A 56,363-nucleotide genomic window follows, 5' to 3' on the forward strand; every position below is an offset into this window, starting at 1 on the left:
GGACGGATCCGCGAGGGGCCCACGCCCGGCGCGGCGACAGGCGACGCCGGCTGTGACGGGGCCGGTCGCGGGGGCGACGGACGGCCCCCTCCCGTCGGGTAGACTGGTGGGCGCGATCGGCTTGTGCCTCGCCCCCGAACCTTCCCGGTGTGCTCCGCTGCCGTCCTCGACGGCTCGGAGCCCGTCCGGGCCGGGGGAACGGTGCGGGCAGGTCGACATCGCGCGTCACGTACGCGCCCCGCGTCCCGGTCCGCCGGTCGCAGGGCGCGGCCGCGTCGGCAGCGGTCCGTGCCCGGTACTCCCGGGGACGGTGCCGGCCCGGCGTGACGCCAGGGGTGGTGGGTCAGATGCCCGTCACCGACGAACCGAGTACCGCGACCGGACTCCTGCCGAGGATGCAGGGCCGGTCGCCAGACGCGCGTGCAGCCCGGATGATCCGGCGCACGCGGCGAAAGGACGTGTCATGGCCGTCGTGACCATGCGCCAGCTCCTCGAGAGCGGTGTCCACTTCGGGCACCAGACCCGCCGTTGGAACCCGAAGATGAAGCGCTTCATCTTCACCGAGCGCAACGGCATCTACATCGTCGACCTCCAGCAGTCGCTGTCGTACATCGACCGCGCCTACGAGTTCGTCAAGGAGACCGTCGCCCACGGCGGCACCATCCTCTTCGTCGGCACCAAGAAGCAGGCGCAGGAGCCGGTGGCCGAGCAGGCCGCCCGCGTCGGCATGCCGTACGTGAACCACCGCTGGCTGGGCGGCATGCTCACCAACTTCACCACCGTGCACAAGCGCCTCCAGCGCCTCAAGGAGCTCGAGGAGATCGACTTCGACGACGTCGCCGGCTCCGCGCTGACGAAGAAGGAGCTCCTCGTCCTGCGTCGCGAGAAGGACAAGCTCGCCCGCACGCTCGGCGGCATCCGCGACATGGCCAAGACGCCGTCCGCGGTCTGGGTCGTCGACACCAACAAGGAGCACCTCGCCGTCAACGAGGCCCGCAAGCTGGGCATCCCCGTCGTCGCGATCCTCGACACCAACTGCGACCCCGACGTCGTCGACTACGCGATCCCGGGCAACGACGACGCGATCCGCTCCGTCACGCTGCTCACCCGCGTGATCGCGGACGCCGCGGCCGAGGGCCTCATGCAGCGTCACTCGGGCAAGAAGGGCGAGGCCGCGGAGACCACCGAGGCCGAGCCGCTGGCCGAGTGGGAGCGCGAGCTCCTGGCCGGTGCCGAGGCCGCGCAGGCCGAGGCGCCCGCCGCCGAGGAGGCCGCGACCGAGGCTCCCGTCGCCGAGGAGACCGCCACCGAGGCGCCCGCCGCCGAGGAGACGCCGGCCGCCGAGGGCGAGCAGGCCACCGAGAAGTCCGAGTGAGGCCTCGCGGGCCGGTCGCCGTCGCGCGACCGGCCCGCGACCCCGCACGCCCCTTCCGCCCGGCGCCCCGACCGGGGCCGGGCGGATCTCGAACCAGCACGGAGGACCCCCATGGCGAACTACACCGCCGCTGACATCAAGGCGCTCCGCGAGCGCACCGGTGCCGGCATGCTCGACGTCAAGAAGGCGCTCGACGAGGCCGACGGCAACGCCGAGCAGGCCATCGAGATCATCCGCAAGAAGGGCCTGGCGCGCGCCGCCAAGCGCGAGGGCAACGCGACCACCGAGGGCCTCGTGGCCGTCAAGGTCGAGGACTCCGCCGCCGGCCAGGCCGCCACGATGATCGAGCTCGACGCCGAGACGGACTTCGTCGTCAAGAACGAGAAGTTCATCGCGCTGGCCGACGCCGTCCTCGACGCCGCCGCCGCCGCGGGTGCCACGGACGCCGAGTCCGCGCTCGCCGCCCCGGCCGCCGACGGCACCGTGGCCGACACGATCGCCGCGCAGGGCGCCACCCTGGGCGAGAAGATCGTGCTGCGCCGCGTGGCCCGCCTCGAGGCGCCGAAGGTCACGACCTACCTGCACAAGACGGCCAAGGACCTGCCGCCGTCGATCGGCGTGCTCGTCGCCACGGACGACGCGGCCGAGCCCGTCGCCAAGGACGTCGCGCAGCACGTCGCGGCCCTGGCCCCGCGGTTCCTGTCCCGCGAGGACGTCCCGGCGGACGTCGTCGAGAAGGAGCGCGAGATCGCGCGCGAGGTCTCGATCGCCGAGGGCAAGCCCGAGGCCGCCCTGCCGAAGATCGTCGAGGGTCGCCTCGGCGGCTTCTTCAAGGACGCCGTCCTCGTGGACCAGCCGCTGGCCAAGGACACGAAGACGACGGTCGCCAAGCACGTCGCCGCCACCGGCGGCAACCTGCTCGGCTTCGTCCGCTTCCGCGTCGGCAGCTGACACCCGCCTGCGTCCAGGCCCGACCGCACCGTGCGCGGTGCGGTCGGGCCTGTCGCATACCCACCCACCCGCGCCCCTGACGGGGCGGGAGCCGCCGTCCGGTGCCAGGATGCGCGGAGGGTGATCACCAACGGTCGGGCGGCGCAGGCCCGGCCACGCCCGCGGCGTCCAGCGCGCCGCGCGGCGATGCGCAGCACATGCCCGAGGCATGCGGAACAGACCGAGAGAGCGACGGTGACGCACGTGACCGAGACCAACCAGACCGAGCCGCCCGCCGCGGCGGGCGAGAGCGCGCCGGCACGCCGGGTGCTGCTGAAGCTCTCCGGCGAGACCTTCGGCGGCGGCAGCGTGGGCCTGGCGACGGACGTCGTGCGCCGCGTCGCCCAGGAGATCGGCGACGCCGTCCGCCAGGGCGTGCAGGTCGCGATCGTGTCCGGCGGGGGCAACTTCTTCCGCGGGGCCGAGCTGTCCCGTGCCGGCCTGGACCGTGCCCGCGCCGACTACATGGGCATGCTCGGCACGGTGATGAACTGCCTGGCGCTGCAGGACTTCCTGGAGCAGGACGGCGTGACCACCCGCGTGCAGACCGCGATCACCATGGGGCAGGTCGCGGAGCCGTACATCCCCCTGCGGGCGATCCGTCACCTGGAGAAGGGGCGCGTCGTGATCTTCGGTGCGGGGGCGGGCATGCCGTACTTCTCCACCGACACCGTCTCGGTGCAGCGCGCGCTGGAGACGCACTGCGACGAGGTCCTCATGGGCAAGAACGGCGTCGACGCCGTCTACTCGGCCGACCCGCGCACGAACCCGGACGCCGAGCGGCTCGAGCAGCTGACCTACACCGACGCCCTGGTGCGCGGCCTCAACGTGATGGATGCCACCGCGCTCTCGCTGTGCCGGGACAACGACGTGCGGATGCGCGTCTTCGGCCTCGAGGAGCCGGGTAACGTGACCCGCGCACTGCTGGGCGAGAAGATCGGCACGCTGGTCACCACGCACTGACCCTGCGCGGGTCCACCGAGCACGACACGACCGACGAGCACGACGACGAGAATGGAGCACCGGTGATCGACGACACCCTCCTCGAGGCCGAGGACAAGATGGACCGGGCGATCGAGGTCGCCAAGGAGGACTTCGCGGGCATCCGCACCGGCCGCGCGAGCGCCGGCATGTTCTCGAAGATCACCGTGGACTACTACGGCGCCCCGACGCCGCTGCAGCAGCTCGCGTCGTTCAACATCCCGGACGCGCGCACGGTGCTCATCTCCCCGTTCGACAAGAGCTCGATGACGACGATCGAGAAGGCGCTGCGCGAGTCCGACCTGGGCGTCAACCCGTCGAACGACGGCAACGCGATCCGCGTCGTCATGCCCGCCCTCACCGAGGAGCGGCGTCGTGACTACGTGAAGATGGCCAAGACGAAGGCGGAGGACGCCCGCATCTCCGTGCGCAACGTCCGCCGCAAGGCCAAGGAGGAGCTGGACCGCATCGTCAAGGACGGCGAGGCCGGCGAGGACGAGGTGTCCCGGGCCGAGAAGGAGCTGGAGTCGCTGACGAAGAAGCACGTCGAGGCGATCGACCAGCTGCTCGCCGGCAAGGAGAGCGAGCTGCTCGAGGTCTGATGGTGACCCATCCCCTCGAACCGGGCGAGGACGCGTCCCCGCTCGACCCCGCCACCGGTGGGGCGGCCGGCCCGACGTCGTCGCGCGCCGGCCGCAACCTGCCCGCGGCGATCACCGTCGGCGTGCTCCTGCTCGTCGGCGTGGCGGCGTCCCTGTGGTTCCGCCCGGAGCCGTTCGTGGCGGTCGCGGTCGTCGCCGTGGGCGCCGCGCTCTGGGAGCTTCGCCAGGCCTTCGCCCGGCGCGACATCCGGCTGCCCATGCTCCCGCTCCTGGTGGGCGGGGCCGGCATGGTCGTCTCGGCGTACACGTCGGGGCCGGAGGCGCTGCTGGTCGCGTACGTGCTGACGGTCGGCGCGGTCGTCGTCTGGCGGGTGCTGGACGGCCCGGGGCCGCAGGCCCTGCGCGACTCGGCCGCCTCCGTCTTCGCGGCGACGTACGTGCCGTTCCTCGCGGGCTTCGTGCTCCTGCTGCTGGCGCAGCCGGACGGCGAGCTGCGCGTGGCGCTGTTCATCCTGCTCGCCGTCGCGAACGACACCGGCGGGTACATCGCCGGGGTGACGATGGGCCGCCACCCGCTGGCGCCCACCGTCAGCCCGAAGAAGACCTGGGAGGGCCTGGCGGGCTCGGTCGTGCTCGCCACGGCCGTGGGCGTCGCGGGCGCGGTGCTCGCGCTCGACGCCAGCCCGCTGCTGGGCGTCGTCCTCGGCGTCCTCACGGCGATCACCGCCACGGTGGGCGACCTCGCCGAGTCGCTCATCAAGCGCGACCTAGAATTGAAGGACATGGGTTCGCTGCTCCCCGGTCACGGGGGCGTGCTGGACCGCCTCGACTCGCTGGTCGTCACCGCCCCGTTCGTGTACCTCGTGCTCACCATGGCGCCGCCCGGCGCCCTGTAAGGAACCGTCATGCCCCCCACCTCCGCCCGTCCCGCCGCGCCCGGCACCGACCTCGGGATCCCCGTGGTCCGGCCGGGCGACGAGACCGCACCCATGCCCCTGCAGATGGCGCCGCGCCGCCGGGGCAAGCCGCCGAAGCACTTCGCGGACCTCACGCCCGCGGAGCGGGTGGCGTCGATGGAGGCGATGGGGGAGAAGCCGTTCCGGGCCAAGCAGCTCGCCACGCACTACTTCCAGCACTACACGTCCGACCCGGAGCAGATGACCGACCTGCCGGCGTCGACGCGCGAGGCCATCGCGACGACGATGTTCCCCCCGCTCATCCGCCCCACCCGGCGGCTGGAGGCGGACGGTGGCACCACGGTCAAGACGCTGTGGCACCTGTTCGACGACGCGAAGGTCGAGTCGGTGCTCATGCGCTACCCGCACCGGACCACGCTGTGCGTGTCGTCCCAGGCGGGCTGCGGCATGGCGTGCCCGTTCTGCGCGACGGGGCAGCTCGGCCTCACCCGCAACCTCTCGACGGCGGAGATCCTCGAGCAGGTGCGCGCCGCGAACCGCTCGCTCGCGGAGGGTGAGATCCCCGGCGGCCCGACCCGCCTGAACAACCTCGTGTTCATGGGCATGGGCGAGCCGCTGGCGAACCCGAAGGCGGTCTTCGAGACGGTGCGCGCGCTGGTCGCGCCGCAGCCCGAGGGCTTCGGGATGTCGGCACGCAACATCACCGTCTCGACGGTGGGCCTGGTGCCGGCGATCGAGAAGCTCACGAAGCTCGAGATCCCGGTGACGCTCGCGCTCAGCCTGCACGCGCCCGACGACGACCTGCGCAGCGAGCTCGTGCCGATCAACACCCGCTGGAGCGTGGACGAGGCGCTCGACGCCGCGCGGCGCTACTTCGAGGTCACGGGCCGGCGCGTGTCGATCGAGTACGCGCTCATCAAGGACATGAACGACCACGGCTGGCGCGCCGACCTGCTGGGGGAGAAGCTCAACGCCCGCGGCCGCGGCTGGGTGCACGTCAACCCCATCCCGCTCAACCCCACTCCCGGCTCGATCTGGACCGCGAGCGAGCGTGATGTCGAGGACGAGTTTGTGGCACGCTTGCGCGGGCACGGCATCCCCACCACGATCCGTGACACCCGCGGGAGCGACATCGACGGCGCCTGCGGGCAGCTGGCTGCCGAGGAGGACGAGTGAGCGCACTGTTCAGCACGGTGTCCGCGATGCGCACCGGGTACGACCGCGACGAGGTCGAGGACTTCTTCGACCACGCCCGGCAGGCCTACGAGGGTCGCACCGCGGAGCCCCTGTCGCACGCCGACATCCAGGTGTCGACGTTCGACCTGGTGCGCGGCGGCTACGACACGCACGAGGTGGACGCGGCGCTGGACCGGCTGGAGGCGGCGTTCATCGCGCGCCAGCGTGCCGAGTACGTCGCGGCGCACGGCCAGGAGGCCTGGATGGCCGCCCTCGCCGACCGCGCCCGCACGATGTACGGGCGCCTGGGGCGGCCCGACGGCGAGAAGTTCGCGCCGGCCGAGCGCGGCGCGCAGGGCTACGACACCGACGACGTGGACGCGCTGTGCGACCGGCTCGTCGCGTACTTCGACCGCCAGGAGCCGCTGACCTCCACCGAGATCCGCTCGGCCACGTTCAGCCGCGCCAAGGGCTCGGACGCGTACGCCGAGGGCTCCGTGGACCGGTTCTTCGCCCGCGCGATCGAGGTGCTGCTCGGGGTGGAGTGACCGTGTCGTGAAGTGACCGGGGCCGACCCGCCTCGCGCCGCCGCACCGCCCGCAGGGGCCGCCGACCACAGGTCGGCGGCCCCTGCGGCGTCGTGCGTGGCGCGGGTCAGCGGGCGGCCGCCTCGGACAGCAGCGCGGCGTGCTCGGTGCGGGCCAGGAACTCGCGGATGGTGTCGCGGCTGCGCGTGAGGCACGCGATGCGGTCCTCGATACCACCCAGCTCGGAGGCGAGGAGCTCGGCGACGGTGCGGGGGCACGTCGGGTGGTCCTGCAGGGCCGTCTCCTCCATGTCGAGCAGCACCTTGATGAGACGGGTGGGGATCCCGGCGTGGACCATGCCCGCCACCCGCGACACCCGCTCGACGTCGGCCTCGGAGTAGGTGCGGTAGCCGTTGGCCGCGCGCTCCGCCGTCAGCAGCCCTTGCTGCTCGTAGTAGCGCACCAGCCGGGGCGCGACGCCCGTGCGCCGGGCGACCTCGCCGATCTTCATCATGGGCCTCCGGGAGTGTCGTGGGTCACGCTTGACATTGACATTAGTGTCAATCTTTAGCGTCGTCGACATGACGACAACCCGTTCGACCCCGCGTCCCGCACCCGACCTCCCGTGGCCCACCCTGCTGGTGCTCGGCGCCGGCACCTTCACGATGGTCACGGCCGAGATGCTGCCCACGGCCGTGCTCCCGCAGATGAGTGCCGGGCTCGGCGTGGACGAGTCCCGCACCGGCCTGCTCGTCTCCGTCTGGGCAGCGGCCGTGGTGGTCGCGAGCTTCCCCCTGGTGCGGCTGGTGGCCGGGCGGGACCGCAGGACGGTGATCGCCGTCGCGCTCGCCGTGCTGGCCGCGTCGTCGGCGGCGACGGCGCTCGCTCCCACGTACGGCGTCGCCGTGGGCGCCCGGCTCGTGGGCGCCGCCGCCGTCGGGCTGCTCTGGGCGAGCGCCAACGCGCACGTCGCCGACCTGGTGCCCGACCGGCTGCTGGCGCGCTCCGTGGCGGTCGTGCTCGGCGGGGCCACGCTCGGCATGGTGCTGGGCACGCCCCTCGCGAGCCTCGTGACGCGCGCCGTCGGCTGGCGCGCCGCGTTCGCGGGTCTCGCCGCGCTGACGCTCGTCGTCGCCGTCCTCGTGCGCGCCGTCGTGGAACGCTCCCCGCGAGCGGGCGCGCGGTCCGGTGCCCCGACGACCGACGCCGGCCCGACCGTGCCGGAGGCCTCGCCCGCCGGACCCGGCCCGATGATCGCCGTCACCGCGATCGTCGGCGTCCTGCTGGTGGGCCACTACGGCGCCTACACCTACGTCGTGCGGATCGTCGAGACCCCGGCGGCCGCGGTGCCCGGCGGGGTGAGCACGCTGCTCCTCGTGTTCGGGCTCGCCTCCGCGCTGGGGGTGGTGCTCGCCGGGCGGTTCGGCGCGCGTACCGCACCCGCCCTCGTGCTGAGCACGGCCGGCACGGCGGTCGCGCTGCTCGGGCTCGCGGTGGTGGACGTGCACCCCGCCCTCGGCGCGGCGGTCGTCGCGCTGTGGGGCGTCGCCTCGGGCGCCCTGCCGCCCCTGGCCCAGACCCTGATCCTGCGCCTGGGCGGCCCCGCCCGGCGGTCGACGGCGGCGGCGCTCATCCCCGTGGTGTTCAACGGCGGGATCGCGGTCGGGGCGGCGCTCGCCTCCCTGCTCGTGGCGCGGGGTGGCGTCGACGCCCTGCCGGTCCCCGCCGCCGTCGTCGTGGCGGGGACCGCGGTCGCGCTCGCGGCGGGCGCCCGCACCTGGTCGGACCGCGCGGCGGCCGTCGCCGGGCCGCGCGACCCGTCGGAGGGGCCCGCCGACGTGCTCGACGACGCCCCCCTTCCCGGGGCGGCGCCGTGAGCCGGCACCCTCGCCGCGCCGGATGGAGCGGGGGCCAGTAGGTTCCGAGCTGTGCCAGCGCAGAGCCCGGGACCGGCCCTCGAGACGTCCGCCACCGCCCTCACGACCGCCCGGCTGGCTGCCGTCGCGGTCCCCGGCGCCGTCGTCGGCGTCCTGTCCGCCCTCGGGCTGATCCTCGTGTCCTCCGTCGCGGGCGCGGCGCAGGACTGGCTGTGGGACACCCTGCCCGCCGCCGTGGGGACCCAGGGCGACTCGCCCTGGTGGATCCTCGGGACGCTCACGCTCACCGGGCTCGTCGTGGGCGCGATCGTCGCGTGGTTCCCCGGCCACGCGGGCGACGACCCTGCCACCACCAGCCTGGTCGCCGCGCCGCTGCCCCCGCGGACCGTCCCCGGCCTGGCGCTGGCCCTCGCGGTCGGGCTCGCGGGCGGCGTCAGCCTCGGGCCGGAGAACCCGATCATCGCCGTCAACGTCGCCCTCGCCGTCTGGGTGGTCGCGCGTCTGCGCCTGGGCGCGCCGCAGCAGGTCGTGATCCTCATGGCGGCGTCCGGCACGCTCGGCGCGATGTTCGGCACCCCCGTCGGCGCGGCGCTCCTCATGACGGAGATGCTGGCCGGGCGCGGGAAGGGCGAGCTCTTCGACCGGCTCTTCGGCCCGCTCGTCGCGGCCGGCGCGGGCTCGCTCACCATGGTGCTGTTCGGCGCCCCGCAGCTGAACGTCGAGGTGCCCGCCTACACCCCGGCCGCCCTCGACCTGGTCACCGGCTCCCTCGTGGCGATCGCCGCCGCGCTGCTGTGCCTCGCGGGCGTGTGGGCGTTCCCCCTGGTGCACCGCGCGTTCCACGCCCTGCGCCACCCGGTCCTGGCCCTGGGGGCGGGCGGCCTCGTGCTCGGCGTGCTCGGCGTCCTCGGCGGGCCGCTCAGCCTGTTCAAGGGCCTGGACGAGATGAAGGAGCTCACCCGGACCGCCGATCAGTACGGGGTGTGGGCGCTGCTCGGCCTCGGCGTCGTGAAGATCGTCGCCCTGGTCGTGGCGGCGGGCGCCGGCTTCCGCGGCGGTCGCATCTTCCCGGCCGTCTTCGTCGGCGTGGCCGTCGCGCTGGCCGCCCACGCCGCGTTCCCGGGCATCCCGCTCGCGATCGCGGTCGCCGCCGCCGTCCTCGGCGCCACGATGGTCGTCGCGCGGGACGGGTGGCTGGCCCTGTTCATGGGCGTCGCGATGGTCGCCGACGTCGCGGTGCTCCCCGTGCTGTGCGTGATCGTGCTGCCCCTGTGGCTGCTGGTGCGCCACCGCCCGCTGATGCTCATCACGCCGGCGGGAGAGCGCGCGCCCGCCTGAGCGCGCCGGCACCGTGCCGCCGCGTCAGCAGTGTCGCGCCACCGGGCGCCCCGTGCCGGTGTTGAGGTACGCGTCCGAGACCCAGTTGCTGCGGCCGATCTTGTACCAGAGGTTCGTGGTGCCACGGCTGCCGGAGATCCACTGCCCGCGGGAGTAGCACAGCAGCGGCACCCGCGCGGTGTTCGCGGCCAGGCCCGTGCGCGCCCGCGCGGCGCTCGGGCCGGACCGGACGTTGAGGGTGCGCCCGTTCGTCACGACGATCCCGGTGCGGGCCGAGCCCTGCCACAGGTACGTCACGTCGATCCAGGCGTTGCGGGGCAGGCGCAGGCCGTCGCGATAGGTGCCGTCGGCGAGGTCGATGCCCGCGGGGTTGGTGACCTTGCGCCCGTAGAGGTCCCGTCCGCCGTTGTACCCGAGCCGGTACGCGGCGGAGGCCTGGGGCGTGCCCTTCGGGAGGCTGCGCGCGGCGTGCCGTGTCGAGCTCCAGTAGTCGTCCACGCTGTTCCACGGGCCCACGTCCCACACCGGCGCGTACTCGCAGCGCGTGCTGCCCGCCCGGCACACCCGGACGGAGTAGGCGCCGGACCCCTTCGGCGAGAGAGCGCGCCGCGAGGGGAGCGCCACGAAGTGGTCGTTCTTGCGGATCTTGTGCCCGTTGGCGGTGCGCTTGCCGACCAGACCCTCGCGGGTCGCGTAGATGCGGTGGGTCTCGCCGTCGCCGTCCGCGGCGGCCGGGGCGGCGGTGGCCACGACCGAGCCGGAGACGAGGACGACGAGCCCGGCAAGTGCGGCCACAGGCCGCTTGCCGACTATCACGCGATAAGTACGCATGTTTGCGAACGTAACCGGCCTCACACCCGCCCGCGACCGGGCGCCACGGTCCGACGTCGAGAAGTCAAGCACCGGAGCGGGTGAATTCCGGGCATTTCCGCGGCGCGTCCCCCGGCCCGCACGACGGCGCCGGCGCCCCCGCCGCACCTGGGATGATGAGCGGCATGTCCGCCGCCGCACCCCGCTCCGTCACCCTCCTCGGCTCCACCGGTTCGATCGGCACGCAGGCGATCGACGTCGTCCGGGCGCACCCCGGGCGGTTCCGGGTCGAGGCGCTGTCCGCCGGCGGGTCGGACGTCGGGCTGCTCGCCGAGCAGGTCGCGGCGGTCGGGGCGCGCGCCGTCGCCGTCGCCGACGCCGGGCGTGCCGACGACCTGCGGTCCGCCCTGGCCGGCCGCCTCGGACAGGGCGCCGCGGACGTCGAGGTGCTCGCCGGCCCCGACGCGGCCACCGAGCTGGCCGGGCGCGGCAGCGACGTCGTGCTCAACGGCATCACCGGGTCGGTCGGGCTGCGGCCCACGCTCGCGGCGCTCGCGGGCGGCTCCTCGCTGGCGCTGGCGAACAAGGAGTCGCTGGTGGTGGGCGGGTCCCTCGTCAAGGCCGCGGCGGCCCCCGGGCAGATCGTGCCCGTGGACTCCGAGCACTCGGCGATCGCGCAGGCCCTGCGCGGGGGAGCGCGCGACGAGGTGCGCCGGCTGGTGCTCACGGCCTCGGGCGGGCCGTTCCGCGGCCGCAGCCGCGACGACATCAAGAAGGTCACGGCCGACGAGGCGCTCGCGCACCCGACGTGGTCGATGGGGCCCGTGGTGACGGTCAACTCGGCCTCGCTGATGAACAAGGGGCTCGAGCTCATCGAGGCCCACCTGCTCTTCGACGTGCCGGTGGACGACATCACCGTCGTGGTGCACCCGCAGTCGGTGGTGCACTCGATGGTCGAGTTCCGCGACGGGTCCACGATCGCGCAGGCGTCGCCGCCGGACATGCGCCTGCCGATCGCCCTCGGGCTGTCGTGGCCCGAGCGGCTCGACGTCGTCTCCCCGCCCTGCGACTGGACGCGGGCGGCGTCGTGGACGTTCGAGCCGCTGGACGAGGCGACCTTCCCCGCCGTCGGGCTGGCGCGGGCCGCCGCAGCGGCGTCGGCGACCCACCCCGCCGTCTACAACGCGGCGAACGAGCAGGGCGTCGCCGCGTTCCTGGCCGGGCGGATCGGCTTCCTCGACATCGTCGAGACCGTGGAGCGGGTGTTGTCCGAGCACGACGGCGTGGCCGCCGCCGACGTCACGCTGGACGCCGTCGAGGGCACCGAGCGCTGGGCGCGGGCGCGCGCGGACGAGATCCTCGCGCGGTCCTGACGAAGCCTGCACGCGCGCGGCCCCCGGACCGTGCCGCGCGTGTGCCTCGGTGACCTAGGCTCGACGCGTGGACGTTCTCTCCTGGGTGATCGGCATCGCCGTGATGGTGGTGGGCCTCGCCCTCTCCATCGGCCTGCACGAGGTGGGCCACATGGTGCCCGCCAAGAAGTTCGGCGTGCGGGTGAGCCAGTACATGGTGGGCTTCGGCCCCACCCTGTGGTCGCGCACGAAGGGCGAGACCGAGTACGGGGTGAAGGCGATCCCTCTCGGCGGCTACGTGCGGATGGTCGGCATGATGCCGGCCGCGCCGGAGGGCGCGCGCCGCCGCGGGGGGTTCTTCGGGCAGGTGATCGCCGACGCGCGCGACGCCTCCGTCAGCGAGATCCGCCCCGGCGAGGAGGACCGCGCGTTCTACCGGCTGTCCACGCCGAAGAAGCTCGTCGTCATGCTCGGCGGGCCCGTGATGAACCTGGTCATCGCCGCGGTGCTGACCTTCGTCGTCCTCGTGGGGATCGGGGCGCCCACCGTCACGACGACCGTCGGGGCCGTGAGCGAGTGCACCCCGACGTCGACGACGGCCGACGGCGCGCCCGTGTGCGCCGAGGGTGCCGCGCCGTCGCCCGCCGCCGCGGCGGGGCTGCAGGCCGGCGACGAGATCGTCGAGTGGGACGGCGCGGCCGTCACGTCGTGGGACCAACTGTCGGGGATGATCGCCGACTCCCCGGACCAGGAGGTCCCGGTGGTCGTCGAGCGCGACGGCGCCCGGGTGCCGCTGACCGTCACGACCGCGGACCGCCAGGTCCCCGTGACGGACGCCGACGGCGCCGCGACCGTGGACGCGGACGGGCAGCCCGTGACCGAGACGGCCGGCTTCCTCGGCGTGACGCCGACCCAGGAGTACGAGCCGCTGCCGCTGTCGTCCGTGCCCGAGGCGGTGTGGCAGCAGGTGTCCGGCACGGCCGCCATGATCGTCACCCTGCCGGTCCGCGTCGCCGACACGGCGGTACAGGCCTTCACCGACCAGCCGCGCTCGCAGGACTCGGTGGTCTCCGTCGTCGGGGTGAGCCGCATGGCGGTGGACGTCGTCGCGGCGGACCAGCCGGTCGTCACCACGCTCCAGTACCTGCTGAGCCTGCTCGCCGCGCTCAACGTGGCGCTGTTCGTGTTCAACCTCATCCCGCTGCTGCCGCTGGACGGCGGGCACGTGGTGAACGCGCTGTACGAGGGCGCCAAGCGCACCGTGGCGCGCGTCCGCGGGCTGCCGCGCCCCGGGCCGGCCGACGTGGCCCGGATGATGCCGGTGGCGTACGTGATGTTCGTGGTATTGATCGGTACCGGCGCGATCCTCATCGTCGCCGACCTGATCGACCCGGTCCGGCTCACGTAGCCGGCCGGCGCCCGACCACCGATCGCCGACGCCCCGAGAAAAGGGACCGATGACACGGCACAGCCGCCACACGCGCATCCTGGAGCTCGCCGCCGAGCGGGGCGAGGTCACCGTCGACGAGCTCGTCACCGAGCTGGACACGTCGCCCGCGACGGTGCGGCGCGACCTCGTGGAGCTGGCCAGCCAGCAGCTGGTCACCCGCACGCGCGGCGGGGCGCGCACCACGGCGGTCGCCTACGACCTGCCCCTGCGCTACAAGACGGCGCGGCGGGCCGACGAGAAGCACCGGATCGCCGCGCACGCCGTGTCCCTGCTGCAGCCGGGCGACGTCGTCGGCCTCAACGGCGGCACCACCACCACGATGGTGGCCGAGGGCATCGCCACGGACCCGGACCTGCAGGGGCTGCGCGACGGCGAGCGCCTCACCGTCGTGACGAACGCGGTGAACATCGCCCACGACCTCACGGTCCGCTCGCACGTGCGCATCATCGTCACCGGCGGCACGGCCCGGACGCGCTCCTACGAGCTCGTCGGGCCGCTCGCCGTGCACACCCTCACGCAGGTGACGATCGACGTCGCCTTCCTCGGGGTGGACGCGCTCGACGCCGAGCACGGGGGCATGGCCTTCCACGAGGGGGAGGCGGAGATCAGCCGCCTCATGGGGCGCGCCGCGCGGCGGACCGTCGTCGTCGCCGACTCGACCAAGCTCGGCGAGCGCGCGCTGGCGCCGTTCGCCGACCCGGCCGCGATCAGCCTGGTCGTCACGACGACCGAGGCGGACCCGGAGCAGGTCGCCGCGCTCCGGGCCGCCGGCATCGAGGTGGCCGTCGTCTGACGGCCGGTCGTCAGACGGTCGTCAGCCGGTCGTCAGTCGCCCGCGCCGTCGAGCAGCCGCAGCAGGCGGGCCACCTCGTCGGCGACCGCGTCGCGCGCCGGGCCCACGTACCTGCGGGGGTCGACGAGGCGCTCGTCCGCGGCCAGGCGCTCGCGCACCGCGCGGGTGAACACGCCGTTGAGGTGCGTGGAGACGTTGATCTTGGTCATCCCGGCGCGCACGGCGCGCACCAGCTCGTCGTCGGGCACGCCGGAGGAGCCGTGCAGCACGAGCGGGACGTCGACGGCCTCGCGCAGCCGCGCGATCCGGTCGAGGTCGAGGGCGGCGGTGCGGTCGGTCATCGCGTGCGAGGACCCCACCGCGACCGCGAGCGCGTCCACGCCGGTGGCGGCGACGAACGCGGCGGCCTCGCCCGGGTCGGTCCGCACCCCGGGGGCGTGCACGCCGTCCTTGCCGCCGACCTCGCCGAGCTCCGCCTCGACGAACACGCCCGCGGCGTGCGCGGCGCGCACGACCTCGGCCGTGGACGCGACGTTGTCGTCGTAGGACAGGGCGGACCCGTCGTACATCACCGACGAGAACCCGAGGTCGAGCGCCTCCGCCACCAGGTCGCGGTCGTCGGCGTGGTCGAGATGGACGGAGACCGGGGCGGACGTGGCGCGGGCGAGCGCGAGGCACGCCGACCCCACGGGCGCGAGCGACCCGTGGTAGCGGACGGCGTTCTGGCTCACCTGCAGCACGACGCCCGTGCCGACGCGCTCCGCCGCGGACACGAACGCCTCGGCGTGCTCGAGCTGGACGACGTTGAACGCGCCGACGCCCCGGCCGGCGCTGCGGGCGGGGGAGAGGAGGACGTCGGTGGTGACGAGGGGCACGGGGTTCTCGTTTCGGGGTCGGGACGGGGAAGGGACGGTGCGTCGCCGGTCAGGTGACGGCGACGCGGGCGCGGAGCGCCGCGACGTCCGCCGGGTCGACGTCGCCCGCGACGGGGCGCAGGACGGCGGCGGCGGACACGGCGACGGCCAGGGCGAGGCGGTCGGCGCTCGGCTCGGTGGGGCCGGCGAGGCCGACCGCCAGCGCGGCGGTGGCGGCGTCCCCGGCGCCCGTGGGGTTGCCGGCCAGCGGCGGCCCGGTGAGCCGGGCGCGGGCGACCACGCGGGGACGGCCGTCGCCCGGGGCGTAGGCCGTCATGCCGGAGGCGCCGTCGGTGACGACGACCTCCCCGGCGCCGAGGCCCTGGAGCAGGGCGACGGCCTCGGCGGGGTCGTCGAGGCCGGCCGCGTCGGCGAGCTCGGCGCGGTTGGGCTTGAGCAGGTGGGCGCCCGCCTCGGCGGCCCAGCGCAGCGCGGGGCCGGAGGTGTCGACGACCACCCGGGCCCCGGTGCCGAGCGCGGCGGTCACCAGGCCCGCGAACCGGTCCTGCGTGGTCCCCGGCGGGAGAGAGCCGGAGACGGTGACGACGTCGCCCGGCCCGGCGGTGCGGGCGACGGCGTCGAGCAGCGCGGCCCACTCGGCGCCGGACAGCGCCGCGCCGGGCTCGTTGAGCACGGTGGGGTGCGCGCCGTCGGGCGCGGCCGGCACCACGGTGACGCTCTGCCGGGTGGGACCGGCGACCGGGACGAGCAGGGCGTCCTGTCCGGCGGCGGCCAGGTCGTCGCGGAACGCGGCGCCGAGCGGCCCGCCCGCCGTGCTGACGGCGAGCGACGGGTGCCCGAGGGCACGGGCGACGCGGGCCACGTTCACGCCCTTGCCGCCCGCCCGGGCCGTCGCGGTGCGCACGCGCAGGGACTCGCCCGGCACGAGCCGGTCGACCCGGTAGGTGACGTCCCAGGCCGGGTTGGGGGTCACGGCCACGACGCGGGTCACGGGTGCGACCCGGGGACGGCCGACCAGGCCAGCAGCTCCGCGCCCCGCACGCCGGCGTCGGCACCGAGCTGCGCGGGCACCACCTGCGGCACGGGGTGGTAGGTCAGCTGCCGTGCCGCGGCGGCCCGCAGCGGCACGAAGAGGTCGTCGCCGGCGCGGACGATGCCGCCGCCCACGACGACCAGGGGCAGCGCGAGCACGCGGACGAGGTCGGCGACCAGCCCGCCGAGCCGCTCGACGCCGTGGTCCCAGACCTGGCGCGCCACGTCGTCGCCCGCCTGGGCGCGCCGCAGCACCTCGGCGGACCCCCGCACCTCGGCGGTGGTCGCGCCGGTGCGCTCGCGGTAGTGGCGGGCGATACCCGCGGCGGAGGCGTCCGTCTCGGGGCAGCCGCGCCCGCCGCAGGCGCACGGGGTGCCGCCCTGCGGGCCGCCGTGCCCGACCTCGCCCGCGTAGCCGCCGCCGGTGTAGGGCTCCCCGCGCAGCACCAGGGCCGCGGCGATCCCCGTCCCGACGGACAGGTAGGCGTGGTCGGGGGCGCCGCGGGACGCGCCCGCGCGCCACTCGGCGAGGGCGCCCGCGCGCACGTCGTGCCCGAAGCCGACCGGCAGCCCGGTGGCCTCGGCGACCAGGTCGCGGATCGGGAGGTCGACCCAGCCGAGGTTCTCCGCCTGCAGCACCAGCCCGCCCTCGTCGTCCACCGCGCCGGGGACGGCGAGGCCGGCGGCCGCGACCGCGCGCCCGGCGGGGGCGAGGTCGCGCAGGTCGCCGATGACGTCGAGGATCGAGCGGACCACCGCGTCCGGCCCCTCGTCCGCGCGCGTGGGGACGGTGCGCTGCTCGAGGACGCCGTCCCGGCCCGCGAGGACCGCCTTGACGTCCGTGCCGCCGACGTCGAGCGCGACGACGAGCGGGCCCGGTGCCGCGCCGGTCATGACGCCGCGGGGTCCAGGACGACCGAGCGGGTGAGGTTGCGCGGGGCGTCCGGGTCGAGGCCCTGGTGCTCGGCGTTGGCGACGGCGAGGCGCTGCAGGCGCACCAGGGCGACCTGCGGGTCCTCGTCCAGGCGGACGGCGAGCGCCCCGGTGCGGGCGACGTCGTCGGCCAGGCCGGGCACCTCCTCGCCGAGGAGGAAGACGACGCTGGTGTCGTCCGCGACGGAGATCGGCCCGTGGCGGTAGTCCATCGACGGGTAGGACTCGGCCCAGGCGAGCGACGCCTCGCGCATCTTCAGCGCGGCCTCGTTGGCGATGCCGACGGCGGGCCCGCGGCCGAGGAACACGTACTGGCGACGGCCCACCCAGGTCTCGGGCAGCGGCTCGGCGACGGCGGGCTCGGCCGCGTCGGCGAGGGCCTCGAGGTCGTCGCCGAGGCCGGCGCGCAGCAGGCCGAGGGCGGACGTGGCGAACCGCGTCTGCACGACGGAGGTCTCGTCGGCGAAGTCGAGGACGACGGCGTGGTCGGCCTCGGTGACGGCGGGGGAGTCGGGGTCGCCGACGATCGCGAGGGTGGGCTGCGTGCCGCGGACGCGGGCGAGGAGCTCGCGGATCTCGGTGGTGGTGCCCGAGCGGGTGACCGCCACGACGAGGTCGTAGCGGCGCCCGGCGGGGAACTCGCTGCCGGCGAAGGCGTCGGTCTCCCCGAGGCCGAGCTCCTCGCGCCGCGCGGCGTAGGCCTGCGCGACGAACCACGAGGTGCCGCAGCCGACGACGGCGACCCGGGCGCCGGCGGCGGGCAGCAGGTCGGCGCGCTCGCGGGCGACGGCCGCCGTGCGCCGCCAGGTCTCCGGCTGGCTCGCGATCTCGGCGGTGACGTGGAATCCGGTCATGTCCCTGGTCCTCCTGATGATTGCTTGAACGTGATCAAGTCTGCCATGAAACGCGCAGCAATGGTCGCATCGACCCGGGGTGAACCGGCGAGCCGGATGGCCGCCGTGCGCAGCCGATGCGTCGATCTCGTGCGCGTGACCTCCCAGGGTGCGGTCCCGGGCCCAGGACGCGCGATACTGGCACCGTGACTGCAGTGAACCTCGGCATGCCGACCCCGCCCGCACCCACGCTGGCCCCTCGCCGGAAGTCCCGCAAGATCCAGGTGGGCAAGGTGGCCGTCGGCGGGGACGCGCCGATCAGCATCCAGTCGATGACCACCACCCCGACCACGGACATCAACGCGACCCTCCAGCAGATCGCCGAGCTGACCGCCGCGGGCTGCGACATCGTCCGCGTCGCCGTGCCGACCATCGACGACGCCGAGGCGCTGCCCGCCATCGCGACGAAGTCCCAGATCCCTGTCATCGCGGACATCCACTTCCAGCCCAAGTACGTGTTCGCCGCGATCGACGCCGGCTGCGCCGCCGTCCGCGTGAACCCGGGCAACATCCGCAAGTTCGACGACCAGGTCAAGGAGATCGCCAAGGCGGCCTCCGACGCCGGGGTCTCGCTGCGGATCGGCGTCAACGCCGGCTCCCTCGACAAGCGCCTGCTGGAGAAGTACGGCAAGCCCACCGCGGAGGCCCTCGTGGAGTCCGCCGTGTGGGAGGCGTCGCTGTTCGAGGAGCACGGCTTCCACGACTTCAAGATCTCCGTGAAGCACAACGACCCCGTGGTCATGGTGCGCGCGTACGAGCTGCTCGCCCAGCGCGGCGACTGGCCGCTGCACCTCGGTGTCACCGAGGCCGGCCCCGCGTTCCAGGGCACGATCAAGTCGGCCACCGCGTTCGGTGCCCTGCTGAGCCAGGGCATCGGCGACACGATCCGCGTCTCCCTGTCGGCCCCGCCGGTCGAGGAGGTCAAGGTCGGCACGCAGATCCTGCAGGCGCTCAACCTGCGCCCCCGCAAGCTCGAGATCGTCTCGTGCCCGTCGTGCGGCCGCGCCCAGGTGGACGTCTACACGCTCGCCGAGAAGGTCACGGCCGGCCTCGAGGGCATGACCGTCCCGCTGCGCGTCGCGGTCATGGGCTGCGTCGTCAACGGCCCGGGCGAGGCCCGCGAGGCCGACCTCGGCGTCGCGTCCGGCAACGGCAAGGGCCAGATCTTCGTCAAGGGCGAGGTCATCAAGACCGTGCCGGAGGCGATGATCGTCGAGACGCTGATCGAGGAGGCCATGCGCATCGCCGAGTCGATGCCCGCCCCCGAGAACGACGCGCAGGCCGGCGCTCCCGTGGTCTCGGTGGGCTGACGGCGCCGCGTCGGGCACGATGACGGTGAGGCCCAGGGCGGCGAAGGGGGCGTGATGGGCGGCTGGCGACCGGCGGTGCGCCCGCGCGGCGGGTCCGCGCGGGGGCTCGACGCGCGCCGCCCGCGCGCCCGTGTGCTCGGCCAGGAGGACCTCGTCGAGGCGCGCGCCCTGTGCGCCCTCGACCCGGTGACCTCGGTGCTCGCGGCCGCGCGGCTCGAGGCGGCCGCCCTCGCCGGCCTCGCCGCCGCCGGCGGGCAGGTCTGGGGCTTCCCCGCGTCCGGCCCGCTCGCCGCGGTCTGCTGGTCCGGCGCCAACCTCGTGCCCGTGCTGTCCCCGGGCCTCACCGGTCAGGACGCCGACGACGCGGTCGCCGCGTTCGCCGCGCTCGCCAGGGCGCAGGGCCGCCGGTCGTCGTCGATCGTGGGGGAGCGCACCGCCGCGCTGGCCCTGTGGGAGCTGCTCGCCCCGCACTGGCCCCGGGCGCGGGAGGTCCGCGCGGACCAGCCGTCGCTGGCCATCGCCCGCGACCCCGACGTCGAGCCCGACCCGGCCGTGCGGCGGTCCACCCTCGAGGAGGTGGACGTCGTGCTCCCCGCCTGCGTGCGGATGTTCGCCGAGGAGGTCGGGTACGTGCCCGCCGCCTCCCCCGGCAGCGCCTACGCGCTGCGGGTGCGCTCCCTGGTCGCCGAGGGGCGCTCGTTCGTGCGCGTGGACCCCGACGACCCGCCGGGCGTCGTCGCCTTCAAGGCGGAGCTCGGTGCCGTCGCGGGCGGCGTGGCCCAGGTCCAGGGCGTCTGGGTGGACCCGGTGCGTCGCGGCCAGGGGCTCGCGGCCCCCGGCATGGCCGCCGTCGTCGTGACGACGCGGCGCGAGGTCGCCCCCGTCGTCTCGCTGTACGTCAACGCGTTCAACGCCGCCGCGCTCGCCACCTACCGCCGCGTGGGCTTCGAGCAGGTCGGGACCTTCACGACCGTCCTCTTCTGAGGCGCTGCGGGTCGGCGACGGGGTCGTCGTCCGCCGCGTGGGCAGCGGTCGCGCCCCTGCTCACGGCGCCGGGCGGCCGCACAGGCCGGTGATCGGTCGTGATCGGTTGGGCCGGAAATAAGTCATCCATGGTCTTGACAGCGATGTGGCGCGCCTCCAGAATGACGAAACTGCTTTCGCAACGGTGATGAAAGCTACTTCGAAATTGGGGTCAAGGATGTCTGCCATCGACGTGAAGCTCGTGGCCCAGTGCCTGGCGAGCCTGCGGGACCAGGGCCGGGTGACGATCTCGGACCTGGCCGAGCGCACCGGCCTGTCGCGCCCGACCGTCACGGCGGCGCTGGGCGAGCTCATGGAGTCCGGGCTGGCCGTCGAGCAAGAGGCGCGGGCGGCGTCGGGCCGCCCGGCCCGCACCTACTCGCCGGTCGCCGGATCGCCGGTGGTCGTGGGCGTCGACCTGACCCGCAGCGCCGTCCGCATCGTCGTCGCCGACCGGACCGGGCGCGTGCTGGGCCGCCAGGACGCCGAGATCGCGCCGCCGACCACGGCCCAGCCCTCCCTCGCCCCCGTCCGCGCCCTGCTGCAGCAGACCCTGGAGCGCGCCGGCCACCGGCCGTCGAACGTCGCGGCGATCGGGGTCGCGGTCGCCGGCCTGATCGACGAGGACGGCATCCTCGTCTCGGCCCCGCAGATCACCGCGTGGAACGGCCGGGACGTCGCGGCGATGTTCACCGAGTCCTTCGGGTCGCCGGTCGTCGTCGACAACGACCTGTCGCTCGCCGCCGAGGCCGAGTCCCGCGGCGGCGCGCTCGCCGACGCCGAGACGGGCGTCTACGCGCTCACCTGGCACCACGTCTCGGCGCGGGTCACCGCGGACGGCCACGTGCTCCGCGGCCGCCGCGGCCGGGCGGGGGAGGTCGGCCTGCTCCGCGCGTTCAGCGACGTCGAGGTGCCGCCCGGCACCCTGCTCGAGGCCGTCCCGCGGGTCGGCGCCCAGCTGCGCCGGCTGCGGGACGACCCCGCCGACCTGTCGGGGCTCGCGGCGCTGGAGTCGTTGAGCGCCGCGATGGCGCCGGCGCTCGCCGCGCTGCTCCTCACCGTCGACCCCGACGTCATCGTGCTGGGCGGCGAGCTCGGCGAGTTCGCCGACCTCGTGGCCGGGCCGCTCGCCGACGGCATCCGCACCGCCGTGACGGGCATCCAGGCCGGCCCGCGGCTCATCCGCGGCGGGGAGCTGGGCGCGGACGCCGCGGTCCTCGGCGCCCTCGGCCTGGCCTTCACCAAGCACTCCACCCGCATCTACGGGCTGCCGGACGTCCCGGCGCCCCTCGTCACCATCGATCCGGAGAACGAAGAGATGAGCACCGCACGCGTCGCCGAGACGACCCCCTTCCGAGCCGCCGCGATCGGCATCGGCGCCCGCGCCGGCGTCGCGCTGCACGTCAAGGAGGCAGGCGGCAGCGTCGTCGCCGCCGTGGACCCCGACCCGCGGACGCACGCCCGGGCCGCGCGCCTCTTCGGCGACGTGCCGGTGTTCGCGTCCGTGACGGAGCTGGTCGACTCGGGCATCGAGGTCGACGGCGCGTTCGTGACGACGCCCGACTTCACCCATGCCGACGTGTCCGTCGAGCTGCTCGAGGCGGGCATCGCCACCTACATCGAGAAGCCGCTGGCCATCTCCATCGAGGACGCCGACCGCATCCTCGAGGCGGGGCACCGCACCAGCACCAAGGTCTACGTGGGCCACAACATGCGCCACATGCAGGTCGTCCGGATGCTCAAGGACATCGTGGACCGGGGCGAGATCGGCGAGGTCAAGGCGATTTGGTGCCGTCACTTCGTCGGCCACGGCGGCGACTACTACTTCAAGGACTGGCACGCCGAGCGCGACAAGGCGATGAGCCTGCTGCTGCAGAAGGGCGCGCACGACATCGACGTCATGCACTGGATCGCCGGGACCTCCACCCGGTCGGTCGTCGGCGTCGGCGACCTCGCGGTCTACGACAAGGTCGACTCGCGCCGGGACAACTCCGACCGCCGCATGGGCGACTGGTTCTCCATGCAGAACTGGCCGCCGCTGGCGCAGCAGGACCTCAACCCCGTCATCGACGTCGAGGACATCTCGATGATCATGATGCGGACCGACTCGGGCGTGCTCATGAGCTACCAGCAGTGCCACTTCACCCCGGACTACTGGCGCAACTACACGGTGATCGGCACCGAGGGGCGCATCGAGAACTTCGACGACGACGCCGGCGGCGAGATCCGGGTGTGGAACGCCCGCAGCGACTACCTCGAGAAGGGGCACGTGCGCTACCCGATCGAGGACGGCGGCGACGGCGGGCACGGCGGCGCCGACCCGCTCACGGTCGCCGAGTTCGTCGACTTCGTGCGGCGCGGCACCCCCACCGACACGAGTCCCGTCGCGGCGCGCGACGCGGTCGCGGCGGGGATCGGCGGCGCGCTGTCGATCCGCTCGGAGTCCACGCCCTTCGAGATCCCGCGGCTCCCCGACGAGCTGCTCGACTACTACGCCGCGCACCAGCCGGTCCGCCGCTGATGCTCCGGTACGCGCTGCGGCGCATCCTGATGATGGTGCCGACCCTCATCGGCTCGACGTTGCTCGTCTACCTGCTGGTGTTCCTCATCCCCGGCGACCCCGTCACCCGGCTGGCCGGCGGGGAGAAGCGGCTCTCGGACTCGACGATCGCGGCGATCCGGGACCAGTACAACCTCGACGACCCGTTCTTCGTGCAGTACGCGAAGTATCTGTGGGGCGTGCTGCACGGCAACTTCGGCCACGACTTCAACGGCAACTCCGTGTCCACCCTGATCGCGACCGCGCTGCCCTACACGATGGTGCTGGCGCTGACGGCGTTCCTGCTGAAGCTCGCCATCGGCGTGTGCCTCGGGGTCTGGGCGGGGCTGCGCCAGGGGAGGCTGCCGGACAAGTTCAACCTGTTCTTCACGATCTTCTTCCTGGCGGTGCCCGGCTTCATCATCGCGTACTTCTCGCAGTACGTGTTCGGCATCAAGCTGCACTGGTTGCCGATCTCCGGGGTCCAGGCGGGGTTCCCGCTGGCGTTCGTCATGCCGGCGCTCGTGCTGGCGCTCGAGACCGCGTCGCCGCTGGCGCGGCTGAGCCGCACCAGCCTCGTCGACACCATGCGGTCGGACTACATCGTCACCGCGACGGCCAAGGGGCTTCCCCCGCGCCGGATCATGTGGGTCCACGCGCTGCGCAACGCCTTCATGCCGGTGGTGACGTACCTCGGGCTGAGCATGGCGGCGCTGCTGGGCGGCTCGGTGCTCATCGAGACGATCTTCAACCTGCCCGGCCTGGGCGGCACGCTCGCCCGCGCGATCGACACGCAGAACGGGCCGGTCGTCGTCGGCGTCTCGGTGTTCCTCCTGCTGTTCTACCTGGTCGCGGCCCTCGTCGTGGACCTCCTCTACCCGATCATCGACCCGAGGGTGCGCCATGCCTGAGTCCACCGTCGCGCCGCCGGCGGCCACCTCCCGCCGGGGGCGCCCGCGCAGCGGCCTGCGCAGCCTCTGGAAGAGCCCGTGGTTCGACCTCGCGGTCCTCATCATCGCCGTCGTCACGCTCATGGCGCTGTTCCCGACGCTGTTCACGCAGCTCGACCCGCGCGACTGCGACCTGTCCCAGTCGCGCCTGGGGCCGGCGCCCGGGCACCCGATGGGCTTCGACATCCAGGGCTGCGACTACTGGTCGAACATCGTCTACGGCGCGCGGACCTCGCTCGAGGTCGGCGTCTACACCGCGGCGATCTCGTTCGTCATCGCGCTCGTCGCCGGCTCGCTCGCCGGCTACTTCGGCGGGGTCGTGGACTCGGTCATCTCGTGGACGTCGAACGTGGTGCTCGGCATCCCGGTCGGCATCGCCAGCCTGGTGATCCTGTACCAGTTCCGCTCCCGCACGGTGTGGACGATCGTCCTCGTCCTCGTCCTGTTCAGCTGGGCCGCGACCATGCGCTACATGCGCAGCTCCGTCATGCAGGTGCGGAACCTGGAGTTCATCCAGGCCGCCCGCGGCCTGGGCGTCGGGCCCTGGCGCATCCTCGCCTCCCACGTGGTCCCCAACGCCGTCACGCCGCTGATCGTCATGACGACGCTGTCGGTCGGCGCCGGCATGGCCGCCGAGGCGGGCTTCTCGATCCTCGGCGTCGGGCTCAAGCTGCCCGCGTTCTCCTGGGGCATCCAGATCGCCCTGGCGAGCCAGGACGGCAACTGGCAGATCGCACCGCTGCTGATGTTCTTCCCCGCGCTGATGCTCGGGCTCACCACGCTCGCCTTCGTCGTGCTCGGCGAGAGCCTGCGCGACGCCCTCGACCCGAAGGCCCGCCGATGACCGCGCTCCTCGACGTCCAGCACCTCTCCCTCGAGTTCCGCTCGCCGGGCAGCCCGCCCATCGCCGCGCTGCAGGACGTGAGCTTCACGCTCGACCGCGGCGAGACGCTCGCCGTCCTCGGCGAGTCCGGCTCCGGCAAGAGCATCACCGCCAAGGCGATCATGGGCATCCTGCCCCGGCCCGCGTCGCGCATCACGGGCGGCCGGATCCTGTTCGACGGCGACGACCTGCTCACCCTGCCGCCCGCGGGGCTGCGCAAGGTGCAGGGCGCCCGCATCGCGATGGTGTTCCAGGACGCGCTGAGCGCCCTCAACCCGGTGCAGACGGTGGCCACGCAGATCGCCGAGCTGTACCGCGTGCACCGGGGGATGGGGAAGAAGCAGGCGCACGACGCCGCGGTCGAGATGATGCGCGCGGTGCGGATCCCCGACGCGGCGAAGCGCGCCGGCGACTACCCGTTCCAGTTCTCCGGCGGGATGCGCCAGCGCATCATGATCGCGATGGCGCTCGCGCTGGACCCGGACGTCCTCATCGCGGACGAGCCGACCACGGCGCTCGACGCGACCGTGCAGGCGCAGATCCTGGAGCTGCTGGCCGAGATCACCGAGCAGCGGAAGATGGCGCTGCTGATGATCACCCACGACCTCGGCGTCGCCGGTCAGCTCGCCGACCGGGCGCTGGTCATGTACGCGGGCAGGGTCGCCGAGTCGGGCCCGATCGGCAGCATGTTCGACCACCCCGCGCACCCGTACACCCAGGGGCTGCTCGGCTCGATCCCCGGGGCGGCGCACCGCGGCGGCGACCTGCCGACGATCCCGGGCCTGCCGCCGGACATCGCGCGCCGGCCGCCCGGCTGCAGCTTCAACCCGCGCTGCGGGTACGCGACCGACGAGTGCCGCACGGCGCTGCCGCCCCTGGACACGTTCGTCGAGGACCGCGCCGCCGCCTGCCACCACAAGGAGGAGGTGCTGGCCGGTGCCGCTGTTGGAGCTTGAGTCGGTACGCCGCTACTACAAGCAGAAGCACACGATGTTCTCGCGCGGGGCGCACGGGCAGGTCCGGGCCGTCGACGGCGTGGACCTCTCGGTGGCCGAGGGCGAGACGGTGGGCCTGGTCGGCGAGTCCGGCTGCGGCAAGTCCACGCTCGCGCGCATCATCTGCGGCCTGGAGGCGCCCAGCGAGGGAGTCGTGCGCTGGAACGGCGCGGACGTCGGTGCGATGTCGCACGCCGACCGCAAGACGCTGCTGCACCGCGAGGTGCAGATGGTGTTCCAGGACCCGCACGCCTCGCTCGACCCGCGCCGCTCGGTCGGGCAGTCCGTCGCGGAGGGCATCACGACGCACCGGCTCCTGCCGGCGTCGCAGGTCGAGGACCGGGTGGGCGAGCTGCTCACCCAGGTCGGCCTGAACCCCGAGCACGCCCACCGCTACCCGCACGAGTTCTCCGGCGGGCAGCTGCAGCGGATCGGCATCGCCCGGGCGCTCGCCGTCGAGCCGAGGCTGCTGGTCTGCGACGAGCCGGTCTCCGCGCTCGACATCTCGGTGCGCGCGCAGGTGCTCAACCTGCTCAACCGCCTCAAGCGCGAGCTCGGCCTGTCGATCGTCTTCATCGCGCACGACCTCGACGTCGTCCAGCACATGTCCGACCGCATCGTGACGATGTACCTCGGCAAGGTCGTCGAGCAGGGCGGCTGCGACGACGTGTACGGCGCCACCGCGCACCCGTACACCCGCGCGCTGCTGTCGGCGATCCCGCGCAAGCTCGCGCCCGGCGAGCACCTCGAGCGGGTGGTGCTCGAGGGCGACCCGCCGTCGCCGATCGACCCGCCGCCCGGCTGCCCGTTCCACACCCGCTGCTACGCGGCGGTCGAGCGGTGCGCCACCGACGTGCCCGCCCTGGCGCCCGTCCCCGGCGGCCGCCCGGACCACCACGCCTCCTGCCACCTCGCCGAGCAGATCACCCGGTCGCGCGTCGGCATGGTCTCCACGCTCTCCTCCCCTCTCACCCTGTCCGAAAGGAACCACTGATGAACCGTAGGAGCAGCCGCATCGCGGTCGGCATCGTCGCCGCCGCTGCGTGCACCTCGATGCTGTCCGGCTGTCTCGGCGAGCCCGGGGGCGGCAGCGACGCCGCCGACGGCTCGACGTCGATCGTCGCCGTCAACAACGGCGAGATCGGCCGGATCACCGGCGCCCAGAACCCCGGCAGCCAGATCGCCATGGCGCTCTGCGAGCCGCTGACCGGCATCGAGGAGGACGGCGCGGTCTTCATGCGTGGTGCCGAGTCGCTCGAGAGCGACGACCAGGTCACGTGGACGGTGAAGGTCGCCGACGGCCACACCTTCTCGGACGGCACCCCGATCACGGCGAAGACGTACGTCGACACGTTCAACTTCGTCGGCGCCGGCGTCAACGCGATGCCCTCGAACTACGCGTACGGGCCGATCAAGGGCTACGACGAGCTGAACCCCGCCGAGGGCAAGGCGACCGCGACGGAGTTCTCGGGCATCACGCTCGTCGACGACAGCACCTTCACGATCGAGACGAAGGCGCCCAACAACGACGTGCCGTACATCCTGTCGCAGCTGGCCTTCTGCCCGATGCCGGAGAGCGCGTTCGCCGACCCGCTGGCCTACGACAAGAAGCCGGTCGGCAACGGGGTCTACACGCTGGAGAAGCTCGACCCGCAGGTCGAGGCCGTGCTGAAGAAGGACCCGAAGTACCAGGGCTGGGTGCCCGACGGCGCGGCGGACCAGATCACCTTCCGCGTCTACACCGACACCAACACGGCCTACCAGGACGTGGTCGCGGGCAACGCCGACGTGCTCCGCGACCTGCCGCCCGGCCTCATCGCCCAGGGGCGCAACGCGCTGGGGGACAAGGGGCTCACGGCGATCGACCGCAACGCCCTCGCCGCCTACTTCGCGTGGCCCACGTACCTCGACGAGAAGTTCCCGATCGAGGTCCGCCAGGCGTTCTCGATGATCGTGGACCGCGAGACCATCTCGAAGGACCTGTTCAAGGGCGCGACCCTCCCGTGGGGGTCGCTCATGCCGAATTCGGTGGACGCCTTCCGCGAGGACGCCTGCGGCCGGTACTGCACGTTCGACCCGGACGCCGCCAAGGCTCTGATCGAGAAGTCGGGCTTCACCGGCACCATCCCGCTGAACTACTCGTCGGAGAGCACCACCGACGCGGCGACGGCCCTCGCTATCTCCAACTCCGCCAAGGAGATCGGCCTCGTCGTCGAGCCCAAGCCGGTGCCCGCCGCGGCCCTGTCGGAGACGGTGAACTCCTACGAGCTGGACGGCCCGATCATCCAGCTGTGGGGCTCGTCGTTCCCCGCGGCGTCGGAGTGGGTGGCGTCGGTGTACATCGACGCGAACTACCGCCTCAAGTACTCCGACCCTCAGGGCGAGGCCGCCGTGGCCGCGGCGCTCGCGGCCCCGACGCCGGACGAGGCGATCGCGCAGTGGCAGAAGGCCGAGGACAGGATCCTCGCCGACCAGGTGCTGCAGCCGCTGTACCAGCAGGTCCGCTACATCGCGCACACGCCGTGCGTGGTCCCGCACGCCGCGGGCGGCGACCAGCAGATCTACCGCACCGAGGTCACCTGCTCCTGAGCGGACGGCCCGGGAGGGGTCGGGCGGGCGCCGCCCCGCCGCCCCCCCCCCGCGGGGCGGCGCCCCCCCGCGGTGGCGGCGGGGGGGCGAATAGGGAGACAGTTCCCGCGGTGACGGTGCGCGCGAGGGTGCGTGCGGCCGGGGGACGACGGGTGTCAAGGAGAGCTGAGTGAAGGCGCTGTTCAAGCCGGGCCCCGGGCCCGGCCTCGAGCTGGTGGACCGGCCGGAGCCGGAGGCCGGGATCGGCGACGTGAAGATCCGCGTGCTGCGCACCGGGATCTGCGGCACCGACCTGCACATCGAGCGGTGGGACGACTGGGCCGCGTCCACGATCAAGACGCCGCTGGTGCCCGGGCACGAGTTCGTCGGCGAGGTCGTGGAGGTCGGCGAGCTGGTGCACGACGTCGCGGTGGGCGACATCGTGTCCGGGGAGGGCCACATCGTGTGCGGCACGTGCCGCAACTGCCGGGCCGGCCGCCGCCAGATGTGCATCCGCACGCAGGGCCTCGGCCTGCACCGCGACGGCGCGTTCGCCGAGTACGTGGTGCTGCCCGCGACCAACGTGTGGGTGCACCACGCGGGCGTCGACCTCGACGTCGCCGCGATCTTCGACCCCCTGGGCAACGCGGTGCACACGGCGCTCGCATTTCCCGTGATCGGCGAGGACGTGCTCGTCTCCGGCTGCGGGCCGATCGGCCTCATGGCGATCGCCGTCGCGCGGCACGCGGGCGCGCACCTGGTCGTGGGCACCGACGTGAGCCCGGCGCGCCTGGAGATGGCGCGGGCGATGGGTGCGGACGCGGCGCTCGACGTGCGCACCGCGCGCGTCGCCGACGCGCAGCGCGAGCTGGGGCTGCGCGAGGGCTTCGACGTCGGCTTCGAGATGAGCGGCGCGCCGAGCGCGCTGCCCGAGATGATCGAGAACATGAACCACGGCGGCCGGATCGCGATGCTCGGCCTCCCGGCCGGGCCGATCGCCGTCGACTGGGGCACGGTGGTGACGCACATGCTCACGCTCAAGGGCATCTACGGCCGCGAGATGTTCGAGACGTGGCAGGCGATGGACGCGATGCTGCGCACCAGCGAGACGCTGCGCACGGCGATCGCGTCGGTCGTCACGGACCGGCTCCCCGCGAGCCGGTGGCACGAGGGCTTCGAGGCCGCGGCCTCGGCGCACGGCGGCAAGGTGGTACTGGACTGGACGGAGTGGTGATGTACGGGACGTTCCGGGAGCACGTGGCGGGCGAGCTCGCCGAGATCGAGGCCGCGGGCCTGACGAAGCACGAGCGCGGCATCGCGGGCCCGCAGGGCGCCCGCATCCGCGCCGACGGCGCCGAGCTGCTCAACTTCTGCGCCAACAACTACCTCGGCCTCGCGGACGACCCGCGCATCCTCGCGTCGGCGCGCGACGCCCTCGACACCTGGGGGTACGGCCTGGCCAGCGTGCGGTTCATCTGCGGCACGCAGGACCAGCACCGGACGCTGGAGCGGCGCCTCGCCGGCTTCCTGGAGACGGACGACGCCATCCTCTTCTCGTCCTGCTTCGACGCGAACGGCGGCGTCTTCGAGACGCTGTTCGGCGCCGAGGACGCGATCGTGTCGGACGCGCTCAACCACGCGTCCCTCATCGACGGCATCCGGCTGTCGAAGGCGGCCCGCTTCCGGTACCGCAACCGCGACATGGCCGACCTCGAGGACCAGCTGCGCGCGGCCCGTGACGGCGGCGCCCGGCACGTCGTGGTCGTCACCGACGGCGTCTTCTCGATGGACGGCTACCTCGCCCCGCTGCGGGAGATCTGCGACCTCGCCGACCGGTACTCCGCGCTGGTGCTGGTCGACGACTCGCACGCCGTCGGGTTCATGGGTGAGCACGGCCGGGGCACCCCCGAGCTGTGCGGGGTGGCGGACCGCGTCGACATCCTCACCGGCACGTTCGGCAAGGCCCTCGGCGGTGCGTCCGGCGGCTACGTCGCCGCGCACCAGGAGATCGTCGACCTGCTGCGCCAGCGCGCCCGCCCGTACCTGTTCTCCAACACGCTGGCGCCGATGATCGTGGCGGGCACCCTCACGGCGCTCGACCTCGTGGAGACCGCCGGCGAACTCCGCGCGAACCTCACCAGGAACGCGGAGCTCTTCCGCCGCCTCATGACCGAGGCGGGCTTCGACCTGCTGCCCGGCGAGCACCCGATCGTCCCGGTGATGTTCGGCGACGCCGTCCTGGCCGCCCGGGTCGCCGCGGCGATGGGGGAGCGCGGCGTGTACGTCACGGCGTTCAGCTTCCCCGTGGTGCCCCGCGGCGAGGCGCGCATCCGCGTGCAGCTGTCCGCCGCGCACACGCCCGAGCAGGTGCAGGCGTGCGTCGACGCCTTCGTCGCGTCGCGGGAGGCCGTCGCCGCGGGCTGACGGCGGCCGGTCGGCAGGGCCGCCAGGCGGGGCTACTTGAGCAGCTTCGACATCCGCCGGTCGGCGAGCACCTGCCCGCCGGTCTGGCAGGTGGCGCAGTACTGGAGCGACCGGTCGGCGAAGCTCACCTCGCGCACGACGTCGCCGCAGACCGGGCACGCCTCGCCCGTGCGGCCGTGCACGCGCATGCCCGCGCGCTTGGCGTCCTTGAGCTCCTTGGCGGGCTTGCCCGCCGACGCGGCGACGGCGTCGCGCACGGTCGTGACGACGGCGTCGTGCAGGGCGGCGACCTCGTCCTCGGTGAACGACCGCGTCAGCTTGAACGGCGACGTCCGCGCCACGTGCAGGATCTCGTCGGAGTAGGCGTTGCCGATGCCGGCGATCGCCCGCTGGTCGCGCAGCAGGCCCTTGACCTGCTGGTTCCGCTCGCGCATGAGCGCGGCGAGCACGGCCACGGTGAAGTCCGGCGACAGCGGGTCGACGCCGAGCGTCGCGACCTGCTCCACCTCCTGCGGGTCGCGGACCACGTGGACGGCGAGCCGCTTGCGGGTGCCCGCCTCGGTGAGGTCGAAGCCCGCGCCGTCGTCGAGGCGCACCCGCAGCGCCAGGGCGGGCCCGCGGGACGAGCCGCCCATGCGGGGGCGCACGGGCGCCGTCGGCGCCTGGTCGGACCAGCGCACCCACCCGCCGCGCGACAGGTGGAACAGCAGGTGGATCGCGCCGTCGTCGCCCGCCGCGGTGAGGTCGACCCACTTGCCGTGGCGGGTGACGCCCGCGACCTCGCGCCCGACGAGCGCGCTCACGGGCGGGTCGAAGGTCTTCAGCGCGGCGATCGCGGCGACGTCGGCGGCGACGATCCGCCGGCCGGACGTCCGGGCGTCGAGGAACTCCGCCAGCGCCTGCACCTCGGGAAGCTCGGGCATGCCGCCATGCTGCCAGCACGGCGCGACGGCGACCAGAGATGTGACCGGAGGTGCGGCCGGACGTGCGGCGGCGACACCGGCCGGGGGAGGCCCGCCGCGCCGTTAGGCTGGCCCCCATGTCGATCGTGTCCGCCCGCCAGCCCCAGGGCGACCTGCTCCGCCTGTCCCAGCTCTTCGTCCGCACCCTGCGCGAGGACCCGGCCGACGCCGAGGTCGCGAGCCACCGGCTGCTCGTGCGCGCCGGCTACATCCGCCGCGCCGCCCCCGGCATCTACACGTGGCTCCCGCTCGGCCTCCGCGTGCTGGCGAAGGTCGAGGCCGTCGTCCGCGAGGAGATGGACGCGATCGGCGCGCAGGAGGTGCACTTCCCGGCGCTGCTGCCGCGCGAGCCGTACGAGGCCACCGGGCGCTGGACCGAGTACGGCCCCAACATCTTCCGCCTGAAGGACCGCAAGGAGGCGGACTACCTCCTCGCGCCCACGCACGAGGAGATGTTCACCCTGCTGGTCAAGGACCTGTACTCCTCGTACAAGGACCTGCCCCTGGCGCTGTACCAGGTCCAGACGAAGTACCGCGACGAGGCGCGCCCCCGGGCCGGCCTCATCCGCGGGCGCGAGTTCATCATGAAGGACTCGTACTCGTTCGACGTCGACGACGCCGGGCTCGACGCGAGCTACGCCCGGCACCGTGCCGCCTACCAGCGGATGTTCGACCGGTTCGGCTTCGAGTACGTGATCGTCTCGGCGCACGCCGGCGCGATGGGAGGCTCCAAGTCGGAGGAGTTCCTCGCCAAGTCGCCGATCGGCGAGGACACCTACGTGGAGTGCGCCGCCTGCGGGTACGCCGCCAACGTCGAGGCCGCGCACGTCCCCGTCCCCGACCCGGTGCCGTGGGACGACGCCCCGGCCGCCCACGCCGAGGACACCCCCGACACGCCGACCATCGAGTCCCTCGTCGGCGTCCTTAACGAGCGCTTCGGCCGCGACGACCGGCCGTGGCAGGCGGGCGACACGCTGAAGAACGTGCTGTTCCTTCTGCAGCACCCGGACGGCAGCGTCGAGGCCGTCGCCATCGGCGTCCCCGGCGACCGCGAGGTGGACGTCAAGCGGATGGAGGCCGCCTTCTACCCGGCGGAGTTCACCCCGTTCGGCGAGGAGGACTTCGCCGCCCGCCCGGCGCTGGTCAAGGGCTACATCGGGCCCGGGGCCCTCGGCGAGGAGAGCCCGTCGAAGGTCCGCTACCTCCTGGACCCGCGTGTCGTCGCCGGCACCCGCTGGGTCACCGGCGCGAACGAGCCCGGCAAGCACGTCATCGACCTCGTCGCGGGCCGGGACTTCACGGCGGATGGCACGATCGAGGTGGCGGAGGTCCGACCCGGTGACCCCTGCCCGAACGGCGACGGGACCCTCGAGACGGCGCGGGGCATCGAGATGGGCCACGTGTTCCAGCTCGGCCGCAAGTTCGCCGAGGCGCTCGACCTCAAGGTGCTGGACGAGAACGGCAAGGCCGTCACCGTGACCATGGGGTCCTACGGCGTCGGCGTGACCCGCGCGGTCGCCGCGATCGCCGAGGGCAACCACGACGAGAAGGGCCTCGCCTGGCCGATCCAGGTGGCTCCGGCCCACGTGCACGTCGTCGCGACGGGCAAGGGCACCGAGGTGTTCGACGCCGCGGAGAAGCTCGCCACCGAGCTGTCCGACGCCGGCGTCGAGGTGATCTACGACGACCGCCCCAAGGTGTCGCCGGGCGTGAAGTTCGCCGACGCGGAGCTGTTCGGCGTCCCGCTGATCGTGGTGGTCGGCCGCGGGCTGGCCGACGGCCTCGTCGAGGTGCGCCCCCGCGCCGGTGCGTCGGAGCAGGTGGCCGTGGCGGACGCCGCGCAGGTCGTGACCGCGAAGGTCGCGGAGCTGCTCGACCGGTAGCCCGGGGCTCGCGGCCCGGGTCAGTCCCCGGCCTGCTCCGGCAGGCCGGGGAACGGCACGGGCGTCGCGCCCCAGTCGTCGAGCGCGACGGCCGAGTCGACCAGCAGGTCCACCAGCACGGAGCGCGTACCGGCGGTCGTGGTGCCGACGAGCGTCGCGTAGTCGGTGGCGAGGTCGTTCTCGAGGTCGAGCACCAGGCCCTTGTCGCCGAGGTCGGCGACCCGGGGGACGGCGTACGCGGCGCGGCGGGGGTCCTGCGCCGTCGCCTGGGTGCCGGCGACGGCGGCCCACCCGTCGGCGCGCTCGGCGTGCTGGGCCACGCGCTCCAGCAGCCGCTCGCGACGGTCGCCGGAGCCGATCGCCGCGCGCAGCTGCAGGGCGTAGCGCGTGGCGTCCTCGGACACCACCAGCGTGCTCAGGTCGTGCGCGGTGAGGCCCTCGGGCACGGTGGCGTCGCGGGTCTCCTCCTCCTGCTCCGCGGTGTCCCCGTCGCCCGAGCCGCTCGGGGAGGGGGAGCCCGACGCCTCCTCGGCCGCGCGACCCGACCCGGTCGGGGCGGGGACCTCGGGCACGACGACGTCCGGCCCGTCGACGCGGGCCAGCGCCGCGAGCCGCTGGGCGGAGACCGTCTGCGCGGCCCCGACGGAGGCGACCAGCCGCGCCAGCGGGCCGTCGGTCGTGGTGCCGGCCGCGGTGCGCGAGCGCGCGGCGGCGTCCTCCAGCGCCTTGACCACGTCGGCGGGGTCGGCCTTGTCCCAGGTGGAGGACTGCGCACCGGTCGGCTCGCCGCTCGCGAGGCCGGACTCGTACTCGCCGCCCAGCGCCTCGGCCTGCGCGCGGGAGTCGGCCACGATCCGGGTGAGCTCGTCGACGAGGCGCTTCCGGTCGGCGGGCACCTCCTCGAGGGCGACCTCCGCGCCGTCGGCCACGAGCAGCGCGTCCGAGACGGCGGTGCGCCGCACCACCTCGTGGGCGTCGGGGACCGGCTCGGCGGCCGGCGGCGCCTCCAGCCGCACGCCGCACCCGGCCAGCAGGCCGACCAGCAGGACCGCCCCGGCGGCGGCCGCCCGGGGGCGGCGGCGGACGGCGACCCCGGCCTCGGCGGGGGCGGAAGGCCGGGCGGGGGCGGGCAGCGGTTCCATCGATGCCGATGATGCCACGCGCGCAGGGGCGTCGGTGTGACGTTCCTCCGTGCGGCCCGGCACGCCGCCGGCGCGAACGGGGCCGGTCGTTCGTTACGCTGGACGCTGCACACAACGACACACCGGCCGCGGGACGTCCCGGCGCGGGAGCACACGGCAGAACGACGTGACCCACGGGAGGCAGCGATGGCAGCGCAGCACGGCCGTACGACGGCGGCCGGGTCGAAGGCCGAGGCGGTGCGGAGGGTCGTGACCCCCGCGGTCGAGGCGGCAGACCTGTACCTGGAGGACGTCGTCGTGACGCAGGCCGGCGCGAAGTCGGTCGTCCGCGTCACGGTGGACCTCCCCGAGGACGCGCTGGGCAGCCTCGACTCCGACACCCTCGGCGAGGTGGCCCGCGCGATCTCCGCGGCGCTGGACGCCGACGACGTCGTGCCGGGCGCGTACACGCTGGAGACCTCCACCCCCGGGACGTCGCGGCCGCTGACGGAGCTGCGCCACTTCAAGCGCGCCCGCGGCCGCCTCGTCACGCTCCGGCTGCGCGACGGCGGTACGGCGGAGGGCCGCCTGACCGGCGTCGAGGACGCGGGCGACGCCGGCGCGGACGGCGAGGCCGCCGACCGCGGAGCGTGGCTCGTCCTGGACGACGGCACCCGCCTGCCCGTCGCCGACGTGCGCAAGGGGAAGATCGAGGTCGAGCTCAAGCGTCTCGACGAGGACCAGACTGACGCGGGCGACGCCCCGCAGGACGACACCACGGGCGACGCCCGTCACGAGAAGGGCTGACGATGGACATCGACATGAGCACGCTCCGGCTGCTGGAGCGGGAGCGGGACATCAGTCTCGACGTCCTCGTGGCCGCGATCGAGCAGGCGCTGCTGTCGGCCTACCACCGCACGCCCGACGCCTACCAGCACGCGCGCGTCGAGGTGGACCGCAAGTCGGGCCACGTCACGGTGTGGGCGCGCGAGGAGATCCGCACGCCGGACCCCGAGGACCCCGACGCGCGGCCCACGATCGAGCTGGGCCCGGAGTTCGACCACACGCCGGCCGACTTCGGCCGCATCGCCACGGCCACCGCCCGCCAGGTCATCGTGCAGCGCCTGCGCGACGCCGAGGACGACCAGGTGCTCGGCATGTTCCGCGGCAAGGAGGGCGAGGTCCTCGCCGGCGTCATCCAGCAGGGCCGCGACCCGCGGGTCGTGCTCGTGGACGTCGGCGGCACCGAGGCCGTGCTGCCCCCGCACGAGCAGGTCCCGACCGAGGAGTACGTGCACGGCGAGCGCCTGCGCGCCTACGTCGTGGAGGTCTCCCGCGGGATGAAGGGCGCGCAGGTCGTGCTCAGCCGCACCCACCCGGGCCTCGTGCGCAAGCTCTTCGAGCTCGAGGTGCCGGAGATCGCGGACGGCGCGGTGGAGATCACCGCCATCGCCCGCGAGGCCGGGCACCGCTCCAAGGTCGCGGTGCGGTCCAAGGTGGCGGGGCTCAACGCCAAGGGCGCCTGCATCGGCCCGATGGGCGCGCGGGTGCGCGCCGTGATGGCGGAGCTGCACGGCGAGAAGATCGACATCGTCGACCACAGCGACGACCCGGCCCGCTTCGTGGCCAACGCGCTGTCGCCGGCGCGTGTGACCTCTGTCACCGTGGTCGACGCGGACGCCAAGGCCGCGCGCGCCGTCGTGCCGGACTACCAGCTGTCGCTCGCGATCGGCAAGGAGGGGCAGAACGCCCGTCTGGCCGCGAAGCTGACGGGCTGGCGGATCGACATCCGCTCCGACGAGGCCGCGGCCCCCGGCGAGGACGCGACCGGTGACGCCGCAGGTGGCGCCGCGGTCTCCCGCGGGGCCGAGGGCTGAGGCCGGTCACGGCACGTGGGCGGTCGCGCTAGACTGTCGGGGACCGGGCCACGCGCCCAGCCCTCGACCTCCCCACGGACCATCCCGGATCGCACCGGGCCGGTGCGCACGTGCGTCGGGTGCCGGGAGCGTGACCAGCGGTCCGCTCTCCTGCGGTTGGCGCTCGAGACGTCGGGACGCGAGGAACGCCTCGTGGCCGACGTGCGAGGGTGTCTTCCGGGGCGTGGCGCCTGGATCCATCCGACGTCCGCCTGCCTGGCGCTCGCCGAGCGTCGTCGGGCCGTGCCGCGCGCGCTGCGCGTCACGGGTCCCCTCGACCTCTCCGGCGTCCGGGATCATCTGGAGCAGCTGGAACGTTGAGTCCCTCCGGCACGCGCCGCCCCAGGCGGCCGGGCCGTCGCGACCGAGCACGCTCGGCCGCATCCATCGAAGTCGACAAGGAAGCGGGTCAGAAGCCGATGGGCACCCGATGAGTTCCGTGCGATGAGTACTCAGTACTAACGACGGTCCTCCCTGTCTCGCAGGAGGGCCGAGACAGGAGAGTTGTGGCGAAGATCCGCGTTCACGAGCTGGCCAAGCAGCTCGGGGTGGAGAGCAAGACCCTGCTCGCCGACCTGAAGTCGGCGGGCGAGTTCGTCCGGTCGGCGTCCTCGACGCTCGAGGCACCGGTCGAGCGAGCGATGCGCACCAAGTACAAGGACGCGGCCCCCGCGTCCTCGGGCGCGAAGGCCGCCGAGCCCCAGGCTGCGGCGCCGCGCGCCGAGCAGAAGGCCGCGCCGTCGAAGCCCGCCCCCAGGCCCGCCCCCAAGGCAGCCCCCGCGCCCGCAGCCGAGGCGCCCGCCGCCCCGGTGGCGGACGCAGCGCCCGCAGCGCCCGCCGCATCTGCGGCGCCCGCGGCGCCCGCGGAGGAGGCCCCGGCGAAGCCCGCCGGCGCCCGTCCCGGCGCCCCGACGCCCGGCCCGCGCCCCGCGGCCCCCAAGCCGGCACCTGCCGCGCGCGAGCAGCGCGACGGCGGTCGTGATGGTGGCCGTGACGGTGGCAAGGGCGGTCGCGCGCCCCGCCCGGGCAACAACCCGTTCGCCTCGAGCCAGGGCATGCCCCGTCAGGGGCAGCGCCCCGGCGGCGGCGGTGGCCCGCGCCCGGGCAACAACCCGTTCGCGTCCAGCCAGGGCATGCCCCGTCCCGGCCAGCGCCCCGACCGCGGCGGCGACGCCGCGGCGGCGGAGCGCTCGGGCGAGCGCCCGGGCGGTCCCCGTCCTGGTGGTCCCCGTCCGGGTGGCCCGCGTCCCGCGGCGCCGCGTCCCGGCGGCCCGCGCCCGAACCCCGGCATGATGCCGGGCAAGACCTCGATGCCGCGCCCCGGTGAGCGTCCGGCGCCCGCGGGCGGCGGTCGTGGCGGCGGCGGTCGTGGCGGCGGCCCCGGTGGTGCCGGTGGCGGCGGCGGCTTCCGTCCCGGTGGCGGTGGCGGCTTCGCCGGCCGTCCCGGCGGGCGCGGTGGCGCCGGTCGTGGCGCCACCCAGGGTGCGTTCGGCCGCGCAGGTGGCCGTCCCGTCCGTGGGCGGAAGTCGAAGCGGGCGAAGCGCCAGGAGTTCGAGCAGATGCAGGCGCCGTCGCTCGGCGGCGTGCAGGTGCCCCGTGGCAACGGCTCGACCGTCGTCCGCCTGCGGCACGGCTCGTCGCTGAACGACTTCGCGGACAAGATCGACGCGAACCCCGCCAGCCTGGTCACGGTGCTGTTCCACCTCGGTGAGATGGCCACCGCGACGCAGTCGCTCGACGAGGACACGTTCGGCACGCTCGCGAACGAGCTGGGCTACGTCATCGAGATGGTGTCGGCCGAGGAGGAGGACCGCGAGCTGCTCGGGGCCTTCGACATCGACCTCGACGCCGAGCTCGAGGGCGAGTCCGACGAGGACCTCGCGGCTCGTCCGCCCGTCGTCACCGTCATGGGCCACGTCGACCACGGCAAGACGCGTCTTCTCGACGCGATCCGCCAGACCGACGTCGTCTCCGGCGAGGCCGGCGGCATCACCCAGCACATCGGTGCGTACCAGGTGCGTCGTGAGCACGAGGGCGTCGACCGTCCGATCACCTTCATCGACACCCCGGGTCACGAGGCGTTCACCGCCATGCGTGCCCGTGGTGCCCAGGTGACGGACATCGCGATCCTCGTGGTCGCCGCCGACGACGGCGTCATGCCGCAGACGGTGGAGGCGCTCAACCACGCCCAGGCGGCCAACGTGCCGATCGTGGTCGCGGTGAACAAGGTGGACAAGGAGGGGGCCAACCCCGACAAGATCCGCCAGCAGCTCACCGAGTACAACCTGGTGGCCGAGGAGTACGGCGGCGACACGATGTTCGTCGACGTCTCCGCGAAGCAGAACCAGGGCATCGACCAGCTCCTCGAGGCCGTCCTCCTCACGGCGGACGCCTCCCTGGACCTGCGGGCGAACCCGGACAAGGACGCCCGAGGCGTGGCCATCGAGGCCAACCTCGACAAGGGCCGCGGCGCCGTCGCGACCGTCCTGGTCCAGTCGGGCACGCTGCAGGTGGGCGACGCGATCGTCGCGGGCACGGCCCACGGCCGCGTGCGCGCCATGTTCGACGAGCACGGCAACGCCGTGACCGAGGCGGGCCCGGCGCGTCCGGTCCTCGTGCTCGGCCTCGCGTCGGTGCCGAGCGCCGGCGACACCTTCCTGGTGGCGCCCGACGAGCGCACCGCGCGTCAGATCGCCGAGAAGCGTGAGGCCGCCGAGCGTGCCGCCCTCCTGGCCAAGCGCCGCAAGCGCATCAGCCTCGAGGACTTCACCAAGGCGCTCGAGCAGGGCAAGGTCGAGACCCTCAACCTGGTCCTCAAGGGCGACGTGTCCGGTGCCGTCGAGGCGCTGGAGGACGCGCTGCTCAAGATCGACGTCGGCGACGAGGTCGAGCTGCGCGTCATCCACCGCGGTGTCGGTGCGATCACGCAGAACGACGTCAACCTGGCCACGGTCGACAACGCGATCATCATCGGCTTCAACGTGAAGTTCGGTGAGCGCGTCGAGGACCTCGCGGAGCGCGAGGGCGTCGAGGTCAAGTTCTACTCGGTCATCTACCAGGCGATCGACGACGTCGAGGCTGCGCTCAAGGGCATGCTCAAGCCGGAGTACGAGGAGGCCCAGCTGGGCACCGCGGAGATCCGTCAGGTCTTCCGCTCCTCGAAGTTCGGCAACATCGCGGGTTCGATCGTCCGCTCCGGCACCATCCGCCGGAACACCAAGGCGCGCGTCCTGCGGAACGGCAAGATCGTCGGGGACGACCTGTCGATCGAGTCGCTGCGCCGCGAGAAGGACGACGTCACCGAGGTCCGCGAGGGCTTCGAGTGCGGTATCGGCCTGGGGTCGTTCAACGACGTCACCGAGGGTGACATCATCGAGACCTTCGAGATGCGCGAGAAGCCGCGCGCCTGACGGTCGCGCCGCAAGGTACAGCCCGACGGCGCCCCACCCGCCCCGCCTCGAGAACGAGCGGGTCGGGAGGGGCGCCGTCGGCGTCGAGAGAGGGAGACACACGTATGCCCGGTAAGGCCGACAGGCCCGAGAACCCGCGCGCCCGCAAGCTCGCGGACCGCATCAAGGAGATCGTCGCGCAGCTGCTCGACACCCGGATCAAGGACCCGCGCCTCGGGTTCGTGACGGTGACTGACGTCCGCGTCACGGGCGACCTGCAGAACGCCTCGGTGTTCTACACGGTGCTCGGCACCGACGAGGAGCGCGCGGGGACCGGCGCGGCGCTGGAGAGCGCCAAGGGGATGATCCGCTCCGAGGTCGGCAAGCAGACCGGGGTGCGGCTCACGCCCACGATCGAGTTCTTCCTGGACTCGATGCCGGAGAACGCCGCGCACCTGGACGCCGCGCTCCTGGAGGCGCAGCGGCGGGACGCCGAGCTCGCCGCCCTGCGCGAGGGCAAGCAGTTCGCCGGCGAGTCGGACCCGTACCGCAAGCCGCACGAGGACGACGAGGACGCCGAGGCCTGACCCGGCGGTCCTGACCGGCGGGCCCGGTCGGCGTCGTGCGCGAGGATGGGGGCCATGAGCGCCCCCGACACCGACCTCGCCCGCGACATCGACCGGGCCTGCCGGCTCACCGGGTCGTTCACCCTGCGCAGCGGCCAGGTCGCCGGCGAGTACTTCGACAAGTACCTGTTCGAGACGGACCCGGCGCTCCTCGCGCGGGTCGCGGCGCAGATGGTGCCGCTGGTCCCGGCCGGGACCGACCTGCTCGGCGGCCTCGAGCTGGGCGGCGTGCCCCTGGCGACCGTGCTCAGCGCGACCACGGGTCACCCGGCGCTGTTCGTGCGCAAGGAGGCCAAGCGCTACGGCACGGCGAAGCAGGTCGAGGGGCCTCCCGCGGCCGGCCGCCGCGTGGTGCTGGTCGAGGACGTGATCACGACCGGGGGCGCGGTCCGCGATGCCACGCTCGCCCTGCGGGCCGAGGGCGCCGTCGTCGAGATGGTGCTGTGCGCGATCGACCGCAGCCCGGTCGGGACCGACCCGCTCGCGGACCTCGGGCTCGAGGTCCGGCCCGTCCTCACCAGGGCGCAGCTCGACGCGAGCCGCCCCTCCTGACCCACGACGACACCGGAGCACCCATGACCGCAGCCCCCCGCACCGCGCCGCCCCGCCGCCCGACGGCGCCCGACGGGTTCCTCGTCGTCGACAAGCCCGCGGGATGGACCAGCCACGACGTGGTGGGGCGCTGCCGCCGGCTGGCCGGCACGCGCAAGGTGGGCCACGCCGGCACGCTCGACCCCATGGCGACGGGGGTGCTCGTCGTGGGGGTGGGGCGGGCGACGAAGTTGCTCACCTACGTGGTCGGCGCCGACAAGGCGTACGACGCGACGATCCGCCTCGGCGTCGTGACCACGACGGACGACGCGGAGGGCGAGGTGACCGCCGCGGCCGGCGTGGGCGACGGCGTCGACGCCACGGACCTCGCGCGGGAGGTCGCGGCCCTGACCGGCGACATCCGGCAGGTGCCCACGACGGTGAGCGCGATCAAGGTGGACGGCAAGCGGGCGTACGCCCGCGCCCGCGCGGGGGAGGACGTCGTCCTGGAGGCCCGGCCGGTCACCGTGAGCCGCTTCGACGTGCTCGGTTCGCGGCCGGGGACGACGCCCGACGGGGTCGCCGTGCTCGACGTCGACGTCGCGGTGGTCGTGTCCTCGGGGACCTACGTGCGTGCGCTGGCGCGAGACCTCGGCGCCGCGCTCGGCACGGGCGGCCACCTCACGGCGCTGCGGCGCACCCGGGTGGGCGGCTACGACCTGGCGGGCGCGAGCACCCTGGAGGAGCTGGAGGCGCAGGCGGACGCCGACGGCGTCCTCGCCACGCTGCCGCTCGCGGACGCGGCCCGCGCGACGTTCCCGGTGCGCGAGCTCACCGCCGAGGAGGCGCGCGCGCTCGGGTACGGGCAGTGGGTGCCGGCCAGCGGGGAGCGCGGCACGGTCGCGGCGATCGGTCCCGACGGCGCGCTGGTCGCGCTGCTGGAGGACACGCGCCGCCGGGGCGAGGCGCTGGCGAAGCCGGTGCTCGTCCTCGCCCCGGCGGGCGGCTGACCGGGCGGGACGGGCCGACCGGCCGCCCGGGTCAGCCCTGCAGGGCCGGCTCGCCGCGGCGGGCGGCGTGCTCCAGCGCCTCGTCACGGGCGGCCTCGGCGTCGGGCTCGACGCCGCCCGCGGTGCGCAGGTGCCCCACCAGCGACAGCAGGACGCCCACCCCCGCCCAGAGCCCGAGGGCGAGCCAGGCGCGCCCGGCGTCTGCGGCCGGGAAGTAGGACAGGTCGCGCAGCAGGGTCGCGCCCGCGCCCGGCGGGAACCACTGGCCGATCGCGCCCCAGTGCCACGGGAGGAACTCGGGCGGCATGGTGGCGCCGGAGATCGGGTTGGCGACCAGCATCATCGTCACCGCGCCGAGGGCGATCCCGGCCCGGCCCAGCAGCGCCACGAACCCGGTGATCGGCGCCGCGACGGCGGCGAGGGCGAGCGCGGCGGCCCCGGCGTTGGTCCACCAGTCGCCCTGCAGCGCGCCGAACCACGACTGCAGCACCGCGACGAGCACGACGCCGCCGGCCGCGGCGTACACGGCCACGGCGAGCACCCGGCGCAGCGCGCCCACGACGAGCAGCGAGATCGCGATCCCGCCGACCATCCCGCCGAGGAGCAGGGGGAACATCGCCGCGGTCAGGCCGGCGCCGCGCGGGTCGTCGGGGGACAGGGGCACGACGTCGGTCACGGCGACCGTGGGCACCGCGGACGCGTCGGCGCCGGAGGCGAGCGCCTGCTGCGTGAGACCGGCCTGCAGCTGTCCTGCCGCGGTGGTGAGGAGCTGGGTCGTCACGGTGCTCGCGGCCGAGGCGGTCAGCACCTCCGGCGAGGCGCCGAGCACGATCGCGCCGTAGGCGTCGCGGGACTCGACGGCGGCGACCGCGGCGGCACGGTCCGCGACCGGGACGAGGTCGACGGCGCCGGGCTGCGCGTCGTCGAGCGTGGCGCCGAGGGCCGCGACGGCCTGCGGCGGGCCGGCGACCGCGACGGGAAGGTCCTTCGGCTCGGCCGTCACGGCCGGCCAGGAGAAGGCGAGCACGAGCACGCCCACGACGGCGGCGACGCCGAGCCCGAGGGCCACGACGCGACCCCACGGGGTGTGCGGGACCGGGCGCGGCGGGACGGCGGGAGGTGCGGCGGGGGCGTCGGTGGTCGACGACATGGCGGGCTCCGGGGTGCGTAGTATCAAAAACGAATGTTCGTTCTTTATGGAAAGACTGCTCCGGGGTCCCTAGACTTGTCAACCGTCCGCCAGCGCCCTCGGGAAGGGGTCCGATGCCACGAGTGACCGAGGCGCACCGCGAGGCGCGGCGCGCGCAGATCCGGGCCGCGGCCCTCCGGGTGTTCACCGCCAAGGGGTACCAGCGCGCCTCCATCTCCGACGTCGTGGCCGAGTCCGGACTGTCCGCCGGGGCGATCTACGGCCACTACGACGGCAAGCAGGCGCTGTTCGCCGCCGTCGCGCAGGAGGTGCTCTCCCGGCGCGGCACCGAGATCGGGGGCGCGTCGCGGGACGGGTCGCCGCCGCCGCCGCTCGACGTGCTGACCATCCTCACCGGGGGCATGGCGCGCGACCTCTCGGACGGGCGCGTCCTCGTGCAGCTGTGGGCGGAGTCCACCGTCGACGAGGTGATCCACGACGTGGTCCAGGAGGTGGTGGCCATCCTCAAGGGCGTGCTCCGGGACGCGCTGCGCGCCTGGTACGCCACGCGCCCCGACCTGGCGCCCGACGGGCCCGACGCCGCCGCCGACCTGCTCCTGCCCGTGATGCTCGGGCTCGGGCAGGGGTTCCTCATGCAGCGGGCCATGCTCGACGACTTCGACGCCGAGCGCTACCTCGCCGCCGCGGCGGCCGTCCTGCCGCGCTGACCCGGCGAGACCGTCCGCGACCTCGTCGTATCCTTGACGGCTGGCGCCCGGAGCGGGCGCCGGCAGCCGACCCTCGACGAGACGGAGCGCGACGCGTGCAGGTGTTCACGGACCTGGACCAGGTCCCCGACGGGTTCGGCCCGTCGGTCGTCACGATCGGCAACTTCGACGGCGTCCACCGCGGCCACCAGACCGTGCTGGGCCGGCTGGTGGGCCTGGCCCGCGCCGACGACCGGCTCGCGGTGGCGCTCACCTTCGACCCGCACCCCTCGCGGGTGCACCGTCCGGAGACGGCGCCCGAGCTGCTGACCGGCCTCAGCGACCGGCTGGACCTGCTCGGCCGCACCGGCCTGGACGCCGTCCTCGTCGTGCCGTACACGCTCGACCTCGCCGCGCTCACCCCCGAGGAGTTCGTCACCCGCTTCCTCGTCGAGGGGCTCGGCGCGCGCACGGTCGTCGTGGGCCACGACGTGCGGTTCGGCAAGGGCAACGCCGGCACGCTCGCCACGATGGTGGAGCTCGGCGGCACCCACGGCTTCGAGGTCGTCGCGGTCGACGACGTCGGCGAGTGCGCGCCCGGCAGCGCCGGGGCCGGCGAGCGCTGGTCGTCGTCCGCCGCCCGCGCGCTGCTGGCGGAGGGGGACGTGGCGCAGGCGGCCGAGGTGCTCGGGCGGCCGCACCGCGTGCGCGGCACCGTCGTGCACGGCGACGCCCGCGGCCGCGAGCTCGGCTTCCCGACGGCGAACCTCGGTCACGCGGAGGGCATGGTGCCCGCCGACGGCGTCTACGCGGGCCGGCTCCTGCGCCCGCAGCTCGCCGCCACGGACCCGTCGGACCCGGACGCCGACCTGCCGGCCGCGATCTCCGTGGGCACCAACCCGACGTTCGACGGCGTGGAGCGCCGTGTCGAGGCGTACGTCCTCGACCGCGACGACCTGGACCTCTACGGCGAGACGGTGGTGCTCGAGCTGGTCGAGCGGCTGCGGCCGACCCTCCGCTTCGAGGGCATCGAGCCGCTGATCGAGCAGATGCACGCGGACGTCGCGCGGGCGCGCGAGATCCTGCGCTGACGCGGGCTCGCCCGGCCGGCCTCACGGGCGGCGGGTGAAAGTCGCCACCGCACGTCACGGTCGCCGCGGGACCGCCTCCTTCCTGGCGTGACGGACCGGGCGACGCCCGGCCGTGGGACCCGGGAGATCCCGCGTCCCCGTCGCGGCGCGGGCACCGCCCTCCCTGATCCACGGCGGTGCCGCGTCGTCGCAGCGCGCGGTCCCGGGCCGCCTCCCTCGGCGGCCCGGGACGCGCCCTGCGCCGGGCCGCGCGCGTCCGGCGCCCGTGCCTTCGAGAGGGGCAGAGCCATGACGGCTCAGGAGACCACCGCGCAGCACACGCCCGATCCCGGGCACGACGTCCACTCCGACCCGGTCGGCCGCACGGTGCGCAGCGTGCGCCACGGCGGCCAGGTCCGGCCGCACCCCCGACCCCGCCCGCAGCCCGACCCCGACCCGGGGTCGTCGCCCGCGCCCCTGCTCCACGAGACGGAGCTGGCGGTCCTGCGCGACCTCGTCGAGGACCGGTTCGAGGCGACGACGTCGTTCGACTACCTGTTCCGCGACCTGCGGGGCCGGTTCCCCGACGGGCACCTGCCGGTGACCGGGGGCGGGGCCCCGCCGGACGGCCCGATCGCGAACCCGACCGTGACCGCGGTCGTCGCGTCCCTGAAGAAGCTCGGCGCGGCGATGATCGAGCCGGCAGGCCCGCCGAACCCGGCGCTGGACTCCACGGTCCCCGCGGCCTACACCTACTGGGGCCAGTTCATCGACCACGACATCACCCTCCACACCAACGGCCCGGACGGGCCGCCGGAGCCGGGGGAGCGGCCGCGGCCGGGCGACCTCGCGCTCGGCGACATCGTGGCCGACCCGTTCACGGCGTTCCCGCCGGAGGTCGTGGTGCGCAGCCTGCACAACGGCCGCCACCCGTACCTCAACCTCGACAGCCTGTACGGCAGCGGGCCCCGGTTCCCCGGGGAGCCCGGGCGCCGGACCACGCGCAGCGAGGCGGCCTACGCGACGAACGACCCGGCCAAGCTCGCCCTCGGGCGGGTGGCGACGTCGGCCGTGCCGGGGTTCGAGCTCGTGGCGCCCGGCGACGACCCGCAGCGCGACCTGCCCCGCTTCTCCGCGGCCGAGGTCGCGGCGCTGCCCGTCCCCGCGGCGGACCGTCCGGCGCCGGGGTCCGCGAAGATCCCCGACGGCCGCAACGACGAGAACCTCGTCGTCGCCCAGCTCCACCTGGCGTTCGTCCGGTTCCACAACGCCGTCGTCGACTGGGTCCGGCGCACCGAGCCGTGGCTCACGGTGGACGACCGGGCGGTCTTCGACCGCGCGCAGCGCCTCACGCAGCACCACTACCAGTGGCTCGTCGTGCACGACTACCTCCGCACGCTGACCAAGCCGGGCGTGCTCGACGAGGTCCTCGTGGAGCCGTCGCTGCTGTTCCGGCCGCGGCGCACGGTGGCGATGCCGCTGGAGTTCGCGGTCGCGGCGTTCCGGTTCGGGCACTCGATGGTGCGGGGCGGCTACGACTTCAACCTCAACTTCGGCAAGGTCGTGCCCCCGGCCGCGCCGCCCCGGTCCGCGTTCGCGAGCCTGGTGCAGCTGTTCGAGTTCACCGGCGGTGGCGGCCTCGTCCCGACGGGCGCGCCCCGCGGCGAGGTGCTGCCGTCCAACTGGCCGATCGACTGGTCCCGGTTCGTCGACAAGGGCGACCCCGACCGTCGCCGCTCGGCGGCGAAGATCGACCCGTTCCTCGCGGCCGGGCTGGCGACGATGCGCAACGAGGGCAACGACCCGGGCCTCGGTGCCGGGGTGGGCGCCCTGCTGAAGCAGCTCGCGCAGCGCAACCTGCTGCGCGGGTACTGGCTGTCCCTGCCCACGGGGGAGGCGGTGGCCCGGGCGCTGCACGTGCCCGCGCTGACCCCCGAGCAGCTCTCCCGCGGCGCCGCCCAGGACGTCGAGGACGCCCTGGCGGAGCTCGACGGCACGCCGCTGTGGTACTACGTGCTCAAGGAGGCGGAGGTCCAGGGGAACGGCAACTTCCTCGGGGACGTCGGCAGCCGCATCCTGTGCGAGACCTTCGTCTACCTGCTGAAGGCCGACGGCGACTCGTTCCTCAGCGCGGGCTGGACCCCGGCGCAGGGGGTGCGGATCGACGGCGGGAAGATGATCACGACGCTGCCCGACCTGCTCCGGTTCGCGGGCGTCCTCGCCCTCGACGGCGGCACGACGTTCCGCCAGGTCGACGGGCGCCCGGCGGGGCACGACGGCGACTGACCGCCGCCCGATGTGTCGTGGCCCACGTCGCGCCGCCCGCCGGCCCCCGGGGGGCGGCGCGCTGGTAGCATGGTGGGGCCGTATGAACGGCCGCGGATCCAGAGCGCCCCGGTGAACGAGTCCCGGAGCACCGCGCAACGACACCGAAGGAGAGCCATGCCGCTCGACGCTGCCACCAAGCAGTCCATCATCACCGAGTACGCCACTCACGAGGGCGACACCGGCTCGCCCGAGGTGCAGATCGCGCTGCTCACCCAGCGCATCAACGACCTGAACGAGCACCTCAAGGAGCACAAGCACGACCACCACTCGCGTCGTGGCCTGCTCCTCCTCGTCGGCCAGCGCCGCCGCCTGCAGGGCTACCTGCAGAAGGTCGACATCGAGCGCTACCGCGCGCTGATCCAGCGCCTCGGCCTGCGCCGCTGACACCGCCCGCCAGCCCGGTCACCTCTCGCAGGGGCCGGGCTGGTCTGGTGTGATGTCCCAGACGGCGCGACCGTGACGGTTGCGCCGGAACACACAGACCGCACGATGACGGGCGATCGCCCGTCACGCCACCACCGCGCCGCCGGATTCTCGTCCGGTCCTCGGTAGTGGCCCCCCGAACCGTCCGGCCCCCGGGGCCGGGTCCGGCTCCGTGGGCCTCGATCGAAGACCGCCGAGCCGTGGCGGCGCCCTCGAGATCAAGGAGGGCACCCGTGGAGGGTCCCGAGATCCAGTTCGCCGAGGCCGTCATCGACAACGGCCGCTTCGGCACCCGCACCGTCCGCTTCGAGACGGGCCGCCTCGCCCGCCAGGCCGCCGGCTCCGTCGCCGCGTACCTGGACGGCGAGACGATGCTGCTGTCGGCCACGACGGCCGGCAAGCACCCCAAGGACCAGTTCGACTTCTTCCCGCTCACGGTGGACGTCGAGGAGCGGCAGTACGCCGCCGGCAAGATCCCCGGCTCGTTCTTCCGTCGCGAGGGCCGCCCCTCGACGGAGGCGATCCTCGCCTGCCGCCTCATCGACCGCCCGCTGCGCCCGCTGTTCGTCAAGGGCCTGCGCAACGAGGTCCAGGTCGTCATCGACGTCCTGGCCATCCACCCGGACGACGCCTACGACGTGCTGGCGATCAACGCCGCGTCGGCGTCCACGCAGATCTCCGGCCTGCCGTTCTCCGGCCCGGTCGCCGGCGTGCGCGTCGCGCTGATCGACGGCCAGTGGGTCGCGTTCCCGAAGTACTCGGACCTCGAGCGCGCCGTGTTCAACATGGTCGTGGCCGGCCGCGTCGTCGGCGACGACGTCGCGATCGCGATGATCGAGGCCGAGGCGACCGACGACGCCTGGAAGCTCATCAAGAACGAGGGCGTCGCCGCGCCGACCGAGGAGGTCGTCGCCCAGGGCATCGAGGCGTCCAAGCCGTTCCTCAAGGCCCTGTGCGAGGCCCAGGCCTCGCTCGCCGCCCAGGCGGCCAAGGAGGTCAAGGACTACCCGGTCTTCCTCGACTACCAGGACGACGCGTTCGCCGCCGTCGAGGCCGAGGTCTCCCCGGCGCTGCGCGACGCGCTCGCGATCGCGGACAAGCAGGACCGCGAGAACCGCCTCGACGAGCTCAAGGAGGGCCTGCTCAGCGCCCTCTCCGAGCGCTTCGAGGGTCGCGAGAAGGAGCTGTCGGCCGCGTACCGCGCGCTGCAGAAGAAGCTCATCCGCCAGCGCGTGCTCACCGAGGGCGTGCGCATCGACGGTCGTGGGCTCGCGGACATCCGCACCCTGTCGGCCGAGGTCGAGGTCATCCCGCGCGTGCACGGCTCCGCGCTGTTCGAGCGCGGCGAGACCCAGATCCTGGGCGTCACCACGCTGAACATGCTGCGCATGGAGCAGCAGATCGACTCGCTCGGGCCGGTCACGCGCAAGCGCTACATGCACAACTACAACTTCCCGCCGTTCTCCACGGGCGAGACGGGCCGCGTCGGCAGCCCGAAGCGCCGCGAGATCGGTCACGGCGCGCTGGCCGAGCGGGCCCTCGTGCCCGTGCTGCCGTCGCGCGAGGACTTCCCCTACGCGATCCGCCAGGTCTCCGAGGCGCTGGGCTCGAACGGCTCCACCTCGATGGGCTCCGTCTGCGCCTCGACGCTGTCGCTGCTCAACGCGGGCGTCCCGCTGAAGGCTCCGGTCGCCGGCATCGCGATGGGCCTCATCTCCGACACCGTCGACGGTGAGACCCGCTACGCCGCCCTGACCGACATCCTGGGCGCCGAGGACGCGTTCGGCGACATGGACTTCAAGGTCGCCGGCACCAGCGAGTTCGTCACGGCCATCCAGCTCGACACCAAGCTCGACGGCATCCCCGCGTCGGTCCTGGCCGGCGCGCTGACCCAGGCCCGCGACGCGCGCCTGACCATCCTCGAGGTGCTCGCCGAGGCGATCGACGTCCCGGACGAGATGTCCCCGAACGCGCCGCGCGTCATCTCCGTGAAGGTGCCGGTCGACAAGATCGGCGAGGTCATCGGGCCCAAGGGCAAGATGATCAACCAGATCCAGGAGGAGACGGGCGCGGACATCTCCATCGAGGACGACGGCACCGTCTACATCGGCGCCACCGACGGCCCCTCGGCCGAGGCCGCCCGCGCGGCGATCAACGCGATCGCCAACCCGCACGTCCCCGAGGTGGGCGAGCGCTTCGTCGGCACCGTCGTCAAGACGACGTCGTTCGGCGCGTTCATCTCGCTCTCGCCGGGCAAGGACGGTCTGCTGCACATCAGCCAGATCCGCAAGCTCGTGGGCGGCAAGCGTGTCGAGAACGTCGACGACGTGCTGTCCGTGGGCCAGAAGGTCCAGGTCGAGATCGGTGAGATCGACCCGCGCGGCAAGCTCTCGCTCGTCGCGGTCACCGAGGACGAGAAGTCCGACGAGGCCGCCGGGTCCGACGCCCCCGCGGAGGCCTGACGCTCTGATGACCTGGCACCTCCCGCTCGTCCCCGCGGGCGAGCCCGGTGCCGACCTGACCGCCGGGCAGGACGGTGCGACCATCCGTCGCACCGTCCTGCCCGGCGGTGTTCGTGTGCTCACCGAGACGATGCCGGGCCTCCGCTCGGCGACGGTGGGCGCCTGGGTCGGCGTGGGCTCGCGCGACGAGACCGACGGTCACTTCGGCTCCACCCACTTCCTCGAGCACCTGCTGTTCAAGGGCACGCCCCGCCGGTCGGCGATGGACATCGCCGAGGCGTTCGACGCCGTCGGCGGCGAGGCCAACGCCGCCACCGGCAAGGAGCACACGTGCTACTACGCGCGGGTGCTCGACGCCGACCTCCCGATGGCCGTCGACGTCATCGCCGACATGGTCACGTCGGCCCGGCTCGACGAGGGCGAGCTCGAGACCGAGCGCGGGGTGATCCTCGAAGAGCTCGCGATGAACGACGACGACCCGGGCGACGTCGTGCACGAGGAGTTCTCGGCCGCCGTGCTCGGCACGCACCCGCTCGGACGCCCGATCGGCGGCACCCCGGACACGATCCGCGCCGTCCCGCGCGACGCCGTCTGGGAGCACTACCGCTGGCACTACCGGCCCGAGACGCTCGTGGTCTCGGCCGCGGGCGGCGTGGACCACGACGCGCTGGTGGCGCAGGTCGCCGACTCGCTCGACACCGGCGGCTGGGACCTCGCGGCCGGGGCCGCGCCGCGCGACCGCCGGGCCACCGTCGCCGACCGCGTCGGCGTCCCGGACGAGGGCGTGGAGCTGACCGTGCGGCGCCAGGTGGAGCAGGCGAACGTCATCGTCGGGTCCACCGGCCTCGCCGCCACCGACGACCGTCGCTTCACCCTCTCGGTGCTCAACGCCGTCCTGGGCGGCGGCATGTCGTCGCGCCTGTTCCAGGAGGTGCGCGAGCGCCGCGGGCTGGCCTACACGACCTACTCCTTCGCCTCCGGGCACGGCGGCCTCGGCACGTTCGGCCTGTACGCGGGCTGCTCGCCCGCCAAGGTCGACCAGGTGACCGAGCTGCTGGTCGAGGAGCTCGAGCGCATGGCGTCCGAGCCCATCACCGACGCGGAGCTGCGGCGCAGCGTCGGCCAGCTCTCCGGCGGCCTCGTCCTCGGCCTCGAGGACTCGGGGTCGCGCATGAGCCGCCTGGGCAAGGCCGAGCTGGTGTACGGCGAGCTGCTCAGCCTCGAGGAGTCGCTCGAGCGCGTGCGCGCCGTGACGGCCGAGGACGTGCGCGCCCTCGCGGCCGACCTGGCGTCGCGGCCCCGCTCGGTGGTCCGCGTGGGCCCCTTCGGCGACTGAGCGCCGCGCGGCGGCCGGCCCGGCGGGCCGGCCCCCGACCCGAAGAACGAGATCGGAGACCTGATCGCATGAGCAAGACCCTCTTGGTGGCCGTGCTCGGCGCGGCGGGGCGCATGGGCGCCACCGTCTGCCGCGCCGTCGAGGAGGCCCCGGGCCTCGAGCTCGTCGCCCGGCTCGACGCCGCGGACACGGTCGACGCGGCAGCGCTGGCGGGCGCGGACGTCGTCGTGGACTTCACGGTCCCCGCGGCGACCGAGGCCAACGTGCACGCCGTGCTGGACGCGGGCGCGCACGCCGTCGTCGGCACCACGGGCTGGGACGACGCCTCCCGCGGCCGGGTGTCCGACCACCTGGCGAGCGTGAACGCCGAGCGCGCCGGCGCCGGCCAGGCCGGGCTGGGCGTGCTCATCGCGCCGAACTTCGGGCTGTCCGCCGTGCTGGCGATGACCTTCGCGGCCCAGGCCGCCCGGTACTTCGAGTCGGCCGAGGTCGTCGAGCTGCACCACCCCGACAAGGTGGACGCCCCGTCCGGCACCGCGCGGCACACCGCGGCCGCGATCGCGCGCGCCCGGGCCGAGGCCGGCCTCGCGGCGATGCCCGACGCGACCGAGACGGGCCTCGAGGCGCGCGGCGCCGACGTCGACGGGGTGCGCGTGCACGCCGTGCGGCTGCGGGGCCTCGTGGCGCACGAGGAGATCCTCTTCGGCAACGTCGGCGAGCAGCTGGTGATCCGGCAGGACTCGTTCGACCGGGCGTCGTTCATGCCCGGCGTGCTGCTCGGGGTGCGCGAGGTCGTGTCCCGGCCGGGGCTGACGGTGGGCCTCGAGAACGTGCTGGACCTGTCGTGAGCGACGCGCCGCGCCGGCGGCCGCCGCGCGGGCTCGCGGGGGCGCTCGTCGTCACCGCGCTGCTCGCGCTGTACGTCTGGGCGATCGCCGGGCGCGGCGTCGCGATGGTCCGCACGGGCGAGCCCGTGCTGATCGCCATCGGGATCGCGGTGCTCGTGATCCCGCTGCTGGTCATCCTGCTCATCGCGAAGGAGTACCGGCTCGCGACGCGCGTGCAGCGGATGGCGGACGTCCTGGCCGCCGCCGGCGAGCTGCCGGTGGACGACCTGCCGCGCTCGCCAGGGGGCCGGATCGACCGGGCCGCGGCCGACGCGGCCTTCGACGAGCGGCGCGCCGTCGTCGAGCAGGACCCGCAGAGCTGGAAGGCCTGGTACCACCTGGCGTTCGCCTACGACGCGGCGGGCGACCGTCGGCGTGCGCGGGCGACGCTGCGCAAGGCGTCGTCCCTGTTCACGCCGTCCTCGGGCTCCTGATCGGAGCCGCCTCCACCGCGACCGGCTCGTCGAGCGGTCCGGCGGGGGCGTCGGGCCCCGCCAGCCGCGTCCAGCAGTAGAGGGCGTGCCGGACCCGTCCCGCGCGGTCGGCCAGCTCGCCGAGCGCCACGAGCGCGGGGGCCAGCCGGTCCGGCGGGACCGGCACGGGAAGGGCCGCGCCGGAGCGCGCGACGGCCGCGAGGCGCTCCGGCGTCGCCGCCGCGAGCGCCCGCGCGAGCTCGTCCGAGACGGTCACCACCCACGGGCCCTCGTCCGCGCCGTCGACGACGGCGCCGTGGCGCGGGTGGGCCGTGACCTCCGCGTAGGGCTGCCCGCACAGGGCCGCGGCGATCCGGCCGAGCATGACGAACGGCTCCACGGCCGGGAGGCGCACCGTGTCGAAGAGGGGCCGCCCCGACCCGCGCGCCACGACCGACGGGCCCACCTCCTGGTGCACCACCGTCGCGGCGACCGCGTCGGTGGGCGCCGCGAAGTAGTCCGTGACGATCGGTACCCGGAGGCCCCTTCGCGCAGCGCCGGCGTGATCCATGCGAGCACGGTGGCACCGCGGTGCTACGGGCGCGTCACGGCGTCGTGACGGTCCGGCTACGGGTCGGGCGCGGTGCCTGCCGGGGTCGGGCTACGAGGCCTGCCGGGGGAAGGCCTGGCGCGCCACGAGCACCGCGACGAGCGCGACGGCGACGATGGCGGCGCCGGCCAACGCGAGGGTGCGGGGGCCGGGCCCGGCGACGATCGCGGCGCCCACGGCCGCGCCGAGGCCGATCCCGAAGTTGGAGGTCGCGTTGACGAAGGCGCCCGCGACGTCGGGCGTCGCCCCCTGGGTCCGCAGAGCGGCCGCCTGGAAGGTCGCAGGGATCGCGCCGAACGCGGCGAGCCAGACGCCCGCGGCGACGAGCACGCCCACGGCGCCGGGGAGCGCGAGCGCCACGCCGACGAGCGCGACGGCGATCGTGGCCATCGCGACGATCGTCAGGGCGCGAGGGCTGCGGTCGAGGTAGCGGGCGGCGCCCCACAGGCCGACGAGGCCGAGCGCCCCGAACACGAGCAGCGCGGGGCCGACGGCGGGCTCCGACAGGCCGGCGGCCAGCAGGATCACCGAGATGTAGGTGTAGACCGTGTACTGGCCGCCGAACAGCACGGTGTTGGTGCCGACGACGAGCCCCAGCCGGGCGCGCCCGCGGCGGGCGGCCTCGGCGTCGCGCGGCGCGGCCGGCTCGACCGCGACGGACGGCAGGAGCCGCGCGACGAGCAGCGCCGTGACCGCGCAGACGGCGGCGAGGACCCCGAACGACCAGCGCCAGCCCACGGCGGCGCCCAGCGAGGTGGACAGCGGCACGCCCAGCACGAAACCGAGGGTGCCCCCGGCGGTGACGAGGGTGAGCGCCCGGCCCGTGTACAGGGGGCTGACGAGCCGCGCGGCGTACGCGATCGACACGGAGAAGAAGATCGCGTGCCCGAGGCCGCCGAGCACCCGCGCCCCGGCCACGACCGCGTAGGACGGCGCCACGGCGACCAGCACGTTGCTCGCCGCGTAGGTGACGAGGGTGCCGAGCAGCAGCGGCTTGCGGGCGAGCGAGCGGGTGGCGACCGTCAGCGGCACGGCGCACGCGGCGACCACGAACGCGTACACGGTGACCAGCAGCCCCGCGGTGGACTCGCTCACCCCGACGCCCCGCGCGACCTGCGGCAGCAGCCCCACCGGCAGCACCTCGGTGGTGATGGCGACGAAGTTGGCCACGCCGAGCACGGCGATCCCGGCCGCCGCGTCGCGCACGGTGCGGTGGGTCAGGGGGGCGGGCTCGCGGGCTGGTTCGCGGGCAGGGTCGGACGGGGGACCGGCGGGGTGTGGCACCGCCTCATCCTGCCACCGGCGCCCCCGCGGCGAGGGGCGCGTCCGCCGCGCCGTCGGCCACCAGGCGGCCGTCGACGAGGCGCACGACGGCGTCCACGGGGCCGAGCGTCGACTCGTCGTGCGTGACCAGCACGGTGGCGGCGCCGCACTCGCGGGCGAGGGAGGTGACCAGCTCGACGACGGCCAGCCCGCGGCCGTGGTCCAGGGCGGAGGTGGGCTCGTCCACGAGGAGCACGTCGGGCCGGGTCGCGAGGGCGCGCGCGATGGCCACGCGCTGGCGCTGGCCGCCCGACAGCGCGGCGGGTCGCCGGTGCGCCTGGTCGGCGAGGCCGACCGCGTCGAGGAGCTCGAGGGCGCGTTCGCGCAGGCTGGAGGGCCGCCGCCCGCGCAGGTGCGCGAGCAGCTCGATCTGCTCGACGGCGGTCAGCGAGGCGAGCAGCTGCGGCTGCTGGAAGACGATCCCGACGTGGTCGCGGCGCACGCGGGTGGCCTCGGCGACGCTCGTCGTGGGGGAGAGGACCGGCGCGTCCGGGCCGGTGCCGATGGTCACGGTGCCCGAGGTCGGGCGGGTGAGCCCGCCCGCCACGGCGAGCAGGCTCGACTTGCCCGAGCCGGACGGGCCGACGAGCGCGGTCGTCGTGCCCGCGGGCACGGTGAGGGAGACGTCGTCGACGGCGGTGAGCGTCGAGGCGCCGTCGGGGTAGACGAGGGTGATGCGGTCGAGGTGCAGGTCCATGGGGATCTCCAGGCAGTTCGGGGCGAGGGCTGGTCGGGGCGAGGGCTGGTCGGGACGAGGGCGGGTCAGCGGGCGGCGAGCGCGGCGTGCGGGTCGACGCGGGTGATCCGCGCGACGGCGAGGCCGGCGCCGGCGACGCCCAGCACCACCAGCAGGGCCGCGGGCAGCACGGTCGTGGCGACCGAGACCACCACCGGCACGGCGGCGGGGAGCAGGGCGGCCGCCCCCGCGGCGAGGAGCGCGCCGAGGGTCACGCCGCCGAGGAGCACGACGACGGCCTGCCCGATCGCGTCGCGCAGCAGGTAGCGGGTGGAGGCGCCCAGGGCCTTGAGGACGGCGACGTCGCCGCTGCGCCCCACGGTCCACACGGTGAAGAACGCGCCGACGACCAGCGCCGAGATCGCCAGGAGGAACGCCTGCATGGTGGTGAGCGAGCCGTTCTCCGCCGCGAACGAGCCGACGGCGGACCGCGCGTCGCGCGGGGTGAGCACGGTGGTGCCCGTGGCGTCCGCCGCGGCGGCGAGCGCGTCGCCGTCCAGGTCGTCGCTCAGCGCGACGGCGGTCGCGACGTCACCACCGGCGGCGTCGGCACCGCGGCCGGCGGGCGCGCCCACCGCCTGCCAGTCGTCGAGGGTCGTCCAGACCACGGGGGTGTGGGCGTAGGAGGCGTCGTCGGTCACCACCTGCGCGACCTTCAGGTCCTGGCCCGCGACGACGAGGGTGTCACCGGCCTGCGCGCCGAGGTCGTCGGCGGCGCCCGCGGAGAGCACGACCTCGCCGTCGGCGACGTCGGCGGCGTCCGGCACCAGGCCGGACCCGGGCTGCACGCCGAGCACGGTGACCGACGTGCCGCCCGTGGCGCCGTCGAGCGTCGCGCGCGTGGTCGCGATGCCGAGCGGCTCCGCGTCGGAGACCCCGTCCTGGTCG

The 56,363-nt window shown here is 74.4% G+C and carries 51 protein-coding genes (1 of these 51 running past the window's edge); 38 read left to right on the forward strand and 13 right to left on the reverse strand.

Features of this window, described 5'->3' with window-relative positions; all coding sequences use genetic code 11:
* Positions 1-463 precede the first annotated feature (463 nt).
* From rpsB to ACFU5J_RS18275, 7 genes are all read left to right on the forward strand, one after another.
* The gene (gene rpsB / locus ACFU5J_RS18245; RefSeq protein WP_430579675.1) at positions 464-1,375 is read left to right on the forward strand and encodes a 30S ribosomal protein S2; all 912 of its coding nucleotides are present in this window, start codon (positions 464-466) and stop codon (positions 1,373-1,375) included.
* Positions 1,376-1,486: 111 nt separating this feature from the next.
* Positions 1,487-2,326, forward strand: coding sequence for a translation elongation factor Ts (gene tsf, locus ACFU5J_RS18250; protein WP_430575136.1), 840 nt, complete (start codon positions 1,487-1,489; stop codon positions 2,324-2,326).
* A 234-nt stretch (positions 2,327-2,560) separates the two neighbouring features.
* Complete coding sequence (gene pyrH, locus ACFU5J_RS18255; protein WP_430575137.1) at positions 2,561-3,328, forward strand: UMP kinase; 768 nt, start codon at positions 2,561-2,563, stop codon at positions 3,326-3,328.
* A gap of 62 nt (positions 3,329-3,390) precedes the next feature.
* Complete coding sequence (gene frr, locus ACFU5J_RS18260) at positions 3,391-3,948, forward strand: ribosome recycling factor (RefSeq protein ID WP_430575138.1); 558 nt, start codon at positions 3,391-3,393, stop codon at positions 3,946-3,948.
* A 98-nt stretch (positions 3,949-4,046) separates the two neighbouring features.
* Complete coding sequence (locus ACFU5J_RS18265; protein ID WP_430575377.1) at positions 4,047-4,844, forward strand: phosphatidate cytidylyltransferase; 798 nt, start codon at positions 4,047-4,049, stop codon at positions 4,842-4,844.
* A gap of 105 nt (positions 4,845-4,949) precedes the next feature.
* A complete protein-coding gene (gene rlmN / locus ACFU5J_RS18270; protein ID WP_430575378.1) occupies positions 4,950-6,041 on the forward strand; it encodes a 23S rRNA (adenine(2503)-C(2))-methyltransferase RlmN in 1,092 nt (363 codons plus the stop codon).
* Positions 6,038-6,589: a DivIVA domain-containing protein gene (locus ACFU5J_RS18275; RefSeq protein WP_430575139.1), complete on the forward strand. Its 552-nt coding sequence runs from the start codon at positions 6,038-6,040 to the stop codon at positions 6,587-6,589. Before rlmN ends, ACFU5J_RS18275 begins: the two co-directional genes overlap by 4 nt.
* A gap of 106 nt (positions 6,590-6,695) precedes the next feature.
* Here the strand turns inward: ACFU5J_RS18275 and ACFU5J_RS18280 are convergent, their stop codons facing one another.
* A complete protein-coding gene (locus ACFU5J_RS18280; protein WP_430575140.1) occupies positions 6,696-7,079 on the reverse strand; it encodes a MerR family transcriptional regulator in 384 nt (127 codons plus the stop codon).
* 70 nt (positions 7,080-7,149) lie between these two features.
* On the opposite strand from ACFU5J_RS18280, the gene ACFU5J_RS18285 reads away from it, so the two are divergent.
* Both ACFU5J_RS18285 and ACFU5J_RS18290 read left to right on the forward strand, forming a co-directional pair.
* The gene (locus ACFU5J_RS18285) at positions 7,150-8,445 is read left to right on the forward strand and encodes an MFS transporter (protein WP_430579676.1); all 1,296 of its coding nucleotides are present in this window, start codon (positions 7,150-7,152) and stop codon (positions 8,443-8,445) included.
* Positions 8,446-8,496: 51 nt separating this feature from the next.
* A complete protein-coding gene (locus ACFU5J_RS18290; RefSeq protein WP_430575142.1) occupies positions 8,497-9,783 on the forward strand; it encodes an ion channel protein in 1,287 nt (428 codons plus the stop codon).
* Positions 9,784-9,807: 24 nt separating this feature from the next.
* Here the strand turns inward: ACFU5J_RS18290 and ACFU5J_RS18295 are convergent, their stop codons facing one another.
* On the reverse strand, positions 9,808-10,578 hold the full coding sequence (locus ACFU5J_RS18295) for a hypothetical protein (protein ID WP_430575143.1): 771 nt from the start codon (positions 10,576-10,578) through the stop codon (positions 9,808-9,810).
* A gap of 200 nt (positions 10,579-10,778) precedes the next feature.
* Between ACFU5J_RS18295 and dxr the strand changes: the two genes are divergently transcribed.
* The 3 genes from dxr to ACFU5J_RS18310 all read left to right on the forward strand — a co-directional run bounded on the left by dxr (position 10,779) and on the right by ACFU5J_RS18310 (position 14,188).
* Entirely contained in the window at positions 10,779-11,966 is a 1,188-nt protein-coding gene (gene dxr / locus ACFU5J_RS18300) for a 1-deoxy-D-xylulose-5-phosphate reductoisomerase (protein WP_430579677.1), read from the forward strand.
* A gap of 67 nt (positions 11,967-12,033) precedes the next feature.
* Positions 12,034-13,353: a M50 family metallopeptidase gene (locus tag ACFU5J_RS18305; protein WP_430579678.1), complete on the forward strand. Its 1,320-nt coding sequence runs from the start codon at positions 12,034-12,036 to the stop codon at positions 13,351-13,353.
* Positions 13,354-13,402: 49 nt separating this feature from the next.
* Entirely contained in the window at positions 13,403-14,188 is a 786-nt protein-coding gene (locus ACFU5J_RS18310; protein WP_430575146.1) for a DeoR/GlpR family DNA-binding transcription regulator, read from the forward strand.
* 32 nt (positions 14,189-14,220) lie between these two features.
* On the opposite strand, the gene ACFU5J_RS18315 is transcribed toward ACFU5J_RS18310, so the two are convergent.
* From ACFU5J_RS18315 to ACFU5J_RS18330, 4 genes are read right to left on the reverse strand one after another with little or no spacing between them, the layout of a single operon-like run.
* Positions 14,221-15,063: a ketose-bisphosphate aldolase gene (locus tag ACFU5J_RS18315; protein WP_430579679.1), complete on the reverse strand. Its 843-nt coding sequence runs from the start codon at positions 15,061-15,063 to the stop codon at positions 14,221-14,223.
* Between the two features lie 49 nt (positions 15,064-15,112).
* Entirely contained in the window at positions 15,113-16,054 is a 942-nt protein-coding gene (locus tag ACFU5J_RS18320; RefSeq protein WP_430579680.1) for a 1-phosphofructokinase family hexose kinase, read from the reverse strand.
* On the reverse strand, positions 16,051-16,989 hold the full coding sequence (locus tag ACFU5J_RS18325; protein ID WP_430579681.1) for an ROK family protein: 939 nt from the start codon (positions 16,987-16,989) through the stop codon (positions 16,051-16,053). The genes ACFU5J_RS18320 and ACFU5J_RS18325 overlap by 4 nt, the downstream gene beginning before the upstream one ends.
* Positions 16,986-17,882, reverse strand: a complete 897-nt coding sequence (locus ACFU5J_RS18330; protein ID WP_430575150.1) for an SIS domain-containing protein — start codon at positions 17,880-17,882, stop codon at positions 16,986-16,988. Before ACFU5J_RS18330 ends, ACFU5J_RS18325 begins: the two co-directional genes overlap by 4 nt.
* Positions 17,883-18,088: 206 nt before the next feature.
* Between ACFU5J_RS18330 and ispG the strand changes: the two genes are divergently transcribed.
* From ispG to ACFU5J_RS18380, 10 genes are all read left to right on the forward strand, one after another.
* Positions 18,089-19,231, forward strand: coding sequence for a flavodoxin-dependent (E)-4-hydroxy-3-methylbut-2-enyl-diphosphate synthase (ispG, locus tag ACFU5J_RS18335; RefSeq protein WP_430575379.1), 1,143 nt, complete (start codon positions 18,089-18,091; stop codon positions 19,229-19,231).
* A 54-nt stretch (positions 19,232-19,285) separates the two neighbouring features.
* Entirely contained in the window at positions 19,286-20,215 is a 930-nt protein-coding gene (locus ACFU5J_RS18340) for a GNAT family N-acetyltransferase (protein WP_430575151.1), read from the forward strand.
* 217 nt (positions 20,216-20,432) lie between these two features.
* On the forward strand, positions 20,433-22,775 hold the full coding sequence (locus ACFU5J_RS18345) for an ROK family protein (RefSeq protein WP_430579682.1): 2,343 nt from the start codon (positions 20,433-20,435) through the stop codon (positions 22,773-22,775).
* Entirely contained in the window at positions 22,775-23,704 is a 930-nt protein-coding gene (locus tag ACFU5J_RS18350) for an ABC transporter permease (RefSeq protein ID WP_430579683.1), read from the forward strand. Before ACFU5J_RS18345 ends, ACFU5J_RS18350 begins: the two co-directional genes overlap by 1 nt.
* A complete protein-coding gene (locus ACFU5J_RS18355) occupies positions 23,697-24,587 on the forward strand; it encodes an ABC transporter permease (protein ID WP_430575154.1) in 891 nt (296 codons plus the stop codon). Before ACFU5J_RS18350 ends, ACFU5J_RS18355 begins: the two co-directional genes overlap by 8 nt.
* Positions 24,584-25,582 (forward strand): ABC transporter ATP-binding protein, encoded by a 999-nt coding sequence (locus ACFU5J_RS18360; protein ID WP_430575155.1) that lies wholly within the window; start codon positions 24,584-24,586, stop codon positions 25,580-25,582. The genes ACFU5J_RS18355 and ACFU5J_RS18360 overlap by 4 nt, the downstream gene beginning before the upstream one ends.
* Positions 25,563-26,615, forward strand: a complete 1,053-nt coding sequence (locus ACFU5J_RS18365) for an ABC transporter ATP-binding protein (protein ID WP_430579684.1) — start codon at positions 25,563-25,565, stop codon at positions 26,613-26,615. Before ACFU5J_RS18360 ends, ACFU5J_RS18365 begins: the two co-directional genes overlap by 20 nt.
* On the forward strand, positions 26,615-28,210 hold the full coding sequence (locus ACFU5J_RS18370) for an ABC transporter substrate-binding protein (RefSeq protein WP_430579685.1): 1,596 nt from the start codon (positions 26,615-26,617) through the stop codon (positions 28,208-28,210). Before ACFU5J_RS18365 ends, ACFU5J_RS18370 begins: the two co-directional genes overlap by 1 nt.
* Before the next feature lie 169 nt (positions 28,211-28,379).
* Entirely contained in the window at positions 28,380-29,423 is a 1,044-nt protein-coding gene (tdh, locus tag ACFU5J_RS18375; protein WP_430575158.1) for an L-threonine 3-dehydrogenase, read from the forward strand.
* Positions 29,423-30,613 carry a glycine C-acetyltransferase gene (locus ACFU5J_RS18380; protein WP_430579686.1) on the forward strand — a complete coding sequence of 397 codons (1,191 nt, stop codon included), beginning with the start codon at positions 29,423-29,425 and terminating at the stop codon, positions 30,611-30,613. The genes tdh and ACFU5J_RS18380 overlap by 1 nt, the downstream gene beginning before the upstream one ends.
* Before the next feature lie 32 nt (positions 30,614-30,645).
* Here the strand turns inward: ACFU5J_RS18380 and ACFU5J_RS18385 are convergent, their stop codons facing one another.
* Entirely contained in the window at positions 30,646-31,536 is an 891-nt protein-coding gene (locus ACFU5J_RS18385; RefSeq protein WP_430579687.1) for a DNA-formamidopyrimidine glycosylase family protein, read from the reverse strand.
* A 116-nt stretch (positions 31,537-31,652) separates the two neighbouring features.
* On the opposite strand from ACFU5J_RS18385, the gene ACFU5J_RS18390 reads away from it, so the two are divergent.
* On the forward strand, positions 31,653-33,458 hold the full coding sequence (locus ACFU5J_RS18390) for a proline--tRNA ligase (protein WP_430579688.1): 1,806 nt from the start codon (positions 31,653-31,655) through the stop codon (positions 33,456-33,458).
* A gap of 20 nt (positions 33,459-33,478) precedes the next feature.
* On the opposite strand, the gene ACFU5J_RS18395 is transcribed toward ACFU5J_RS18390, so the two are convergent.
* Positions 33,479-34,600, reverse strand: a complete 1,122-nt coding sequence (locus tag ACFU5J_RS18395; RefSeq protein ID WP_430579689.1) for a DUF4439 domain-containing protein — start codon at positions 34,598-34,600, stop codon at positions 33,479-33,481.
* A gap of 186 nt (positions 34,601-34,786) precedes the next feature.
* Here ACFU5J_RS18395 and rimP point away from each other — a divergent pair, with 186 nt between their 5' ends.
* The 7 genes from rimP (at position 34,787) to truB (ending at position 42,051) form a co-directional block, all read left to right on the forward strand.
* On the forward strand, positions 34,787-35,386 hold the full coding sequence (rimP, locus tag ACFU5J_RS18400) for a ribosome maturation factor RimP (protein WP_430575163.1): 600 nt from the start codon (positions 34,787-34,789) through the stop codon (positions 35,384-35,386).
* A 2-nt stretch (positions 35,387-35,388) separates the two neighbouring features.
* Positions 35,389-36,456 (forward strand): transcription termination factor NusA, encoded by a 1,068-nt coding sequence (gene nusA, locus ACFU5J_RS18405; protein ID WP_430575164.1) that lies wholly within the window; start codon positions 35,389-35,391, stop codon positions 36,454-36,456.
* A gap of 102 nt (positions 36,457-36,558) precedes the next feature.
* A complete protein-coding gene (locus tag ACFU5J_RS18410; RefSeq protein ID WP_430575165.1) occupies positions 36,559-36,816 on the forward strand; it encodes a YlxR family protein in 258 nt (85 codons plus the stop codon).
* A gap of 185 nt (positions 36,817-37,001) precedes the next feature.
* Entirely contained in the window at positions 37,002-39,905 is a 2,904-nt protein-coding gene (gene infB, locus ACFU5J_RS18415; protein ID WP_430579690.1) for a translation initiation factor IF-2, read from the forward strand.
* A gap of 104 nt (positions 39,906-40,009) precedes the next feature.
* Positions 40,010-40,471, forward strand: coding sequence for a 30S ribosome-binding factor RbfA (gene rbfA / locus ACFU5J_RS18420; protein WP_430575167.1), 462 nt, complete (start codon positions 40,010-40,012; stop codon positions 40,469-40,471).
* Between the two features lie 54 nt (positions 40,472-40,525).
* Positions 40,526-41,062, forward strand: coding sequence for an orotate phosphoribosyltransferase (gene pyrE, locus ACFU5J_RS18425; RefSeq protein ID WP_430579691.1), 537 nt, complete (start codon positions 40,526-40,528; stop codon positions 41,060-41,062).
* Between the two features lie 23 nt (positions 41,063-41,085).
* A complete protein-coding gene (gene truB / locus ACFU5J_RS18430) occupies positions 41,086-42,051 on the forward strand; it encodes a tRNA pseudouridine(55) synthase TruB (protein ID WP_430579692.1) in 966 nt (321 codons plus the stop codon).
* 31 nt (positions 42,052-42,082) lie between these two features.
* Here truB and ACFU5J_RS18435 read toward each other — a convergent pair whose 3' ends face one another.
* On the reverse strand, positions 42,083-43,201 hold the full coding sequence (locus tag ACFU5J_RS18435) for an ABC transporter permease (protein WP_430579693.1): 1,119 nt from the start codon (positions 43,199-43,201) through the stop codon (positions 42,083-42,085).
* A gap of 113 nt (positions 43,202-43,314) precedes the next feature.
* Between ACFU5J_RS18435 and ACFU5J_RS18440 the strand changes: the two genes are divergently transcribed.
* The 8 genes from ACFU5J_RS18440 to ACFU5J_RS18475 all read left to right on the forward strand — a co-directional run bounded on the left by ACFU5J_RS18440 (position 43,315) and on the right by ACFU5J_RS18475 (position 52,827).
* On the forward strand, positions 43,315-43,908 hold the full coding sequence (locus ACFU5J_RS18440) for a TetR/AcrR family transcriptional regulator (RefSeq protein WP_430575171.1): 594 nt from the start codon (positions 43,315-43,317) through the stop codon (positions 43,906-43,908).
* 95 nt (positions 43,909-44,003) lie between these two features.
* Entirely contained in the window at positions 44,004-44,978 is a 975-nt protein-coding gene (locus tag ACFU5J_RS18445) for a bifunctional riboflavin kinase/FAD synthetase (protein ID WP_430575172.1), read from the forward strand.
* Between the two features lie 288 nt (positions 44,979-45,266).
* Positions 45,267-47,243 carry a heme peroxidase family protein gene (locus tag ACFU5J_RS18450; protein ID WP_430579694.1) on the forward strand — a complete coding sequence of 659 codons (1,977 nt, stop codon included), beginning with the start codon at positions 45,267-45,269 and terminating at the stop codon, positions 47,241-47,243.
* 156 nt (positions 47,244-47,399) lie between these two features.
* Complete coding sequence (gene rpsO, locus ACFU5J_RS18455) at positions 47,400-47,669, forward strand: 30S ribosomal protein S15 (protein ID WP_380243829.1); 270 nt, start codon at positions 47,400-47,402, stop codon at positions 47,667-47,669.
* A 272-nt stretch (positions 47,670-47,941) separates the two neighbouring features.
* Positions 47,942-50,170: a polyribonucleotide nucleotidyltransferase gene (locus ACFU5J_RS18460; RefSeq protein ID WP_430575174.1), complete on the forward strand. Its 2,229-nt coding sequence runs from the start codon at positions 47,942-47,944 to the stop codon at positions 50,168-50,170.
* Positions 50,171-50,177: 7 nt separating this feature from the next.
* Positions 50,178-51,506 carry a M16 family metallopeptidase gene (locus ACFU5J_RS18465; RefSeq protein ID WP_430579695.1) on the forward strand — a complete coding sequence of 443 codons (1,329 nt, stop codon included), beginning with the start codon at positions 50,178-50,180 and terminating at the stop codon, positions 51,504-51,506.
* A gap of 68 nt (positions 51,507-51,574) precedes the next feature.
* Positions 51,575-52,354 carry a 4-hydroxy-tetrahydrodipicolinate reductase gene (gene dapB, locus ACFU5J_RS18470; RefSeq protein ID WP_430575176.1) on the forward strand — a complete coding sequence of 260 codons (780 nt, stop codon included), beginning with the start codon at positions 51,575-51,577 and terminating at the stop codon, positions 52,352-52,354.
* Positions 52,351-52,827 (forward strand): hypothetical protein, encoded by a 477-nt coding sequence (locus ACFU5J_RS18475; protein WP_430575177.1) that lies wholly within the window; start codon positions 52,351-52,353, stop codon positions 52,825-52,827. Before dapB ends, ACFU5J_RS18475 begins: the two co-directional genes overlap by 4 nt.
* On the opposite strand, the gene ACFU5J_RS18480 is transcribed toward ACFU5J_RS18475, so the two are convergent.
* The 4 genes from ACFU5J_RS18480 to ACFU5J_RS18495 form a co-directional block, all read right to left on the reverse strand.
* Positions 52,805-53,377, reverse strand: coding sequence for a hypothetical protein (locus ACFU5J_RS18480; protein ID WP_430579696.1), 573 nt, complete (start codon positions 53,375-53,377; stop codon positions 52,805-52,807). The two genes, ACFU5J_RS18475 and ACFU5J_RS18480, sit on opposite strands and share 23 nt — an antisense overlap.
* Before the next feature lie 90 nt (positions 53,378-53,467).
* Positions 53,468-54,700, reverse strand: coding sequence for an MFS transporter (locus ACFU5J_RS18485; RefSeq protein WP_430575179.1), 1,233 nt, complete (start codon positions 54,698-54,700; stop codon positions 53,468-53,470).
* A 4-nt stretch (positions 54,701-54,704) separates the two neighbouring features.
* Positions 54,705-55,436, reverse strand: a complete 732-nt coding sequence (locus tag ACFU5J_RS18490; RefSeq protein ID WP_430579697.1) for an ABC transporter ATP-binding protein — start codon at positions 55,434-55,436, stop codon at positions 54,705-54,707.
* 65 nt (positions 55,437-55,501) lie between these two features.
* Positions 55,502-56,363, reverse strand: the 3' portion of a protein-coding gene (locus ACFU5J_RS18495; protein WP_430579698.1) for an FtsX-like permease family protein. 242 nt of this gene lie beyond the right edge of the window; 862 of the gene's 1,104 nt are visible here — the last part of the coding sequence; its start codon lies beyond the right edge, outside the window; the stop codon is at positions 55,502-55,504.

Origin of the sequence: Isoptericola sp. NPDC057559 (assembly GCF_042801555.1) — a bacterium.
GTDB lineage: Bacteria > Actinomycetota > Actinomycetes > Actinomycetales > Cellulomonadaceae > Isoptericola.

What these genes read in the sequence shown, in the direction of transcription:
- ACFU5J_RS18385 (WP_430579687.1), bottom strand. Translation starts at nt 31,536, where the DNA reads ATGCCCGAGCTTCCCGAGGTGCAGGCGCTGGCGGAGTTCCTCGACGCC.
- ACFU5J_RS18325 (WP_430579681.1), bottom strand. Translation starts at nt 16,989, where the DNA reads ATGACCGGCGCGGCACCGGGCCCGCTCGTCGTCGCGCTCGACGTCGGC.
- tsf (WP_430575136.1), top strand. Translation starts at nt 1,487, where the DNA reads ATGGCGAACTACACCGCCGCTGACATCAAGGCGCTCCGCGAGCGCACC.
- ACFU5J_RS18440 (WP_430575171.1), top strand. Translation starts at nt 43,315, where the DNA reads ATGCCACGAGTGACCGAGGCGCACCGCGAGGCGCGGCGCGCGCAGATC.
- ACFU5J_RS18450 (WP_430579694.1), top strand. Translation starts at nt 45,267, where the DNA reads ATGACGGCTCAGGAGACCACCGCGCAGCACACGCCCGATCCCGGGCAC.
- rpsB (WP_430579675.1), top strand. Translation starts at nt 464, where the DNA reads ATGGCCGTCGTGACCATGCGCCAGCTCCTCGAGAGCGGTGTCCACTTC.
- ispG (WP_430575379.1), top strand. Translation starts at nt 18,089, where the DNA reads ATGCCGACCCCGCCCGCACCCACGCTGGCCCCTCGCCGGAAGTCCCGC.
- rbfA (WP_430575167.1), top strand. Translation starts at nt 40,010, where the DNA reads ATGCCCGGTAAGGCCGACAGGCCCGAGAACCCGCGCGCCCGCAAGCTC.
- ACFU5J_RS18360 (WP_430575155.1), top strand. Translation starts at nt 24,584, where the DNA reads ATGACCGCGCTCCTCGACGTCCAGCACCTCTCCCTCGAGTTCCGCTCG.
- truB (WP_430579692.1), top strand. Translation starts at nt 41,086, where the DNA reads ATGACCGCAGCCCCCCGCACCGCGCCGCCCCGCCGCCCGACGGCGCCC.
- ACFU5J_RS18310 (WP_430575146.1), top strand. Translation starts at nt 13,403, where the DNA reads ATGACACGGCACAGCCGCCACACGCGCATCCTGGAGCTCGCCGCCGAG.
- dapB (WP_430575176.1), top strand. Translation starts at nt 51,575, where the DNA reads ATGAGCAAGACCCTCTTGGTGGCCGTGCTCGGCGCGGCGGGGCGCATG.
- ACFU5J_RS18395 (WP_430579689.1), bottom strand. Translation starts at nt 34,600, where the DNA reads ATGGAACCGCTGCCCGCCCCCGCCCGGCCTTCCGCCCCCGCCGAGGCC.
- ACFU5J_RS18480 (WP_430579696.1), bottom strand. Translation starts at nt 53,377, where the DNA reads ATGGATCACGCCGGCGCTGCGCGAAGGGGCCTCCGGGTACCGATCGTC.
- ACFU5J_RS18280 (WP_430575140.1), bottom strand. Translation starts at nt 7,079, where the DNA reads ATGAAGATCGGCGAGGTCGCCCGGCGCACGGGCGTCGCGCCCCGGCTG.
- rlmN (WP_430575378.1), top strand. Translation starts at nt 4,950, where the DNA reads ATGGCGCCGCGCCGCCGGGGCAAGCCGCCGAAGCACTTCGCGGACCTC.
- ACFU5J_RS18380 (WP_430579686.1), top strand. Translation starts at nt 29,423, where the DNA reads ATGTACGGGACGTTCCGGGAGCACGTGGCGGGCGAGCTCGCCGAGATC.
- ACFU5J_RS18465 (WP_430579695.1), top strand. Translation starts at nt 50,178, where the DNA reads ATGACCTGGCACCTCCCGCTCGTCCCCGCGGGCGAGCCCGGTGCCGAC.
- rpsO (WP_380243829.1), top strand. Translation starts at nt 47,400, where the DNA reads ATGCCGCTCGACGCTGCCACCAAGCAGTCCATCATCACCGAGTACGCC.
- ACFU5J_RS18355 (WP_430575154.1), top strand. Translation starts at nt 23,697, where the DNA reads ATGCCTGAGTCCACCGTCGCGCCGCCGGCGGCCACCTCCCGCCGGGGG.
- ACFU5J_RS18340 (WP_430575151.1), top strand. Translation starts at nt 19,286, where the DNA reads ATGGGCGGCTGGCGACCGGCGGTGCGCCCGCGCGGCGGGTCCGCGCGG.
- ACFU5J_RS18330 (WP_430575150.1), bottom strand. Translation starts at nt 17,882, where the DNA reads ATGACCGGATTCCACGTCACCGCCGAGATCGCGAGCCAGCCGGAGACC.
- ACFU5J_RS18490 (WP_430579697.1), bottom strand. Translation starts at nt 55,436, where the DNA reads ATGGACCTGCACCTCGACCGCATCACCCTCGTCTACCCCGACGGCGCC.
- pyrE (WP_430579691.1), top strand. Translation starts at nt 40,526, where the DNA reads ATGAGCGCCCCCGACACCGACCTCGCCCGCGACATCGACCGGGCCTGC.
- ACFU5J_RS18435 (WP_430579693.1), bottom strand. Translation starts at nt 43,201, where the DNA reads ATGTCGTCGACCACCGACGCCCCCGCCGCACCTCCCGCCGTCCCGCCG.
- ACFU5J_RS18390 (WP_430579688.1), top strand. Translation starts at nt 31,653, where the DNA reads ATGTCGATCGTGTCCGCCCGCCAGCCCCAGGGCGACCTGCTCCGCCTG.
- ACFU5J_RS18345 (WP_430579682.1), top strand. Translation starts at nt 20,433, where the DNA reads ATGTCTGCCATCGACGTGAAGCTCGTGGCCCAGTGCCTGGCGAGCCTG.
- ACFU5J_RS18370 (WP_430579685.1), top strand. Translation starts at nt 26,615, where the DNA reads ATGAACCGTAGGAGCAGCCGCATCGCGGTCGGCATCGTCGCCGCCGCT.
- rimP (WP_430575163.1), top strand. Translation starts at nt 34,787, where the DNA reads ATGGCAGCGCAGCACGGCCGTACGACGGCGGCCGGGTCGAAGGCCGAG.
- ACFU5J_RS18350 (WP_430579683.1), top strand. Translation starts at nt 22,775, where the DNA reads ATGCTCCGGTACGCGCTGCGGCGCATCCTGATGATGGTGCCGACCCTC.
- ACFU5J_RS18285 (WP_430579676.1), top strand. Translation starts at nt 7,150, where the DNA reads ATGACGACAACCCGTTCGACCCCGCGTCCCGCACCCGACCTCCCGTGG.
- nusA (WP_430575164.1), top strand. Translation starts at nt 35,389, where the DNA reads ATGGACATCGACATGAGCACGCTCCGGCTGCTGGAGCGGGAGCGGGAC.
- dxr (WP_430579677.1), top strand. Translation starts at nt 10,779, where the DNA reads ATGTCCGCCGCCGCACCCCGCTCCGTCACCCTCCTCGGCTCCACCGGT.